The sequence below is a fragment of the Coleofasciculus sp. E1-EBD-02 genome, assembly GCF_040218245.1.
GTDB lineage: Bacteria > Cyanobacteriota > Cyanobacteriia > Cyanobacteriales > Coleofasciculaceae > Coleofasciculus.
Genome location: NZ_JAVJQN010000134.1, coordinates 1 through 56,262, shown reverse-complemented (window position 1 = coordinate 56,262; position 56,262 = coordinate 1). Strand labels below are relative to the sequence as shown.

Here is a 56,262-nt window from a genome sequence, read left to right as displayed (position 1 = left end):
CTAGTGCAAGAAGGCAGAAATAACTGAACAGCTAATATCTCCCCCAGCTCCCTCAGCTTCCCCAGCTCCCCCAGCTTCATCGTATTTACGAAGCTGCTCAAGTATTTCCGCAGCGCTGCACTAGCACTCCCCTCGTAGGCTACCGTGTACACACAAGGGGGACGGGAGGGGGATAAATTATTGCTAGACCGACGTTCTAGGCTTCACTAACGCTACCACTTCCTTCATATTTTTTGCCCTGAGTGAAAATTCACTAGAGTTTCATAAAGTGACTCAAATGCATAAAGAGTTGATGATCTTCCTTCATTTATACTGACATCTAGTCAGTTTGTTGAATAAGATAAAAACAACTGAGCAAAGGTTAGGTTCAAAATCTAACACAACGGACTTAGATAAGAGTCATACCTAAAACTCAGAGTTCCTTACACAGTTGAATTTTACAGATGAATACTCAAACTTTTTCGCGCATCAGACAATTGGTAGCTCCCTTATCAATTGCGGCGACGATGGTACTAGGATTATCTACCCAGGCTAATGCAATTAATCTCGGAATCGCTTCTGACTATAATATATTCGTGCTAGGCGATGTGAATCAAAGCAATACTGATTCTGAGGGTAAGGTAGCTATTGGCGGAAATGTCAAATTATCAGATTTTTATGCGGGAATGGAACTCCCGACAGACGGAAACAATGGCGATGTCTTAATTGTTGGTAAAAATTTAGTCTTTCAAAATGGTCAAGTTAGAGGCAATGCAGTTTACGGAGAAACAGGAGAACTTACTAATGTAACTCTTGAGCATGGGGGAACGCTTCGCCAAGATAATCCCATTGACTTTGCTGCAGCTAGTCAAGAATTACAAGCATTATCTCAATTTTTAGGAGGGTTAGAGGCGACGGGTCAAACAGAAATAGCTCATGGTGGAATTACATTAACGGGTTCAGAGGAAGACGAAAACATTTTTTATCTCAATGCTTCTGATTTAAGCACTGCCAACAACTTCAAGATTGATGTAACTCCAGGTTCGACGGTCATTGTGAATGTTAGTGGAGACAAAGCATCATTACAAAACTTTGGGTTCAATTTCAATGGTGGTATTGATCAGAGACAGAACGTTATCTACAACTTCTATGAAGCTAGGGATCTGTCAGCCAGTGGCATGGGAATAGAAGGCAGTATTTTAGCGCCTTTCGCTGCTTTCGACTTTAATAATGCTCAAATTAACGGCAACTTAATTACCGCTTCGCTAACGGGAGGTGGACAATCGAATAACTATCTCTTCAACGGTAATTTACCTGACCCAATCAGTGAAACGGTTCCTGAACCCGCAACATTAGCTGGACTAGGATTAGTCGCTGCTCTAGGAGTTGCTTCTCGCCGTAAAGGTAAGCAGAAAGTCTAAGCCTGTCAAACGTGAGTTCAGCAATTGGTGCGATAACCAACACGATAGTTTCATCGCACCTCAGTGACTCCAACCTAACCTAAGTCCATTTTTTCATGCACTCCTCACACTATCGTCCCTGACTTAATCCTTTAGGTCAGGGATTTTTGTATGAGATTCCTAAGATACACTTTCTGTGACAGAGGGTAGAGGAGAGGGCGACCCGATTTCATTAAATGGACTGGTGTTGTTCATTAAGCTAGGCGGGTCGCCCCTACAGGGCTTTCACCGGTGTGGCTTTCATCCATAAAAATGGGCGCGATCGCGAATTCAGACTGGGGTTTTTCAGACTGGGGTTTTCAGTTACTGATGATGAAGACGCAGGGAGTGCGGCATCTCCAAGCCATGAGCGTTCATTAACGATTCATTAGCCATCACTTGCTGGGGAGTTCCATCAGCAATAATTCGTCCTTCATCCAGTAAAAGCACGCGATCGCACACTTCGATAATCAGTTCTAAGTCATGGGAGGAAATCAGAATGGTTTGCTGGGCGGTTTGGAGAAAGTTGATCACGCGGCGACGATAGCGCATGTCTAGGTTCGCGCTGGGTTCATCGTACAGAACCAATTGAGGACGCATGGCTAACACCCCCGCGATCGCGACCAAGCATTTCTCACCCCCAGAAAGATTGTGAGGAACCCGTTCTGCTAGCATTTCCACACCTGTCAGGGATAGCGCATCTTGAACGCGATGGTTGACCTCATCCTCTGACATGCCCATATTCTGTGGACCAAAGGCGACATCTTCCCATACTGACGGTAATAATAACTGGTCGTTGGGATTCTGAAACACGAAGCCAATTTCTGGGCGAAACTCACCCACAACAACGGGGTTTCCAAATAAGCCAATATCTCCAGATGTTGGTGTTAAAATACCGCAAATCGAGAGAAATAGCGTTGTTTTTCCTGCACCATTGGGTCCAATTAAACCGACTCGTTCTTCAGGATATATATTAAGATTGACTCCTTGTAAAACCGCAGGTCTGTCCGGATAGGAGAAACTCAAATCAGAAACCGCGATCGCAGGTTCTCTGGCACTGTCTGGGTTAGATACAAGTTGTTGTTGTGGTCTCATAATGCGTCATTCGTCATTTGTCATTCGTCATTCGTCATTTGTCATTTGTCATTTGTCATTTGTCATTCGTCATTTGTCATTTGTCATTCGTCATTCGTCATTTGTCATTCGTCATTAGTAAGGATTGGAGAAATTGTTTCCCGTTACTACTGCCTTTCTACCAGAATTTCAGCCATGACGAACCCAAGGGCGATCGCAACGGTTATTCCCAAACTAATTAAATCCCCACGAGAAACACGATTCTTGGGATTAGGCGGTTTACGATGGTGCAGGGTATAACCATACCCTCGCAATATCATCGCTTGATAAACCTGCTGTGACTGGTTGTAACTGCGAACCAATAAGCTACCCACTAGAGACGCCAGCACATTCAGATTGCGGCGCGAGAAACGAGTCGCCTGAAATCCCCGCAATTGCATCGCCCGTTTCATTTTGGTTAAATCTTCACCAAACTGTTCGATATAGCGGTACGTCAATAGCGTCATATCCGCTAGTACCGCCGGAAGTCCCAGCGATCGCATGGCTTTGACGGTACTCAAAAATGAGGCTGTACCAAAGAGAATTAAACTCACAGTAAGAATACATAAAAATCGAGTCGCAATCAGCGCTAGCGCCACGATTCCCTCTTGATATAGACTCAAAACACCGATCTGAACGATTACCGTACTACCCACGCTAAACGGTAAAAGTAGAGTAATCGCCAGCAAAAAAAAACCGGGGTAGCGCAGCCGCGATCGCAAAAATGAGAAGGGTAATCTGGAGAGGTGATAATACACCAGTGTCACGACGATCATCCCTGGGAGTAAACTTAACTGTTCAACAAATGAAAACGCAAAAATTAAGCTAAATAAGCCAATCAGTTTGCAACGGGATTCCCAACGATGAATCGGAGAGTCCAAATTGGCATAAAAATCCAGTCCGTGTTTCATTAACTCTCCAACAATTCAGGTTTGACTTGCTTCAAAAACAGAGCCACGGCTGTCGTAAATGCTCCCTCAATTGCCATGAGTGGGATATGAGCCAATACCAATCCAGAAATTGCCATTTTTTCGGCTGATGCATCTATAGTTGCGGGAATATTAGTAATCACTAAAGCGAAAAATAGCAGAGTTGCTATCCCCAAACCTCCCGCACCCCCGATAAAGGCAAAGATACCCGTCACCACTCGATTATCCTTATCGAATTTTAGGCGCAATTGAAATAGGTGATACGCCAAAATTGCCGGAACGCCAAACATTGTGGCGTTTACTCCTAGAGTCGATAAGCCACCATGCTGAAACATCACAGCTTGAAAGAATAAACCGATAAGAATGGCAGGAAACGCATAATATCCCAACATTGTGCCTAACAACCCATTCAGAATCAAATGGACACTTGTTGGTGGGATGGGAATGTGAATCCAAGAGGCGACAAAAAAGGCGGCTGTGAGTAGAGATGCTTTGGGAATATTCTCTTGGGGATTCGGATCTCGGTTAATTTGGCGCAGGGAGTACCAAGTGAAACCTCCTGTCGCTGCGTAACCTGTGATACAGACAGAAGCAGGCAGGATGCCATCAGGAATATGCATAATTTTTGTGTAGTTTTGACCCTTCACTTCGGCAAGAGGGCAGGGCGCGTGACCCTTCACAACCCTCGATAGAACCGGGTTTGTCGGGACGGGTTTATGGACTTGCGTTTCACAATTGATGATAACATTTATTCAAAACCCACCCTGACTTGTAGGGGCAGGTTTAGGGACTTACGTTTCACGATTGATGATAACATTTATTCAAAACCCACCCTGACTTGTAGGGGCGGGTTTAGGGACTTATGTTTCATGATTGATGATAACATTTGTTCAAAACCCGCCCTGATCTAATTGTTGATTTTTTTGACAATGAACAATGAACAATTCTAACCTAATTGTGACCACCTACTTAGCCTGTTTTGTTCCTTGGACAAAATAGAGTGCTGTACCGACAAAACCCCAGATCACCGCAACTGACATCACCACAATTTGAATGGGTGTGAATGAGCCATTCGTGGATTGAATACTCATCACTTGACTATCGGCGGTGTTCTCTGTTGCTGATTGATCCTCACCCATAGAAATAGTAATCAAATCTCCGTGACCCGCTTGGCGAACCTGAACTGCCCATTCTCCCGGTTGTGAGTGATCGGGAGCAAAGACAAAGCTACCCTTTTCGTCGGTGGTTCCTTGCAACCAAGGAGTAGAAGGATCTTGGGGAGAGTAAACCGTAACTTGGGCATTGGACATGGGGTCGCCGTTATCAAAAGCCGCATCAATTTTAATCGCCTGCGTAGTTTCATAGTTAATCTTGGCACCATGAGCCGTAGCTTTAGCTGACCAGCTCATCACTAACATTAGGATAAGGGGGACTAAAAATTTCCTCTTCATCGCTCACATTTTTTTAATGTCTTAGAAACGGTTAAAACCCAGTCGGATTAAAGGTAAGGCTGGTTTTATATCCCAGTTAAGAGAAACCATCAACATTAATCCCTAAACCCGCCCCTACATCGAGGTTGACCAATAACCAATGACCAATTTAACTGGATTTGTTAGCAACCGTTTGGATTTCTTCGCAGTGACCCTCACCAACATGACCTAAGCTAGGAAGAATGTCTTGGAGTTTCTGATACTCTTCTGGGGAAAGTTCTGACTTTAGCTGCTGTTGGTCTAACTCTAGTGTGCCATCGTTGGCTAGAGTCGCTAGCGGTTCAAACCCCAACGCACCAGTATTAATCTCATCATCAGCGGGTGCGCCTGCATCACCAAAAATGTGATCAAAGTGGAACGTGGCTTCCACGTCGGCGGTATCACCTTGAGCGAGAATTCCCTTGCGTTCGTCGCCGACAAATTCCCCACAGACAAATTCTAAAGGCTGATTCAGGGCAATAGTAAAGTCAATGGTTTGCCCCTCTTTCTCGGCTGTCCCCATCATTACCAGGGTTTGACCTTCAGCTGGTCCCTCCTCGGCTTTGACCATTTTCCAAGATAGGGCATTATATTGTCCGGCAGGGGCATCGGCAACGTCTTCCACGAGAATAGGTTCAGCATCTTCCCCACCTGCGGCTAAATCAACCGTGTGGGTTTTGTCAAGAACCACTTTTTCTTTCGCTTGAACTTTACTACCCGCCTCAGCATTGAATGGTGGGTCACTTTGATAAGCGGTGATATCAGCTAAGTTGACATAAACATGATCAAAGGTAATTTGCCATCCATCTTTTGATATAAAACCTTGGCGGACAAAATCCTCGCCATTCGCCCGAATTTCCAGGGTTCCACTCCCTTGACTTGCCTGAGTTGCACTCTGAGTTTCGGTTTGTGTCTGAGTCTCGCTGGTGGTTGGACTCTGGGAACAGCTAACTAGCGTCCCAGTTGTCAAGACCATCAGGCTAGTGAAAATGATTATTGGTTTCCTCATTGATGACCTTTGGCGGTTTTCATACTATACCCAATTAAATCCAACAAGTTTTCCTAATAATTTGCAATACCCCTAGAGGGCATCTTCTGGTAAACGGGGAACAGGGAACAGGGAACAGAGAAGAGGGAATATGAGTTATTGTTCTCGCGTTTTCATTAAGTCATCTGATGGATTTAGCGGTGTACGGTAGACCGAAATCGAGCCAACGAAAATCGACTGATGTCAAAGTGAGTTTGACCCGTCAGTGCCAAGTCAGCTAGCACCTCTCCAATGGCTGCTGAGTGTTTAAATCCATGACCTGAACAGGGAGAAGCCAGGATAATTTGAGGATGTAGAGGATGGCTATCGATGACAAAATGGCGATCGGGAGTAACGGTATAAAGGCAGGAGATCGCCTTAACACAGGTATTGGATATCGGCAGATATTTCGAGGTGTATGCATACATTTTCTTGATCTCATCATCTGATACATTCCGCTGCATCTGTTCAAGTGAGCAACGAACGGCGTATTGTTCTGTAGCCACTTTTATACCTCCTTGATCTCCATCGAGAGCCGGAAACCCATAAATGACTTCATCGCCAGCTAACAAGCGAATGTATATCGGACAATTTTGAGGAGAAAATAATTCAATTGATCCCTCGACCTCAAACCAATACTGAACTTGCCGATAGACTTGAAATATTTCGGTATAGAAGTCTGGTAAAAACGTCGATATCCAGGCTCCTACTGTCAAAATAACGTTATTGGCTTCGTAGTCACCCTGAGTCGTTCTGACCGTAACGTTGTTTGTTGTTGAGTTGACCTCAATGGCATTGACCGTTTCCTGGGTTTGAATGACAGCCCCCATCTGTGCCGCTAATTTCAATTGACAAGCCACACAGTTTTCCGGTCGAATCAGTCCGGCTCCCTTTTCAAAATATCCAATTTCATTACCCGAATAGTTGAATTGGGGAAACCGTTGAATTAAGTCCTTGGTATCCAAGACCTGATGGTCAATATTGTATCGTTGCGCCGTCGCGATCGTTTCTGCTAAAAAATCATCACTAGAATGATGGCTAGTGGGTTTATGTTTGTCAGCAAAGATTAATCCACCTGTTAACGTCAGCAGCGTTTCTCCGGTCTGATTTTCTAACTCTCGCCAAATTTCATGAGAGCGAAGCACTAAAGGAACATAGTCTGAACCTTCGCCAATGGCTTGCCGAGTAATCCGAGTATCGCCGTGTGAAGACCCCTGGGAATGGGGCGGCGTGAATTGATCGATGCCCAATACTCTGGTTTTACGCTTAGACAATTGATACAGGGCGGCACTTCCCATCGCCCCTAACCCGATAACAATGACATCAAAACTCTGACTCAAGGTAGTTGCCCCTTTTCTAGAACGCCGATTTAGTTATCAAATAAGTCTTGGTCATGATAACCAGGACTTGTGGGAAACCTATTAAGGTTGACCGGAAACAAACTGGAAACACTAGCTTAGTGAATTGTACTAATAAAAAGTAATGAACTATCAACAATCAACAATGAACTTTACCCGTCAGCCAATAGGTAAGCATTTCTCCTTTTCCCTTCACCTCAATAATCCCGCGTTTTTCCAACACATATTGATCCTTTAACCGTTCGTAAGTTGCCTGAGTGACTTGAATTCCCCCTGAAGTTCCTTGAGATTCCATCCGCGAGGCGACATTTACTGTATCTCCCCACAGATCGTAAATAAACTTTTTCATCCCGATGACTCCAGCAATCACCGGTCCGGTATTAATGCCAATCCGCAGTTGAAACGCTTCTCCGGTATCCATGCGAAATTGAGTAATCACCCGTTGCATCTCTAATGCCATATCCGCGATCGCTTCAGTATGATCGAATCTGGGTAAGGGTAGACCACAGGCAACCATATAAGCATCACCAATGGTTTTAATCTTCTCCAACCCATACTCCTCAGACAGCAAATCAAACGTGGAGATAATGGTTCCGAGTAATTGAACCAATTCCGTCGGTGGCATTCGGCTTGATAGGGGTGTAAACCCCACAATATCCGCAAACAAAATCGTCACATCGTCGAATTGCTCAGCGATTAGGGCTTCCCCATGGTACTTGCCTAAGGTACTGTGATTTTGTTTCAACTGCTGGGCGATCGCCTCTGGCAAAATATTTAATAACAGGCGTTCCGACTTTTGTTGTTCCGCCCGCAAGTCTGCTTCCGCTTGCAGGCGCTGTTTCTCAACTTGAATACGCTGGGTGATATCTTCTAATACCCCTAAAACGCCAACCACGTTACCTTGGGCATCATGGATGGGAATTTTACTCACATCCAGCCAAACCGTTTGTCCATCAACGGGGGGTTTTTGTTTGGTTTCGACAACATGAAATTCGGCTTGATTCCGGCTAATCACCCGCGCATCTTGCTGGCGGTAGAGTTCAGCAATGTCTCGACTAGGCAGTAAATCATAGTCTGTTTTACCCACCACAACCTCTGGATTGTCTAACCCGGCTGTCTTTGCCCACTTTTTATTGCAACCGAGAAAGACTAAGTTGATATCTTTCCAAAAGACTTGTTGCGGGATATTATCGATAACTAATCGTAAATATTCCTCTTTTTCTCTCAAGGCGGCTTCAGCTTGCTTGCGTTCTGTCACATCCGTGCCAATGGAGAGAACTTCAATTAATTCACCCTCCTCATTGAAAATTGGTTTATTTGCCCAGGTAACCCAAACCGTTTTCCCTGTCTTATGAATGGTTTCCACGGTTCTGATCCGATAGCGTTCTGGGCGTTTGCGGATAGCTCGGATCAAAATAGATAGCATCCGTTGCGATCGCGGCGTATTCGGGACGAGAGTTCCGACTAGAGAACAATTTAGGAGTTGATCGTCATCGTAGCCAAAAAAGGTCTGACCATAACGATTAATGAATTTAATTTTTCCCTGAACATCCCACCGTAAAATAATGCAATTGGGGGTTTCAACTAAATCTCGATACTGGGCTTCACTGGCTCGCAACGCTTCTAGGGTTTGTTTATGCTCGGTAATATCCCGCGCTACCCAGAGAACAGAGTCTTTTGAGATGGGTGAAATACTGGCTGCAAACCAAACCGTTCGATCAGCCAAGGTGAGACGATACTCAACCTGAACCGTCTGTTGGCTGTCTAAGGCTTGGCGAATATACCCGACAAACTGATCCGCCTGCGATCGCGCTAAAAGATCATACTCCGTTTTGCCCAGCATCGCTTCAACCGGTTGACCTAACAAGTCTGGATTGGCTGAGACAATTTTCAGATAACGTCCTTGGCGATCTTTGACGAAAATTAGTTCCGTCATCGCCTCAAATAAGGCACGCAACTCTGAATCAGAATTGAGGGAATTTGTCAAGGCTTTAGACCGTTGACATAAATGTGAGAGGGACTGACGTATCCCAATGGAGATTAACCCAGTGAGTAGGGCGACTAAGGCAAAAACCCCCAGCCAGACAAGCAGGATATAAGGGGTATAGGGATAAATAGCTGACCAATTGGTCATGGTTGACGGTAACATCGGTTTACATCACCGACCAGGCTTGCCTGTGAATAGTTGCCCAGATGCTACCCTAATAAATCAATCTGACACCGTTGCACTGGTTCGGTTCGATATGTCCTTCCTAGCAGACCAAACGGCGCGATCGCTTCGCCCTACAGCAGGTATTTCCATAAATCCTGCACTAAGTAAGCGTGTGGGTGTAGCTAGCTCATCCAATCAGTCTGTCTTAGAAGTGAATTCCATGATAGCGACAGACGGAGAATCCGGCGTTGATTTTGATCAACCCTTACCGGGGACGTTTTATGTTAAGCCGTCATGCTCCCTCGAATGAATAGAAACGCCATGGTGCGTCTCATAATCTTTGATTTAGAGACGGGATCTGTCACAATGATGTCCTGGTTGTTTCCCAGGGTGAGAAATTCATGGGTCGTGCTGAAAAAGTTGTACTAGCCTACTCAGGTGGCGTCGATACTTCCGTCTGCATTCCTTATCTCAAAGAGGAATGGGGGGTTAAGGAGGTGATCACGCTAGCCGCCGATTTAGGTCAAGGTGATGAGTTAGAACCGATCAAAGACAAAGCCTTGACATCGGGCGCCGCCGAGTCTCTGGTGGCGGACGCGACTGAACGGTTTGTCACAGATTATGCCTTTCCCGCGATTCAGGCAAATGCGCTGTATGAAAATCGCTATCCCTTGTCCACGGCACTAGCGCGTCCGCTGATTGCTAAATTATTGGTCGAAGCTGCCCACAAGTATGGTGCAGATGCCGTGGCTCACGGTTGCACAGGTAAAGGGAATGACCAGGTGCGGTTTGATGTGTCGATTACGGCGCTCGATCCCAACTTGAAAGTTCTCGCACCCGCGAGGGAGTGGGGGTTGAGCCGGGAAGATACGATCGCCTATGGGGAAAGGTTCGGGATTCCCTCTCCAGTGAAAAAGTCTTCCCCCTACAGTATTGACCGTAATTTGTTGGGTCGTAGTATTGAGGCGGGGATTCTCGAAGATCCCATGGCTGAACCGCCCGAAGAAATCTATCTGATGACCAAAGCGATCGCGGATACTCCCAATGATCCAGAATACGTCGATATTGGCTTTGAGCGAGGAATTCCGATCTCCCTGAATGGTCAAGCCCTTGAACCCGTCGCCCTGATTACTCAGCTTAACCAAGTCGCCGGAAATCATGGGGTGGGGCGGATTGATATGATTGAGAATCGGGTTGTCGGGATTAAATCCAGAGAGATTTATGAAGTCCCGGCTCTGTTAACCTTAATCCATGCCCATCGCGACTTAGAAAGCCTCACATTAACCTCTGATGTCAGCCAGTACAAGCGAGGGATTGAAGACACCTATAGCCAGCTTATTTACCAGGGGTTATGGTACTCTCCCCTAAAAGATGCTCTAGATGCGTTCATTCAGCAAACTCAGGAGCAAGTCTCCGGAAGCGTGCGGGTGAAATTCTTTAAAGGGAATGCCACCATTGTCGGACGAGCGTCTAGCAATTCCCTCTATACCCCAGAACTGGCAACCTATACCTCCGAAGATCAGTTTGACCACAAAGCCGCTGAAGGCTTTATCTACATTTGGGGATTACCCACTCGCGTTTGGTCTGCAAAAACTAGAAGTTAAACCCAGTAGAGACGTTGCATGCAACGTCTCTACAAATCGCTAGGATAGAAAGACCTACTTTCACGTTTCAGCCTCAACTTCCCTATGCCCACCTATCCTGGAATTTCTAGCGACGCCTTCCGACACCCCCTTGACCAACAAGCCGAGGATGCCCTCCGGAGTGTTCCTGGATTTAACCTAGCTGCCCGCAAATTCGTCGAATTTATCTACGAACGCCCTCAATTCGTCTATCTGATGGGCAACAGTATCCAAGTCGGACCGCGCCAATATTCCACGATTTACAGCTTATTTCGCGAATGTGTGCGAGATTTAGATATCCATCCCGAACCCACCCTATTTGTCAGTCAAAATCCCCAAGTGAACAGTTATGCCTTGGGACAAGACCATCCATACATTGTATTAAATACAGGATTATTAGACGTACTCACTGAAGTCGAAATTCGCACCGTGTTGGCACATGAACTGGGACATATCAAATGCGGTCACACGATTTTAATTCAGATGGGAATCTGGGCGATGGGTGCGGCGGCATTTCTGGGAGATTTAACCTTTGGTATCGGCAATATTGTCACCAGTGGTTTACTCTTTGCCTTTTATGAATGGCGGCGTAAAGCGGAGTTATCGTCAGATCGGGCGGCTTTATTGGTCATCGATGATATCAATATCGTCATGAAAACAATGATGAAACTATCGGGGGGTTCTCATGCTTATGGTCATGAATGCAGCCTTGATGAATTTATCCGCCAATCCGACCGATTTCAAGACCTTGACCAAGATAGTCTTAATCAAGTTTATAAGTTTTTATTATACAACGGTGGGAATGGTTCGTTTCTCACCCATCCTTTTCCGGTTGAACGCTTGCGCTATCTGCGAGATTGGGTCAAATCAGAAGAATATCGTCAAATTCGTCAGGGCAATTATCGACGAGTAACCGACGAAGGATCAGTCAATGTGCCATCCCAAGCGGCTCAAAACCAGGAAGCCCAACGATTACAGCGTCAACTCGAAGAATTACAACGGGAAATTAACCGGATGAAATCTGAGTCGGATCAGTCTTAAAGGTTTGTATGTAGTAAGCGCTTTAGCGCTATAAACGTTCGCATCGCTGACTTAAGCATTATTCTTCCCCTGCTAAGAGACGTTGCATGCAACGTCTCTACATGCTTCCCCTGCTTCCCCCGCTTCCCTTAACCGAACAGTATTGAGGACATTCTCTACTGTTCCCTGTTCCCCGTTCCCTGTTCCCTCGCCTCACCACAACCCTTATTCAGCAACCCCTATATATTTTCCCGAAAATATATATGATGAATTTATGTCAATATCAATTGTGAGGTCGTCAAGCTGAACACGTCGATGAGCGGTAGCCTTGACGCAGGGTGTCATCAACTTGCTACTATTAGACCTTCAGTAAGGGCGTAAGCGTCCTCTTGGATTTCCATGATCAGGGAAGTTATCTTAGATACTCGTCATACTGAGTCTCGTACTCAATCCAACCAGCTAGGATTCCCTCTTCAGCAGGCACAGGATGTTATCTATCAATTTTTGCTAGATACGGTTAAACAGCAACCGCCAGAAACCGTTTTGCAAGAATTTAAATGGTTATTTATTGACTATAATGCATCAGAAGGTAATCCGGAAGCGATTCAAGCTTTATCAGAAATACTTTTTGCTAACGATGAAAAAGAATTTACAAATACCCTTAAACGTTCATGTTATATTATTATTAATAATTGGTACACCTCAAGGAATTTTACGGCTAGCCAAGACTTAGTATCCCTATTTTCTGATGTAAAACTGACGCGAAAAACATTATCGCCAACATTAAGCCGTCAAAGAGCATGGCTGGTAAATTTCATTAACAGTCAAGACTATCACGAACTTCAATTATTTATTACTCAACAAGTAACTTCAGATCCAGGTCATTGGAGTAACCGTTATATCTCTTATCTACTCGTTCCCCAGTATACAAATCTGAACAACCCCGTGGAGCAACGTGAAGCTGCGAGAATCTTGTCAAAAAAACTCAAAGATCAGTTCAAGTTTGATTTGGCAATGTATACGGCGCACTCTAAATCCGCAATTTGTCGGAAACCTATTTACAATAATCCTACAGGTTTAGGGGATAAAGTTGTTGATCTAATTAAAAAAATTGTAGTTAAGCATGGAATGTTTAACTATAAAAATGTCGCCAATATCTTTTTAGAACAAACCAAAGATTCAAATTATAAGAGATTCAAAAAAAGCTTGCACAACTATCTTATATTTTCCGTTAAAAAGAAAGAGTTAGTTAAATCCTTAAATCAAACCTTAACTGAGAAATTAAATGATCTCTACAAAGATTACCACGATACAACCATAGAGGCGGCATTACTCCTGAGAACCTGTAACCGCTTAATTGAGTATTTGACTACTGAAAATCAGGATGAGCCGTCACCCCTGTTTATTCTGCTCATGTCTCAAGGTCATCACTTAACCTTAGCGATGCTCTTGCTGAAAATTATTATGATTTGTCCGAACTCGCGTAATCATCTAGAAACTTGCATTGCTAAATTAATTCAATATTACACCAATTATGCGGAAGAGGACTGTCGTTGGGTGATTACATTTTTTGAAGTGTTTAAAATTACCTTTGCCATTCATACGGAAAATGTTCAATATAATCTGATCAAAATGGATAATGCGGCAAGTTCAGAATTTCAGCTAGATGCTTACCGAGTGTTTTCTCAGCTTCGGGATTATGTCAATTTGGAAGAGAAACCCGAAAATCAGTAGATCGAGACGTTTTCGGTTCAGATGGGGTGCTGGGGTGCTGGGGTGCTGGGGAGAAGAGAAGCTCATGAAGACTGCAAATGATTTTTCTCTGTCTTCAGTTAGAGACGAGCCGCTTCCAGGATAAAGTAGAATGTCACCTTGGCTAGAGATAGCGATCGCCTGGATAGTGATAAGCTAGGCAATCGTGAGGTGCATATCGCTTAGGAGTATAGCGTGAAACGACTGACTGAGATTTGGCGACAGATATTAACACTGGCTTTAGCCTGTGTGATGCTACTGATTGGTACGGCGTGTAGTAATACAGCGGTAGAAAGTGGGCGTCCAGAAAATCCTCCGGTTCAAGCTGGAGGCACGAATAACCCCTACAAGAAGGGGGGAGACAGTTACACTGACAACAATATGTCTCTAAATCCTGATGTCAGCCGTAGGTTAAACGTATCAAACAACTCGGTAGAGCAACCCGAATTAGCTCGATTAAGTTGAGAACGGTGACGGCTTGAGACTTAGGATAATTCACTGACAATAAAACTAAGGAGATTTTTTTTATGAGCAGAATGATAGATTGGCTAAAAAATAAACGGTTTACTCAATTATTAACCGTGGCTTTAGCGAGTATCTTTGTATTCATCAGTACAGGATGCAATAGTGGAGTATCAGCGAAGACGGCGGACGATGTGACCAAAAATGTTACTGAAGTTCTCACGCCTACAGGCGGAGCGAAGGACTATCAGGGGGTTGATTCTCCGAAAACGTCTCGTCAGGCAAAGGATAATGCGGACAAATTAATTAAAAACGCCGAGAAAAATCTAGAAAAAAGGGCGGATACTCCGGAAAAGTTTATCGAGAATTATAAAGAAGGAGCGCCGCTGAATAAACGAGTTGAGCGACTCGGCAAAGATGTGAAAGAGTCAGCCACTGATTTCACCGAGGGTGTAAATAAGGGAACTCAGAGGGGTGTTGAAAATCTCAAAGATAATACAACGGATGCGGCTGAAGATGTAAGCAAGTCTGCCAAGCGTTCGGCAAAAGAGGCAAAGGAAAAAACTGAAGATGTTGCTGAAGATGTAGCTAAGTCTACCAAACGTTCAGCCGAAGACACGAAAGAAAAGGCACAAGAAACGGGTGAAACTATCGTCAAAAAGACGAAACGCGCCGCAGAAGATACAGCCGATGTCGTGCAAGATAAAGCAAGTAAAGCCAGTAAATCAGCGCAGCGAGCATTAGAAGATACGGCGGATGCGATTGACTAGAGTCGGAACTCTTGACATACATTGTCTATTAGTATAGATGTTTAGGGCTAATTGTTAATAGCAATGAACCCTGAACAGCATAAAAAGGGTACGGTAGTATCGTGCCCTTATTTTGTTATCTATGACAGCTTATCCAAATCAACCTCAAGACACGGATGTGGTTTTGGGCGGTTCAATCTCCAGAGGAGACGCTGTATTAGGCGGAATTGAAGCCGTAAAACAGCAGTTGAATCAGACACCCTCATCCTCTCCCCTATCCCTGAATGCCAAAATTGCCGCCCTCCATAACGCCCTGAATTATCGGCAAAAGGGCATAGCGATACTTATTCAAGCCTTAGATGATGAGGTGTGGGAGATTCACCAAACTGCTTATTCTCTCCTAGAAAAACACGCCGCCACTCAAGCCGAATCAGCCTTAACTCAGTACAGTATCCGATTAGCCAAGGAACTCCTCAACCGTTACGAAGCCGGAAATCGGGCGTTCTCAAGAGCAAATTTAAGTGGGATTTGTTTGCAGTGGGAAATCTTAAGCGAAATTGATTTAAGTGATGCTAATCTCAGTGGAGCCTATCTTAATCGAGTAGATTTGACAGGAGCAATCCTTAAAGGCGCGAACTTCAACCAAACTATTCTAAACGGTGTAGAACTCAGTCAGGCAAATCTCAGCCATGTTAACCTAACTGGTGTTTCCCTAAAGGAGACAAACCTCAGTCAAGCTGAACTCACAGAGGCAAATCTCAGAGGGGCAGATTTAAGTAATGCTAACCTGCAAGAGACAAATCTGACTCAAGGGATTATCAGTTGGGCAAACCTGAGTAACGCTAATTTGAGCCAAGCTAATTTTACCGAAGCTAATCTGGTTGGCGCAAATCTAATGGGAGCAGACTTGAGTGACGCCAACTTGAGAGGCGCTAAACTAAAAGGAGCCAAGCTGACCGATGCTAATCTAGACAATGCCGATTATGATGAGCATACAGACTTTCCAGTTGGATTTAGTGATTACGATAAATTAAGAAAAAACCTGTAGGGGCGGGTTTCATCATGACAAATGACCAATGACAAATGACTAATGACAAATGACAAATGACTAATGACAAATGACTAATGACAAATGACTAATGACAAATGACTAATGACGAATGACAAATGACAAATACCTTTAATCCCCATCAAACCTTAATCGAACAATTAGATTTAATGATCCGGGCGCGTTATCCGTTGCTATATATCGTAGCGGTTGAAGAAGAACCCGTGGAAGAAGTATTGCTCTCAGTGGCTGTGCAATCCCAACCCGAACGCCAAGTGTTACTCTGGGATATTGTGCGGGGATGGGAGGATAATGGGGCGGATAAGGGTTCAGTGATGGGGGCGCTGCATCGGATTCGCAAGACTGATCCTCAAGAAAATAGCTTATTTGTCCTCCGGGATCTACATTTTATCTTAAAAAATCCGCAGAGCGATCGCAATGCGCCCGTGATCCGAGAATTGAAGAATCTAACCAAGGAACTTAAGCGTTCTCGCAAAACCTTAATCCTCACCAGTCATACCCTAGAAGTGCCAGCAGAATTGAGTGAGGAAGTTACGGTTATTGATTTCCCCTTGCCTAATTCCCAGGAAATTGATTATCTGATTAATATTCTGGTAAAACCGGAAAACTTAAACGTATCGGGATTAGCGCGGGAACAGTTAGTTAAAGCTTGTCAGGGATTAAGTCGTGCCAGAATTGCCCGGGTATTGGCAAAGGCATTAGCCGCAAAACAACAGGTAAATGAAACGGATATTGATGGCGTATTAGGGGAGAAAAAACAAGCGATTCGCCAAACGGGAATTTTAGACTTTTTCACCGCCCAGGAATCGTTAAAAAATGTCGGTGGATTGGAGAATCTCAAGCAATGGGTACGGATGCGCCAAGATGCCTTTACCGAAGAAGCGCGACGCTATGGCATTCCCAATCCCAAGGGGATTTTACTGGTGGGAATTCAGGGAACCGGGAAATCCCTATCTGCGAAAACTATCGCCCATGAATGGCGTTTGCCTTTATTGCGGTTAGACACGGGACGATTATTTGGCGGGATTGTCGGGGAAAGTGAAAGTCGGGTGCGCCAGATGATTCAAATTAGTGAAGCGATCGCGCCTTGTGTATTATGGATTGATGAGATTGATAAGGCGTTTGGTAATATTGGTGCTGGCGTTGATGGGGATTCGGGAACCTCGAGGCGGGTATTTGGTACGCTGATTACCTGGATGCAGGAAAAGACGAGTCCCGTATTTATTGTGGCGACGGCGAATAATGTGCAGATTTTGCCCGCTGAGTTATTGCGAAAAGGCAGATTTGATGAAATCTTCTTCTTGAATTTGCCCACGGAAGCCGAACGCAAGGATATTTTTAAGGTACATTTGCAACCCTTACGCCCTTCTCGCTTACGGGATTTTGATTTAGCTAGATTAGCACGACAAGCGAAGAACTTTAGTGGGGCGGAGATTGAACAGGTGATTATTGATGCCATGCATCGAGCTTATGGTACTTTGGTGAATGGACAACGGCGAGACTTTACCACAGAGGATATTGTGCGGGCGATAGAAGAAACAGTACCACTTGCCGCGATCGCACGGGAGCAAATTGAAGCGCTGAAACACTGGGCAGCCCAGGCGGGGGCGAGAACGGCGTCGAATGATAGTCAGTTGGTGGAAGAGTTAAAGCATTTTACCACACAGAAGGGGATTGGTCCGTTGGAAGTGGATTAATGATCGGTAAGTTCCTCTCAGCCATGCGTTGATGGCGCTAAAGCGCAACTACAAGCGCAACTACAAGCGCAACTACAAGCGCTAATTACAAACTTTGTTGCTCATGTTCCGATCGCCAAATCTGCCAGTATACGCCGATCCGCTCAACGAAGACTCCTGGTTTCTCTGCATAAATGCGTTGTCCTAAATAGTATGCGGACTGTTGCAATTGGAGTCGGCGGCGGTCAATTAAGCCAATTAGGGCATCTAGTTGAGTGCGATCGCAGCCTAGTTCGGGTTCCTGTTCCAGTAGCTGGCGCAACATCGCTAAATCATGGTCATCCCCTAGATAATCGGCTAATTGTTTCGTCTGTGATGCCATTTCTGCCATTAAATCTGACCATACTAATTTAAGAAGTCGCAGGTGATACCAAAGGTATTTTACCCGCTTGCGCCAATCGTGAAAGTTTTCGACGCTAGGCTGCTTAAAGGCTACAATTAATGCTTTATCCCCTCGTTTATAGACGCGCTGAACACTCTCCTGGAGGGTTGACCACTCATTGCTTTTAATTGACCAATCCTTGACCCGTTCCCGCGCCGCTTTAATCATGCGAATGGCGTCTTCTTGGGTGTTTTTTTTGTCCAGAACCCGTTCACTAATGGATTGACTACGGGCTTCTAAGGCTTGACGCACTTCCCTAAAGCCATCGGCTGAGATAATCGGGGCAAAATGTTCGGTTAAATCATCTAAGGTTTCAATTGTCACCTGAGCATCTCGTACATCGGATAATAATCGCCCTGCATCTCGGAAACAGGTATTTTCTTGGTGATAAGTATCCGAACCAATTTCATCTCGCACTAAACGCAATAATGCTCGTAGCTTCTTCAACCGCTTACGAGCATCATGAACCGCTTCTTCTGGGCTATCATCAGTTTGACCCAATAATTGGGCTAACGCTTTGTCTATCTGTTCGTAAGCAATCCGCTGAACTCCCTCAGATATAGATTCGGATGCCTTTAATCGATATGCCATGGTTAAGTGTGCGATCGCGCTTAGAGTTAGAGTATGCTGACAATGTTTTTAGGGATAGGGGAGCAGGGGGAGCTGGGGGAGCAGAGGGAGCCATGTAGAGACGCGCCATGGCGCGTCTGGAAGCTGGGGAAGCAGAGGGAGCAGGGGGAGCTGGGGAAGCTGGGGGAGCCATGTAGAGACGCGCCATGGCGCGTCTGGAAGCTGGGGAAGCGATGATACATTTTCCCTGATAGCGATGCAAGGGTATGAACAGTTTTTACCCATTTAAATGCATGACAGCTTATGGATCTTATCGTGTGCGATCGCGTCCTACTCAGCCTCTCTCTTGGGGATTATTTAGAAGGTTTGAGTGGCAATTTTCGCAGCTTACCACATAAGAGACTCGACTGTTCACTGGTTAAAACAATCGTTCCGTCGGGTAGTATGGCTCCGCCTAAATCAGCATCGGTCAAATCTGCACCACTCAAATCAGCGCCGCTTAAATCTGCTCCTCTCAGATTTGCCCCTCGTAGGTTAGCACCATGTAAATTTGCCCAAATCAAATCCGCTCGGCGTAAATTCGCCCCACATAAGTTGGCTCTGGTGAAGTTTGCCCGTGTCAACGTAGCTTTTTCTAAGACAATCCCTTCTAGGTTTGCCTGACTCAAGTCAATTCTCTGGAGATCTACGCCGTTTAACTCTAGATTGCTGAGGTTAAATCCCCGATAATCCCGTTCTCCCGCCGCATACTCCTCCAGCAGGCGATCGGGTGCCATTCGTATTCGTTCTAGTTTCTTAAACAACTCTTGCTTTCTAGCTGACGCCGAGGATTGGTTTGGGTTAAGGATATTTCGATCAGAGGATTGCATAATCTTCTTTACCTGATAAATTCAATATAGTTAATCTTCAGGTATTTGGCTGGAGGATTAATTGAGAACAGTCCTAGTTTTCGGTGAATTTAATCTGCTTTAGAGGTAACTTAAACCACCATCCGGCGTGACTATAATGAGTTCTCCTTTGTGATCTACGTCTCTATTTTACTGCTATCGTAGCAAAAGCCAGAAGACTCCAAGGCAGAGGGGAGAAGGTTTATGACTTAGGGAACAGGGAAGGAGTCAAAAGGAATAGGAAAACTTGTCGTGCCATCGTCTAGCTTTTTATCTTGCAGTTGTATTCGGCAGGTAGGGCTTGTTGCATTAAGTCGGTTGGTGGAAATAAACTTAACTATCTTAAGTTAAATGTTACTGACTTTAGAGTTTGTAGTCAGCGCTGAAGCGCTTATGGCACTAAAGTGCCTACTACGAACCCAAATGACGGACGATCAGCAAAAACGCTGATAAACTGTCACTAACCCATCTGCATCTCCGACATTGCCGGGAAACAGTACCACAGGCAAATCCGGAAACTGAGGATGATCCGATGGAGTTCGCACTACAGAACAGCCAGGAATAATTTGACCCAGTAACCGGGCAGATCTTAAGTCTAATCCTGTACTTAAAACATCATTTGAGGTAATCCCGCCTTTACTAATTAAAAAGCCAATATCTTTGGGTAAATCTCGAACAATATCCATTAATAATGCCGAAACTGCTGCGCCAAAGTTTAACCGAGTTTGCACGTCTTTAAAGACTAATTCCTCTCGACTGGTATAAATGGCGGCTGTTTTATTCGAGTTGTAAATCTCCTCAACGGAGGCGACAACTTTGGCTAACAGTGAATCCCGTTGGGATGCTGACTCTTCAAGTAAATGACTAACATCCACTTCAACACCGACAATATCGGAGAGTTTCAGGAGTTGTTCAAGCTGTTGGGTGGTCTTTTTAACATGAGAACCCACTAACACAACGCCCGGTTTCCCTTCTCTGACATATTGTGCCATATTCTCTGGCGGGACGGGTTGAGCGCCCAGACTCGCCAGAGAGGTTAAGATACTGGCAGCAGAACGAAATAAGAACCGTTTCCCTTGGGCGGCGGCGCTGAGGACATCGGCGGCGAATTTATCTAAATCGGCTTGAGTTTCCCCATCAACCACACCACATTGATTCCCACTCAGATTGAGGAGGCGTTCTAAACTTCCTTGGCGAATATCGGAGAGGACAAATCGCTCAACGTTTTCGGCTTTAATTCTTCCGTTGGTCTTTTCTTCGACATAATCGGGTAAATAGCTGTGGTGATAGCCAAATACCGAATCACGGGCAAATTCAGTTTCATGGACGGGTGTGGGGACGCCATCCACCATTAGGTAATGAATACTGTCGCGAGTTACTCGTCCCCCTTCAAAGAATGCAGGAACTAAGAAATGAGCATCGAAGAGTCCCACTTCTTGGGTAATTACATCGGTTTCCACGGGATAATGTCCGCGTAGAGTGGAATCAGAGCGACTGACGACAAGAAAATCGTCGATTCCTTCAGTTTCTATGGCAATTTTTAGATTATGGCAAACCTCACAGGTGACTGTGGCGGCTTCCTCTGGGGTCAACGCCCGCGTATTCGTCAGGACAAAGAAAATCGGCGAAGCGTCGGCTAGTCCTAAGCGCAGCGTCTGCACATCCCAGCGCGTCAGCAGCAAGCAACTGTGAACGGTTTGGGAACCGGTGGGGTCATCATCCAAAACGATAATTTTGGGTTTGCTAGTCATGCTCTTGGTGTCCTGCGATCGGCAAGGGTCAATTTATCCCTGAAATTCAGGGTATCAGGATCTTGGCGAGAAAGCACGAAGCAATGTAGAGACGTTGCATGCAACGTCTCTACAACTTTTGTTGCACGGGAGAAGGGGAACCGGATTTTCTTGCTCCCCTCTTGCTCCCCTCTTGCTCCCCTCTTGCTCCCCTCTCCCAAGCTTGGGAGAGGGGCTGGGGGTGAGGGCTGGCTTGGGAGAGGGGTTGAGCTTAAGTTGACACGGATGTCCCTAAACCCGCCCCTACCATCATGTCCTCAAAGGTCGTGAAGGGTCAATCAAAACTCAACATTTTCCCATCAGCCAATAGGTTGTCATCTCGCCGCGCCCTTTCACCGCGATCGCACCTCGTTCCTGAAACTGGAATTTGTCCTGTAATCTCTGGTATGTCGTCTCTGTGACTTGTATTTTTCCCGGTTCTCCCGACGATTCCATCCGCGAGGCGACATTCACCGCATCTCCCCACAAGTCATAAATAAACTTTCTAATCCCAATCACCCCCGCCACCACTGATCCAGTATTAATTCCAATGCGAATTTGCAATGACTCACTGTGTTCGGCTTGAAACTGAGTAATCGCCTGCTGCATATCCAACGCCATCTGCGCGATCGCGTCTGCATGATCTTCCCTCGGCTGGGGTAATCCACCAACCACCATATACGCATCACCAATGGTTTTAATTTTCTCCAAACCATGACGTTCTGCCAACTGGTCAAATGTGGAAAACATCTGATTGAGTAAATTCACTAATTCAATCGGTTTTAACCGCGCCGATAGCGGCGTAAACCCGACAATATCCGCAAACAGAATCGTCACATCATCAAAATGTTCCGCAATCGCTGATTGGTCTTGTTTCAGCCGTTCCGCAATTAGTTCCGGCAAAATATTCAGTAATAATTGTTCCGATTTTTCTTGTTCTAACCGCAATGCCACCTCTGCCTGTTTGCGATCCGTAATATCACGCGCCACCCAAATCACCGAATCATCGGAAAGCGGTGACAAATTCGCCGCAAACCAAATATCCTCTCCTGCCAGATTGATGCAATACTCGATATTTACCGTCGCTTGAGTTAACAACGCCTCTCGAATACTATTGAGAATAAAATCTACCTGACTGGAATCGAAATATTCCAACAGCGTTGTTCCCAATATGTCCCCCGGAGATTTACACCATTTTCCTTTATTAGTAGGTGCTACCTTCAAACAACGACCCGACGCATCCACCACCAGAACCATATCCGTCATCGCGGCAAAAAGTGCCTTCATTTCCGCCTCGGCTTTCTTCTGCTGCATCACTGGACCCAACTGCGCCGATACGACAGACACCAACTCAATCCAATTTTCATCATTTTGGTGTTCTTCTGCCATAAAAAACACCAACACCGCTAAAACCGGGGCAGAGGTTTGCGGCGTCGCTGGGGCAACAATGGGTACAGCAAAGGCTGATTTTAACCCACAGTCTGTTGCCAATTTGAGTCGCAAGAAAACATCATCGGATTCGGTAGCAATATCACTAATCCATTCCGGTTCACCATGACACCAAACCCGTCCCGGTATTTCTTCTTTGGGTAAAAATGTTAGGGCTTCACTATACTCTCGGAATTGTTCCAGGGCGGTGATAACCTCTGGATCAAGTCCGGTCTGTTTGTAATACCAACGATGGCTACATTCTAATGCCATGCCGTCCGTCGCCGGAATCCAGACTTCGCCATAAATCCAGCCTGTAGTTTGACACACTTGATGCAGGGCAATTTCTAAGGCAGCTTGAAAATCGGGGGCGGCATTAATCGCTTGGCTAATCGTTAGCAGTAACTCAACTCGTTGTTCAGCCTGTTTGCGTTCGGTGATATCATTAATTACCGCAAGTATGCATTCTTCTTCGCCAATTGTAATTAATTCTGCCGATAACAATCCCGTTCTTACCTGACCCGATTTAGTATAAAAATGAAACTCTTGATCTCGAATAGCGCCTGTCTTTTGTAATAGGCTACGGATTCGGGTTCGTTCTTGGGGTTTAACCCAAAAATTGAGTTCAATGGAAGTATGAGCAATCACATCCTCTAGGTCATATCCGGTAATCTTGAGAAAGCTTTCATTTACCTCAATAAAGGTTCCCTCAGTCAGAGTGGTAATCGTAATTGGATTCGGGGATGAGCGAAAAGCCAGAGCAAACTTTTCTTCAGACAGGCGTAAGGCGGCGGTGCGTTGCTCAACTCGTGACTCTAACTCGGCTTGATTTTTTTCTAGGGCGGTAAAGAAGGAGTATAATTGTTGACTCATTTGATTAAAGGATTGAGCTAAAATTTCGAGTTCATGCACCCGAACCGGAATTTTGCTATCGACTTTTACCTGTTGGTTAAATTTGCCCTGGGCAATTTTCGCCGCCGCTATGCTTAACTGGGTAATCGGCTGGGTAATCCATCTGGCGGTGAAGATTCCTAACCCAGTTGCCACAACAAATGCCGCGAAGCATAAGCTAATCGTGGTGCGGGTATTGGCATGGATTTGTTCCATGAAATCCGCTTCGGGTACCGCCACCACAATCAACCACTCTAAGCCGTGATTATCCTGGAAAGGGGTGACTTGTAAATAATAGCGATCGCGGTTTAGATTAAAGGATAGCTGTTGGCTTTGATTAATCTGGTTTAAGGTATCAACGTTTTGGTTTAAATACTGCGCGGTTAATTGAATTAATGGATCACGGCTATGAGTAGCAAATAGGCGTTGGGTTTTATCGCCATCCTGAATAAATCGCTGTTCTGATGTGGAACTGGCAACCAGTAATCCGGATTTTTCAATAATAAACGCTTGTCCCGTTTGACCAATTCTTAAGCTGTTGAGAAATTTACTAATTTCAGAGAGTAAAATATCAGTACCAACCACGCCTAATAATTGATCCTTGTCGTCAAATACAGGTTCAGCTAGGGTAATCCCTAACCGAGAATGGCTAAACATGACATAAATAGGACTCCAAACTGTTTGACCTTTAAAGGCAGCCTCTTGATACCAGGGACGAATGCGAGGGTCATAATTGGCGCGACTATCTAACAGTTGCTGCCGATTTCCTTGGCTGTCGGTTGTGTAGGTATGAAAGTTATAATTGGTTGATTGATCGGCAACTTTCAGCAGTAAGCGGCTATCCTCGGTATAGCCTGCGCCAATATATTCTCCTTGCTCACTGCCAAACTGAATGGTATTAATAGACTGGGTAATCTGTATGAGTTGCCACAAATAGCCTTCACTGGGCTGATCCTGAGTCTGCACCTGACCCCGACGCACAGCATTGGCGAGAACATGGTTGACTAGAAGAGGCGTTTCGATGTAACTATCAACATGTTGTACAATGCGATCGCTAACCTCTGTCTGTAACTGCGTAACCAGATTGTCAACCGCCTGCTGTCCATTGCGAAAGGAGAGATATCCAGTCAACCCTACCGCCGCAAAGATCTGGAGCAGAAAGGGAACCACCAAAACCACGCGCAATGGCATCTTTTGACTGCGTTTAGCGCCTTTGACAAGCTGACGGGTAATGGTTGGCAGTAACATGGGACAAGGATCACCTACATAGATAACACGGTATAAACTCGTCGATTTGATTAATCAGGTTTTCTGGCGTTGCATCATCAAAGCGAAAAGCTACTTCCTTTTGTACCAAAAACTTAAGTATCCCTAAAGTATCGCTAAAGTGAATAAATCTCTGTCTTCCCAGACAAATGCCAAGTTGGGACTCCTCGATTGATTTTTCCCAAGGAATCCTATAGTATCTCTAATGGGTTGGGATGAAAATAATTCTTCCTGTAAAGAAAATACAGGACTCATGGATCAATTTCCGCACAATTCTAGAAAAATGACAAAATTTACCCATACGGTGTAATACAGCAGCCATGAAAAACCCCTATTTTACTGTACGTTGGCTGTATTACTTAAGGTAAAACTGCTGTAGTGTCGTGGCACACCTAAAATGGTAGATTAGAATTGTAGGGGCGCAAGGCTTGCGCCCAGTTTAAACGTCAAATCTATTCCACAATTTTAGCTGTGTCAGTCCAGTAGGGGCGTGGCACACCTTATTTGATGAATTAGAATTACGCCCCGAAACCGTAGGGGCGCAAGGCTTGCGCCCAGTTTAAACGTCAAATCTATTCCACAATTTTAGCTGTGTCAGTCCAGTAGGGGCGTGGCACACCTTATTTGGTTGATTAGAATTGTAGGGGCGCAAGGCTTGCGCCCGGTTTAAACGTCATATCATGTCCGCCAAAATAACCGTAATATCCTTCTTCCTTGCAACCTTGCTCCTTCCCTTGGAGCCCTGGAGCCTTCTGCCCTTTGGCTTGTCCCCCCCAGCTTCCAGACGTAGCATGCTACGTCTCTACACCGCTCCCCCAGCCTCCCCAGCTTCCCCTATTCCCTTCACGTTTGTGCGGGCAAATAAACCGTAAATAAACTACCTTTACCCAACTCACTCTCGACTTCAATCCTACCCTGATGAGCTTCTACAATCCGACGAGACAAGTATAATCCCAAACCACTCCCCGATCGCTTATGCTTGCCTTGGCGAAATCGCTTGAACAGAGTGGCAAGATCTTCTGGACGAATACCTGATCCCGTATCTTGAATAGAAATTGCCACCAAAGGGGGTTGACCATCTGCCGAGTTTGTGAAATCCGATTCTAAACCTAAATTAACATCGACCGATCCTTGTTCCGTAAACTTGACCGCATTGCCAATTAGATTAGTGAATACGCGACGGAGTTCGAGGCGATCGCCCATCACCCGACAATTGTCTGAATTCGATGAATTAGCGCACTCTTCTACATTCAGCCTTAACGCTAATCCTTTTTCCTCAGCTAAGGGAGTCAGTTCTTGAACGACTTCCTTCATCATTTCCTGAGGATTTATTGAAACAAACGTTAAGTCTTTAGATCCAGCATCGTGGCGATAAACTTCCAATACCGTATTCACCATCTGGACTAAATGTTGGTTGCTTTGTTGGATAGAAACGACAGCTTCCACGGCTGAATCAGGAAGCTGTCCAAAGCTTCCCCGTTTCAATAAACTCAGCATCCGATCAGCCGCGACTAAGGGAGTCCGCAAATCGTGGGTGAGACGAGAGACGAAATCCTCTCGCTGACGCGCCAGTCGCACTTGTTCATCAATACTATGCTTAAGTCGCAGTAGCGATCGCACTCGCGCTAATAACTCGCCCACATCCACAGGTTTACGAATAAAATCATCCGCCCCCGCATCGAGTCCTTCGATCGCACTCGACTGTTCATAAGCGGTGATCAGCAAAATTGGGATAAAAGGCAAACTGCTATTTTGACGAATCCGCCGAGTCACCTCATAGCCATCCATTTGGGGCATCATTACATCCAGCAAGATTAAATCAGGAGGTGATTTTTCAACGATTGATAATGCGGAATATCCATCTTCAACTAAACTGAGGTCATATCCTTCAGTTTCTAAGATAGTTTGCATTAGGAATAAATTGTCTGGCGCATCATCAACTGCCAGAATTCGCTCTATTTTTGGCTCAGGTAGATTCATTTTTCATCTAGTTATACTTGAAAAGCATCGTAACTCCAAAACATTTTAAAAGATTTAATTATAAGCAGGTACTTTAATTTCTGTCAACTTCCCCGAATAAGAAATATAACGCGGCAATTCGACGCGAAAAATTGACCCTTCTCCCACTTGACTTTCTACCGTAATCTTGCCCTGCATCAATTGAACTAAGGATTTGGTCATTGCTAATCCTAGTCCTGTACCGGGGTATTGGCGGGCTATGGTCTGATCAACTTGGCGGAAGGCTTCAAAAATATAGTCTAATTCGGCTTGAGACAGACCAATTCCCGTATCCTCAACGTCAATGAGCAGTCGTTGCGATTCAACCTCGTATACATTGACCCAGATCGACCCGGATTTGGTAAATTTAACCGCATTCATGAGCAGGTGTTTTAAGACCTTGTGCAAACGAGAGCGATCGTTGATAACTAAGTGATTTTCAAGTTGGATTTTTATCGATAAGTCTAACCCTTTCTGGAGTGCCAAGGGACGAACATCATTAACCGTGGAATTGACCACTTGATCGATATTAAATTCTTCAGCTTTAAGTTCCAAAGCTCCGGCTTCAATTTGAGCAAAATCTAAGACTTCACTTAAGAGTGACAACAGATGCTTGCCATTTTTCAAGATACATTGAACCATCTTTAATTGTGATGATGTCAGTGATCCATGGCGTTGGAGTAGGAGCATTTGAGCAAAGCCGATAATCACATTCATCGGCGTCCGCAATTCATGGGACGTCGTAGCTAAAAACTGCGATTTAAGTTTAGAGAGTTCTTTTAATTTTAAATTTTGATGTTGAATTTGTTGCCGTTGTTGGGCTAATTCTTGATTTTGCCGGACTAGCTGTTCATTCGTCTGGCGCAACTGCTGATGAGCCAGTTCCACCTGCTGTTCAGCTTGGTAGATGCGAATCGCGTTTTGCATAATCCGCCCTAAACTTGTCGGTGAAACCTTATCCTGAGACAGGTAGTCTGACGCCCCAGCTTTCATCAGCGCCACGGCGACTTGCTCATTACCGTGAGCGGTGATTACCACCAAGGGAATCTTGACGCCAGCCTTTCGCAAATCCTGCACCAGGCTTAATCCATCTTTGTCGGGGAGACAGTAATCCAGAAAGACACAGTCAAATGTCTCACGGTCAATGAGAGCGATCGCGCTATTATAGTCACAGGCTTCAACATAATTGATTGACAACCCCGTGGCATCCAGAGCCTGACGCACAGCTAAGCGATCGATGTCCTCATCATCAACGAGCAGAATATTGAGCATTTCTTTCATCAACGAGCAGAACTGAAGGATTTCTTGATCACCAACGTCAGCATCAAGCTCACTGGTGTATCCCAGGGAAAATGGCAACTGGTGCGCCAAGGCTATTGACCTAACGCACAACTGACTTAATGGAGGTTGCAGCTTATTCTGGGAAGTGAGTTTGCCTAAGCTGGCATTGAAGACAGTCCAACCTTTGTCTTAGATTGTATGCTCATAGCTATGGTTTTCGTCTCAGTCCATAGGCATAATCACTTGAAAGTCTCTTGGCTGGCAAATTTTTGGCTCAACTGAAACGGCTTGATACTATTGATAGATGTACATCTGCCACGGATCTGCCATAGTGTTGATTATCTTTATTGCCGCGTCGCACTAGCGAGGGAAGAGTAATCGAGATGGATTAGGCTAGGCTGATTTGAGTCAGAAACCCCTTTGGTTCCCAAACCCCTGCCCGAGCTGGCATACAAAGTAATATATGATGAAAAGTACCCAGATCCGAGAGAAGGAGTCAAACAGTCCTACATCTCTCAATGACCAAGATCAAACGAATTTGAGTTCTGAAACATTGATGGTGAGTCCTATGCGTGTCGTCCTGATTGAAGACCATAACCTTACGCGGATGGGTTTACAAGCCGCTTTACAAGAACAGGATGGAATTGAAGTCGTCGGAGAAGCGGCGAATGCGACTCAAGGATTGAAGCTGCTGGAAAGCCTAAAACCTGATGTCGCTATTGTGGATATCGGTTTACCGGATATGGATGGCATTGATTTGACTCGCAAGTTCAAGAGTAGCCATACAGATACCCAGGAGCCAGAAACAAGGGTTCTCATCTTAACCATGCATGATAGTGAAGATGCGGTACTGGCTGCTTTTGCGGCTGGAGCCGATTCCTATTGCATGAAGGATATTGAAATTGAACAGCTTGTCGAGGCGTTAGAAGTAACCCAGGAAGGGAACGCCTGGATTGATCCAGCGATTGCCAGTATTGTTTTACGACAGGTAAAACGAGATCCATCCTCTGAAATGGCGGCGAATCAAGATCGAACTGTCAAGATTGATGGGGTAGGTCCAGAGTACGAACAAGTCATCGAAGCCTATCCCTTAACTGAACGGGAATTAGAGGTACTTGAGTTAATTGTGGCAGGAGCGAGTAATGCCGCGATCGCGGAGAAGCTTTATATTACGGTAGGCACAGTAAAAACCCATGTTCGCAATATTCTGAATAAGCTCTGCGTTGATGACCGCACCCAAGCCGCTGTCCATGCACTCCGTTCTGGATTAATTACTTAGGGGTTGCTGAATACGTGTTGTGGTGAGGATAGGGAACAGGGAACAGGAAACAGGGAACAAGTTCAACTAATTCCTGATACCGGATGCAGGATAATTCCCGATACCTGATGCAGGGCGACCCGATAAAATTAATAGGTGGGTCGTGTTCATTTGTGCAGCGGGTCGCCCCTACGGTGTTTGTCCACAAATAACCAATGACAAATGACCAATGACAATCCCCGTCGTTAACTGTAATTTCATCCACCGAATTAACGTGATGAAGAGACTTTTTCCGGCTTCGGATCTTTGACCTTAGCTGGTAGGTAAAAGCTAAACGTTGAGCCAACACCAACCTCACTTTCCACCGTAATATTACCGCCCATCATCTCACAGAAACGTTGGCAAATCGCCAATCCTAGACCCGTACCTCCGTACTTTTTCGTAGTCGAATCATCGGCTTGGACAAACGGCTGAAATATCTTGGCTGCCTGCTCTGGAGTCATACCAATACCCGTATCGGAGACCGAAAAAATAATCCAATCAGAGGTTTGGTCGTCATTCCCAACATCAGGCATTGAAGCCCCAACATCAGGCATTGAAGCCCTGTCGAGGGTTGCCGATGAAACCACAGACAATTCCCCATTCACCAGTAGCATTTTAGCGTCCCGTTTCGAGTTACCATTTCCCTCATTTTCACTTTCACGAGTAACACTCAGTACAATCGTGCCATTCTCCGTGAATTTGGCGGAGTTGCTAATTAGGTTTAATAGCAACTGCTTAACCTTAGTTCGGTCAGCATACATTGTGCCAAGGGACGCCGCGCCATGAACCTCTATAGTATTCGTCTTTTTCTTGATTAGGGGTTGTACCGTCTTCTGAACTTCAACAATTAAAGTAGAGATATCGAAGCTTTCCAGATAGAGGCTCATCTTCCCGGCTTCAATTTTAGAAATGTCCAGAATATCGGTAATCAGATTCAAAAGATGGAGTCCAGAGTCGTAAATCTGCTGGAGATCCGGGACAAAATCGGTATACCCTAAATCCTCGGCATCCTCCCGGAGTAACTCACTTAAGCCGAGGATACCATTCAAAGGCGTTCTTAATTCATGACTCATACTAGCAAGAAAGGCACTCTTCGCCCGATTAGCCGCTTCCGCTTCTTCTTTTGCCTGTTGCAATTCAATTTGGACGAATTTCGCATCTGTAATATCCCGAACAATCGCTAAAACTTCTTGTTCACCACTGACCACCAACCGTGCTTCAAAATTTCGGCGATGATCCTCCACAAACAACTCATACTCAAAAATTTGGATATCTTGAGTCTTTAACGTTCGCTCGACATACTCTAAACATAATTTAGCCACCTCTGTAGGTAAAACATCAGAGACAGGTTGACCAACCCAGGTTTCAGATGATTGTAGGTAAGACTCTCCTTTTGGTGCTTTAAAATCCAGAAAGATCCCATCTTGGCTAAACCGAAACATTAAATCGGGAATTGCATTCAACAAGGCACGATTTTTGGCTTCACTGTGTCGTAAATCTTCAGTCTGCTGTTCCAAACTTTCGATTAGGTTTCGCAGTTGGTCGGTCATGCTGTTAAAGGCACCCGCTAAAACTGCCAATTCGTCACTGCTGTCAATGACAATCTTCTGACTCAGATCCCCTTTCGCTAGATGCTGGGTGGCGGCGGTCATCTGCTTTAAGGGGTCGGTAATGGAACGGCTCAGAAGTAGTGCCACCAGCGTACCCACCATCGCCGCTGCCAGTCCCATGGCAATCCCTTCATTCCGCACCGCTGCCATCTTTGCCTTCAGCGGTGCTGTGGAAAGTCCGACACGAACTGCCCCAAGCCGCTGACGCCCCAAAACGACGGCTTTACCCGCAAGGAGTTGGTCAGACTGCCATTTAAACACTGTTTCGTTGCTTTCTACCAGTTCTTTGCCTAAGGGATCAGGTTTAACTCCATAAGCTAAAACATTGCGGCTATAGGCATCTGCTAGCACCCGTCCATCTTTGTCATAAATCTGACCTGCTACTAATACCTGATCCTTGCCCAACTCTTCCATGAGTTCCTTCATATAAGACACATCGAGAAAGTAGAGCGAATCTTGGGTGGCGACGACTAAGGTATCCAGCAATAGATCAGCCTGCTGTTCGAGTTCATCGCGAAAGGTTTCTTGCTGACGGCGTAGGGATAACATCGTAACGCTGGCGACCGCCACAATCACTAATGTGGTCATCGCCAAGGTTATTTTGGTGGCTAGTGAACCTTTTTTTGGGTTGAATCTAGCCATTCCACTTATCTTCCTCCCCTTATTCCGATAACGGTTGCTTCCTGGCTGATACATCTGGGCAACTTATTATTTACAAGAGCATCTGCACTTTATTTTTTCTCAACTTGTTCATACAACTGGCGCATTTTATCCAGACTGGTTTCAACGGGAAACTCGTCAAACTTGGCGGTTTCCTCAAAGGTGGTGAGTACCTCTTTCCCTTCAGGTGTCTGATCCATTTCCATTAACACCGTCTTAATCTGTTTTACCAACTCTGGGTCCATACCGGGTCTGACTATCACCAGATGGCGAGCGATTTTCTGGGTTTCAGCCAGAATTTTCAGCGCTTGGCGGCTTTCTTCGGGGATTTCTTCCAAAAATGAGTAATCCGCCGCGCCTGCTGCGACTTCACCACTCAATACCCATTGGATTGTATTTTCATCATCATTACTGTAAACATATCCCACCTCATCAGCGGCGACGGCTTCGTTTTGTGAGCCTTTTTCGACCATCTTCAAATCGGCGTCTAGCAGGGTATTCAGGGGTAAAAAATAGCCGGAGGTTGACACAGGTTCTTCAAAGGCGAGCATTTTTCCTTTGAGATCCGCTAAGGAGTCAATCTCGCTTTCTGCCAAGGTAAAGATCACCCCATAATATTCACCCTTGCCATCCTTCCAGCGGCGCAGGATGGGTTGGGCTCCCGATTTATCGCTGACAATCATCGCGGGGTAGGGACTGTCCACGTAGATATCGACTTTGCCTTCTTTGAGCAGGCTTGCCATTGTATCTAAGTCAGGGGCAACTTGTACCTCACCCACACCAATGTCAAATTTTTCCAAGCGGGCGGCTAGATAATCCGCCATGGGCTGGAAATTCTCTAGCTTGGCAGCGGCATTTTTGTTAACGTCGGCAAGGACAAGGGTTCCAGTAGCGGTGGATTGAGGGGTTGGCGTCGATGTTGGCGTTCGTGATAAGCTGTTCTCTTCGGTAGAACCACAACTTACGAGGGTGGTGAACAAGCCCAGCAGGACAACCTCTTTCAAAAATTTTGGCAACATTTGTTTAAACTCTCAATAATCACAAATTGTCGTTGATAACCGTGCAGTTGTTTCGCCTCAGCTTTTCTTGTCTGTTTAGACTCGAAAGGCGTCTCCAGTTTCCAGGTATGGGGATACCACTTTGTCTTTAAGATTATTTTGTCAGTTTGCTGAATACATATCAAATTTTGACAAATTTTTTCATAAAGTTTCCGTGAATTTTTTTCGGGTTTTTGTTAAAGAGTTGATGAACCTGTCTCAGAACTCTTCTTTATTGGTGTAAAACCATGCTAAATAAGGAGTACATAACTAGATAGTTTGACTCGACTTTTCACGTTAATTTTTGTAAACAAATTCCTCTGTAGCGCTGGGTGGGAATTGTGGATATGTAGTTCTGTCCCTGGCAAGTGTTCATTTAGCTTGAATATATTAAGAAATGTCAAAACATCAGCCCTTCTTACCCAAATCAACGGCAATGTTGCTTTACAAAACGTAACTTCTTGGGGTTAATTATACCCACCCTCTTAACGTATGGCTATCCACTGTATCCGAATCAGGAGGTTCATCACCCATGTCTAGGCGTCAAAATTCACTCATTCATCGAATGCCGAGTATCGTTCAGTCAACCCTACAGTCAGCCGTTTTACTCGGTATGGTGGCGACACCAGCCGCCGCGATTAATCTCAACCTGACACCCATCGGTTCCTTCTCGACAGAGACGTTCGCGGACAGCACCGCCGAACAAACGGCGTATGATCCGATCACTCAACGGTTGTTCGTAACCAGTTCCGGTCAACAGCGGATTAATATCCTTGATATTAGCAATCCGACGAATCCGTCGTCGTCGTCGTTGTTCGACCCCATCGACGTTTCTAAATTTGGGTCTGAATTTGGGTCACCTAACAGCGTCAGCTATAGCAATGGTATATTTGCAGTCTCTATCACCAATGAGATGCCGCAAAATCCCGGTTTTGTGTTGTTCTTCGACGCAGAGGGGAATTCCATCCATGACCCGGTTTCCGTGGGTTCAGTCCCGGACTCACTGACCTTTACCCCAGATGGCACCAAGATTATTGTGGCTAACGAGGGGGAGTTGAGTGATGATTACGATACTGATCCAGAAGGTTCTGTTAGCATCATTGACCTGACGGATTTTAGCGTAACCACGGCTAACTTTAATAATGTTTCCCTACCGTCAAACGTTCGCCTGTTTGGACCTAACGCTGGTAACCCCTCTCAAAACCTGGAACCGGAATTTGTGACCGTGTCCCAGGATTCCACCAAAGCCTATGTCACCCTGCAAGAGAATAATGCGATCGCGGTAGTTGATATCGCCAGTGGTCAGGTCGAAAAAGTGATCGGGTTAGGTTTCAAAGATTATAGCGTGCCAGGGAATGCCTTAGACGCCAGCGACGAAGACGGTGCGATCAATATCGCGAATTACGACAACCTGTTCGGGATGTACCAACCCGACGGGATTACCTCCTATATGGTAAATGGTGAGACTTATCTGGTCACCGCTAACGAAGGTGACAGCCGAGACTTTGACTTTTTTAGTGAAGAGGTGAGGGTAGGTGACTTACTGCTTGACCCAGAGGCTTTCCCCAATGCCGAAGAACTGCAAAAGGATGAAAATCTAGGTCGTTTAAAAGTGACCAATACTCTAGGGGATACAGACGGCGACGGGGACTTTGAGGAACTGTATACCTTTGGTGGACGTTCGTTCTCGATTTTTGATACAGACGGCGAACTCATCTTTGACAGTGGTGATGCGTTTGAACAAATCACGGCAGAGTTTCTCCCAGAGTTGTTCAACTCCGACGATGAACTCAACCTATTTGATGATCGCAGTGATGATAAGGGACCTGAACCTCAAGCGGTGACGATTGCTGAACTCTTTGGTCGCACCATTGCCTTTATTGGTTTGGAACGCATCGGTGGAATTATCAGTTATGACATCACTGATCCGTTTAACCCGTTCTTCCTCGATTATGTCAACAACCGCGACTTCTCCGTTGATTTTAATTTAGATGAGGAAGGAGATCCTGATCCGACAGATGAACAGTTAGCTGCTGTTGGTGATTTGGGGCTAGAAGGGTTGCTGTTTATTGCGGCTAACGATAGTCCCAATGGTAACCCCTTGGTGGTTACTGCCAATGAAACCAGTGGAACCGTGAGTGTCTTTGAAGTTGAAAGCGTACCCGAACCCAGTTCTGTACTCGGTTTGCTACTGTTTAGTTCCTTAGGCTGGGTTGGATTAAAACGCAAGCGCCTCCACTAATACCGAGTTGCGCTCAAACATAGTAGATAGGAAAAGCAGGGGGAGCTGGGGGAGCTGGGGAAGCTGGGGAAGCTGGGGAAGCTGGGGGAGCTGGGGGAGCTGGGGAAGCTGGGGAAGAATTAATTTGGGTGTAGAGACGTAGCATGCTACGTCTCTACATCTTCGGATAATCATCAATACTGATTTAGGCAGATTAAATTTATTTAATTAGGTAGAAGCGAAGAGTCACAGTAAATTGATAGGCTGAACCTAATAGAGGCATAGACACAACAATAAAGATTACATTAAGGAGAGAATTCTATGAATATTATTGCTTGGCTCGTATTAGGTCTAATTGCAGGCGCGATCGCGAAACTCATTTATCCCGGACATCAAGGCGGTGGAATCTTTGCCACCATTGGCTTAGGGATTCTCGGTGCTTTAGTTGGAGGGTTTCTGGGTAAACTCTTGTTAGGCTCGTCCGGAGCCGCCGCCGCCGCTTCAGGCGCTCTCAGTATTGGCAGTATTATCTTTGCCGTTCTTGGTGCCTTGCTGTTGATCTTCATCTGGGGTTTAGTCACTCAGAAATCCGCCTAATCAAAAAATAAGATAGAAGGCAAAAGGCAGAAGGCTCTAAGGTTAATATCTGCTTTTTGCCTATTTTATAGGGGTAGGAGGAAAAGACACACTGCACGAATAAACTGATGTGCAGCAAGCCTTATGTAGTTGTCTATTCCCTCAACCCTTACGAATGACAAATGACGAATGACGAATGACGAATGACGAATGACGAATGACGAATGACGAATGACGAATGACAAATGACAAATGACAAATGACGATCCCACCTACTTATTTCGCCAAATCTGCCAGACTGCGCCAACCGAAGCACCAACGCCTGCTAATAAACCCATTCCCATTCCTTCGACCGTTTTAACCATGGGATCTTGCAACAAGCACTCATCGGTCGGTGTCGCAACACCTAAACACTGATTCAATTCTGCTTGAGCAGCAGTACCTCCCACAACAAGCCCCACCGCACTACAACTCACGACTAATAGGCAAAGGCGAATGATTTTTCTATCCATCGATAGAGATATTAGTAGATAATTTGCCCTATCCTAACCTATCCAAAGGATTATTGGAAACCTTTGGCGGCTTTCTTTTTCCGCTTGCCTTTAGACTTGGATTTGTGAACCTCAGCGACAGCCGACTCAAAGAGATTGTGCAAATGCAGAGGAACGCTAGCAATTTCTGGGAGTTCCGGTTCTAGGGGTTTATGAAACTCTTGGTGAAGGGTAGGTTCTAACTCCTGCTGAAGATTAAAATCTGGACGATCTAACACTGTTTGTAATACCGTCTCCAGTTGAGTCGGATACTCCTCGGCTAGCTGTTGCCAGATAAACAGGTTAATCTGAGGATCATTTAAGTATTTGTGGACTCGTTGTTCAGCATTGGGATAAGTTTGCCAGTCTTCGGATGCTAGCATCTCTTGAAACTTGGTGTAACTGGGAAGAAACATCTGGCCCCAACGGGGATGAGAAAAAACAGTCACCTGTTCAGCGTTGCGGATATCGTCCGGTAAATCCACCTTAGGCGTCACCATGGGAGAGTTGGTGGAGTTGTCCAACATATTGCTAACCGCGTTGGCGTCTGCGCCTGCTTCCACCGCTGCTGATTTAACGTCCTCCTCATCCGTACCCGAATCTTGAATCATCTCTTTGAGGGACTTCGACGGATCGATCCCAGCCGCTGCTAGACGTTCTTGGGTCATTTTATCCCGCAGTTGAGCCAATTTTTGATTAAGCTGGTATCCAGGAAGGGTAACGCGATCGCGTCCAAAAAAGTCTACAAATGACTGATGATAGGTAGCGACAGAGTCCCAAGCCTGTTCTAACAGTTCCGGCGCATCACGGTAAAGGGCATTTTTGTAGTTGTTCTTGAATTCCCCAATGGCTACGGCTAGCTTGGGCTGACTTAAGCGCCCTTTGGCAAGGATGGGACTTAAAATCACCCAGTAGGTATCGGTGACAGGGGCGAGGCGAGTGAGTAAGATTTCCCCAACCTTAAACCGCTGCATTTGTTCAATAGTGGTGGGATGAGTCGGTTTGACGGTGTAATGCTTATCCGTTAGCCAATTTTTCAGTTCAAAGCCATCGGGGAGGATGTGAGTCAGTTCAAACAAGCCGATAAAGCTATCTCGCCATCGGTTTAACAACGTGCGATCGCGGGGTGTTAAATTAGGATGTTGTTCTAGGAACAGATCCAACGGTGTCTGATTGTCCACCTCACCCTCAGTTAAGAAGGTATCAATCACCAAGTTGCGCTGATTGATATCGTAGGGTTCTCGCGTCAACTGATCCGCCGCATAGCTTTCCAAGGCGACGGCTAACTCTCCGTCTGCTTCCAGTACGAAGTCCGTTAGGGCTTGTTTCAGATCTTTGGCTTGCTCTAGAATTGCATCCACAGAGGTTTGCTCACCGCTCAACTCTACTAGGGTACAGTAATCAAGACATGAATGCCTCTGTTATTGGGAATAAAATCAATTTAAGATTGATCCAGATCCAATATTTCGATTAATCAAGATCGTTAATAATGACTCATTCTACTGACATTGCCACATTAGCCCGTTGGATGGCGGCTGACTTTAGTAACCAACAACAAGCCTTTGATAATCCGCCCTTTTATGCCCATATCCGGGTGTTTATGCGTCCCCTCCCCGCGTCACTCCTGGATGGTGTCAGTTTCTTTGTCGAACAAGCCTATGACTATCTTCTGAATGTCCCCTACCGCTTACGGGTGTTGAAATTAATGGTTGTTGGCGATCATATTGAAATTGAAAATTACACCGTTAAAGAGCCAGAAAAATTTTACGGCGCCTCTCGTGATCTTAATCGCCTGCAAACCCTAACCGCCGATCAGTTAGAGAAACTTCCGGGCTGTAATATGATTGTGGAATGGACAGGGAAAAGCTTTCAAGGACACGTTGAACCGGGCAAAGCCTGTAAGGTTGTTCGTAAAGGTAAAGAAACCTATCTAGATAGCACGTTTGAAATTGACGAAAATCAGTTTATCAGTTTAGATCGGGGACGCGATCCTATAACCGATGAACATATTTGGGGTTCCATTGCTGGTCCCTTTTACTTTGTCCGTCGGGCTAGTTTTGCCAATGAAGTGACAGTTTAAGCAATGGGTTAGATCTGAGGTTGAATATCGCTGAAAATCTGGTAAATAGAAGTAGGGACACGGCATTGTCGTGTCCTTATCGATGTAAAGTTTAACTGTATCAGTAACAATTAAGTCCCTGCACATCAATTCTGTTCTGTACGCTGTACTAAGAAATGTTAAGAAGACTCCAATCCTTACTGTTCTCTGTTCCTTCCTAATCTCAACCATTAACTTTGATTTTGTCCGCCTACTTAGCTAAATTGCTAGAATTAGCAGATCGCCAATCCCTCGACTACGATAGACAGTAGGATCTAATCCGCGATCGCACTAGCCGATCTCAGTTTTCCCACCGTTTGATGATCCACGCATCAAGAACCCAAAAATCACCTTTCCGGAGGATGCCATGACTACCGCCATTTCTCTTGTCATCACCACGTACAACCGAGAACGTTACCTCGGTGCAGCGATTGACAGCATACTGGCACAAACCTGGGGAGATTTTGAGGTGATTGTGTGGGATGATGGGTCAACAGATAGATCGGTTGCGATAGCCCAAGACTATGCAAAACGTGATCCGCGAGTCCGGGTTATCGCGGCTGAACATCAAGGACGAGGTATTTCTCTCAAACGTGCGATCGCCCAAACCACAGGTTCCTATATCGGTTGGGTGGATAGCGATGATTGGTTAGCCCCCACCGCATTGGCGGAAACCGCCGCAATTCTGGATACTCAGCCAGATGTAGGGATGGTTTACACCGACTACCAGGTAATCAATGAAAGCGGGAACGTGACAGGTTATGGCAGTCGATGTCGTATTCCCTTCTCAAAAGAAGGAATGCTACAAAAATTCATGACCTTTCACTTCCGGTTAATCCGTCGTTCCGTCTATGACCAAGTGGGAGGAATTGATGAGTTATTTTACTATGTTGAAGACTACGATCTATCCTTACGACTTTCTGAATTGACAGACGTATACCACCTTAAAAAACCGCTCTATTATTATCGCAATCATTCAGACAGTATATGTTATCAGCACTCTATTGAGCAACGTCTGCAAGCCCGTAAAGCTGTTGCTTGGGCGATCGCACGCCGCAGTTCAATCAACCGATCAGGTTCATCCTCAAAACCTGCCTGTACTCGTCCAATTCGCAAAGTTTTAAAACAGATTGTATCATTTGCTGCACTTCCTCTCATCGCCGCTATAAATGTTATGCCAGCAAAGGCACAAATTACACCAGCGGTGGATGAGACAGGAACTCTGGTTACACCAATAGGCGATCGCATCGATATCACGGGCGGTCAATTATCGGGAGATGGGGCGAATCTATTCCACAGTTTTAGTCAATTTGGACTAGACAGCGATCAAATTGCTAATTTTATTTCTCAACCCTCGATTCAAAACATACTAGGGCGAGTCAATGGCGGATATCCTTCAATCATTAATGGTTTAATTCAAGTCACAGGCGGTAACTCAAATTTATTTTTGATGAATCCTTCGGGGATCGTATTTGGGGCTAACGCTAGTCTGAATGTTCAGGCTGATTTTGCGGCAACAACGGCTACAGGAATTCGTTTGGATGGTGGTTGGTTTAACGCTGTAGGTTCAAATAATTATATCAACCTTGTCGGTAATCCCAATGCCTTTGAGTTTGCCACTTCACAGCCTGGAAGTATTGTTAATGCAGGTAATTTAGCTGTATCTGAAAGGCAGACACTCTCCCTAGTTGGCGGAAATGTGATCAATACAGGGACAATGGAAGCGACGGGTGGCACAATTACGATAGCCGCTGTTCCGGGAACCAGCCGTTTGCGTCTGACGCAAACAGGACAAGTGTTAAGTTTGGAGGTATCCACCAATAACCCCGACGCAATCACACCATTAATGTTGCCAGAATTACTCACAGGAAGTAATGAGGAAACGGGTTTAACAGTTAATGAAGATAACACGGTACAAACTGCCGCAGGTACGGTAATTCCTCAGCAATCAGGAACGGCAATTGTATCGGGAATAGTGGATGCTTCCGCTGACTCAGTTGGTGGAAATGTAGATGTTTTCGGAACTGTTATCGGTTTAGTCGATCAAGCCCAAATTAATGTTTCGGGTGACACAGGTGGGGGTGAAATCCGAGTTGGGGGTGAGTATAAAGGAGAGGGTACAGTTCCGACTGCTCAGACAACTGTAGTTGGTAATCAAGTAACTATTAATGCTGATGCCAGAGTTAATGGCAATGGTGGGCGTGTAATTGTTTGGTCAGATAATTTTACCCGCTTTTCCGGGACAATCACAGCGCGAGGGGGTACAGAAAGTGGGAATGGTGGTTTTGTTGAAACATCTGGGAAAAATTTGTTGGAATCCATTGGTGGGTCAGTCGATGCGAGTGCCGCTAATGGTTTACCTGGTAGTTGGTTACTCGATCCTTGGAATGTCACCATTACAGATGAGGAAACTGAGAATGGTGAGCTTAATGGTGGTATTTTTACACCTTCTGGCGAGGCTAAGGTTAATAGAGATGATATCGTAAATGCTCTCAATGGCGGCACTGATGTCACAATTACGACAGCAGGAGAGGAAGGAAATCAGGAAGGCACTATTACAGTAGACGCTGCCCTTGATATCTCTTTGAATGCTGTGGATACAACGTTAAGGTTAGAAGCTGATAATGATATTATCGTAAATGCTCCCATCAGTAATACCAGTGATATTTATGTCCTAAACTTGTTCTTACAAGCTGAGAATAACATTGATGTTAATGCTGACATTAGCACAGCAGGCGGTAGCATTGAGTTTACAAGTAATAGTGGCATTATTAATACCACTGGAGTAACTCTCGACTCTAGCTCAACTTTTACGGATGGGGGGGCGATAAATTTGTCTGCTCCTAGAGGGATTACGACAGGAGAAATTAATTCGAGTTCAACGTGGGCTGGTTTTGGCTCTCCCACAGGTGGAGCGGTTAGCTTAACCTCCGACGGCGATATTGTTACTGGTGCGATTAATTCATTTTTTGAGGGTGATAATTTTTACGGCTCTGAAGGGGGAGCAGTCAACTTAGAAGCGGGTGGAAATATTCAGACGGGTGAAATTAATTCCTCTTCCATTAATACAGCATTCGACAACATAGGAGATGAAAATTCCCAAGGGGGTGCAGTCGAGTTAGTTGCATCAGGTACTATCACAACAGATGGAATTAATACGTCAGGTAGCAGCGATGGCGAACTCAATAGTATAGGTGGTTCAGTTGAATTACAAGCTGGAAGCGATATCGATGTCACAGGGATAATTAACTCCTCAGCATCGTCTTTTAGTGAATCTTTTGGGACTTCTGGTTCTGCTACTGGGGGATTAGTGAGCCTAACTTCTGAAGCTGGTTCTATCACTACCGATGCCATTGATTCTTCTGCATTTTCTTTGGCTTTTGCTTTTGAGGGTTCTACAGCTTCCGGTGTTGCCACAGGAGGTGAAGTTAACTTGAATGCTGCCGAGGCTATTGAGTCTGGGGCAATTGAAACAACGGCATCTTCTTCAGCTTCAGATGACAGTGGAACGGCAACAGGGAATTCAGTAACTTTAGAGGGGAGCAGTATTCTATTTGGCAGTATCAACTCCTCCGCATTTTCTGATTTTGTTGATGGAATCGGGGGTAATGTCAGCATCACTGCTAATGGGATTCCTGAGGGTTTAGTCAAGGGTGTAGGGACAATTACAGAAACGAATATCACAATTTTGACGGAAGGAAGTACTCAATCTGGCTCGGTTACGATAGAACACAATGGCGGAAGTAATAATAAACCCTTTATCGTAGGGGATGCCAGTATTAATGGTTTAGCAGGAAGTATCGACACTGGCACAAATTCCTTACCTTCAGGCTCATTTCCCGTTCTCCCAGAAGGCGGTGATGCCGAAGAGACGCCTAATGGAATTACTATCACTTCTGTTAATAGTCCACCCGAACTAACGCTAAATCCAACCCTACCCGACACTGAAGAAAATCAGCCTATTACGTTTACCTTTGAAGAGTTACAGGCAACTCTAGAGGATGAAAATGGTGATATAGGTTTGTCAATTGTCATTGATCAAATTAATGCTGGAACATTGACGATAAATGGTGTCGTCTTAGAACCTGGAGACACAATTGAAGAAGGAGATACTCTGGTATACACTCCGCCAACTGATGACACTGGCGACATTACAGCGTTTACCATTGTAGGGAGCGATCGCGTGTCCTTCTCTGAACCGCAACAGGTTAGCGTTAACGTTGAACCACCAATCGAAATTCCACCAACGATTCCACCAACGATTCCACCAATCGAAATTCCACCAACGACACCACTAATCGAAATTTCACCGACTGCTCTAACCCAAAATCAAGTAGAAGAGGAAATTGAATCGTTCTCAGTCGTCCAACCCATCGCATCCAATCGCGTAAGTACCCCAATCAAAAGCGAAACAGAAGCGCGTCAAATTCTGAGTGAAATTGAACAAGCAACTGGGAAAAAACCCGCACTCATTTATGTCAGCTTTGCGCCAACTGAAATCTCAAAAAACACCAACTATATCGGATTAGAAACGAATAATACCGAGGCGTTTGATAACTACCTCAATCGCTCCGGTCCCCATGTTACAATTACTCCCCAAGAGAGTGATCAATTAGAACTGCTGATCATCTCCGCCGAGGAACCCCCGATACGGCGACGCATCGCTGGAGTCACCCGTGGACAAGTCCTAGAAGTCGCTCAGGAATTTCGCCGCAACGTCACCAATGTCAGGATTCCCCGTGACTATATCACTCCAGGACAACAACTGTATCAATGGCTGGTTGCTCCCCTAGAAGAAAATCTACAAACCCAAGAGATTGATAACCTCGCCTTCATCATGGACGAGGGATTACGTTCTTTACCTGTAGCCGCACTCCATGATGGCGAAGGATTTCTGGTTGAACGCTACAGCGTTGGTTTGATGCCCAGTCTATCACTCACCGATACTCGCTATGTGGATATCCGCAATGTTGGTGTTCTCGCCATGGGTGCTGATACCTTCCAGGATCTGAATCCCTTACCTGCTGTACCCTTAGAATTATCCGCGATCGCAGGTCCCTTGTGGCAAGGTAAGGCATTTCTTAACCAAGAGTTTACCTTAGAAAATCTCCAGAAAATCCGCTCATCTCAACCCTTTGGAATTGTCCACTTAGCCACTCATGGCGAGTTTAAATCTGGGAAGGCGTCTAACTCCTATATCCAGTTATGGAACCAGAAACTCAGATTAGATCAATTGCGGCAACTCGGATTAAACAATCCTCCCACAGAACTGTTAGTCCTCAGTGCTTGTCGCACTGCCTTAGGCGATAGAGAAGCCGAATTAGGGTTTGCTGGGTTAGCCATACAAGCTGGGGTGAAGTCCGCCTTAGGAAGCCTCTGGTATGTTAGTGATGCGGGTACTCTGGGATTCATGACCAGCTTTTATGACCATTTGCAACAAGCACCAATTAAAGCCGAAGCCCTACGCCAAACTCAACTGGCTATGATTAACGGTGAAGTACGGCTAGAGGACAAACAGTTAATCGCTGGGGATATACAGATTCCCTTAAACCCCGAACTCGCCCAAACGCCAGACCAAGATTTTACCCATCCTTACTACTGGAGTGCTTTAACCCTTGTGGGTAGTCCTTGGTAGTAGTAGTGTGGCACACCTAAGCAAGATGAATTAACCCTTAGCCCAGAAACCGTAGGGGCGCACAGACGTGCGTCCGATTGAACCATAAAATCTATTCCCCAATTTTTACAGTTGGCTGACTGACCGGATAAATGCTAAGACTGATACGGTAGACTGACAAAAAAACATGGGCAGAAAAATTGTCGGAATGATAAGTAGTTATCGTGGGCTGAATCAAGCGGACTGGCTATGGGAACAAACACCAAACCCTTGTGGAATCTGGGATAACATCCAAATGCTCTCCCAAGCCCCTGAGCCTGATTTTCTGCTCATGTACCAGTATTCGTTTCCCAAACCTAGTCCCCAACTCCCCTGGTGGAAACGTTTGCTCCAAAAAAAGACCTCAAAACCCGATGTCGCTTCCCAGTTACGCGGCGTTCCCAAAGAGCGGATAATCTACTTATTACGAGAACCCCCCCTGGATAAAGTGGTTCACAACCACAAGGCAAACTACGAAGCGGCAAAAAAGTATTGCGGTTATATTTCCGGACCCGATGATTTTGCTCCCACCCCTGATTATATGCCCGCGATTTGGTATCACGCCAATTCCTTCCGAGAATTAAATGAAATGATACCGCCGGAAAAAATACACCCTTGTAGTTGGATCACCTCAGGAATCGATCGCACTCCTGAACATCGTAGACGTTTAGCCTTCTTGAAGTCATTACGAGAGAGTGGGTTTGAGTTTGACCTGTATGGGCGTAGATTACCAGACTGGGCGCAGGCAAAGGGTACCCTGAAAAACAAATGGCATGGCATGGCACCGTACTACTATAATCTGGCGATCGAAAACTATGCTGGGAATGATTGGTATGTCAGCGAAAAACTCTGGGATGCTCTACTCGCCTGGTGTTTACCTGTTTACTACGGCGGTTCGGCGGCGGATAAATTACTGCCACCTGGAAGCTTTTTGCGACTCCCTAGCTTAGATGAGCAGGGCATCGCTTATATTAAAGAAGTAACCTCAACCCCAGATGCTTGGTATGAAGCCAAGGACGCGATCGCTGAAGCCCGTCAGATAATTTTGCATAAATTGAATCTGCTTAACTTCATATCTAACCTAGTGGCAAAACTCAATTAAACCTGATGAAAGAAGGAATTTATACCCTAGCTAACGATGCCGTTTATGATCAACTTGTGGCGTTGCTCAATAGTATTGAAGCCAATGCCGGTTCCGACATACCTGTGTGTGTAATTGCCTATAACAATCAGTTAGATAAAGTCCGACTAGAAGTAGCCAATCGCCAAAATGTGACCTTGCTTGAAGATACTGCCCTGTTCCAACGCTGGGAAGATTTCTCCTATCAGGTATGGAAAACCCATCCCAATGCTTTACAGGTATGGCAGGAGCAAGGAATCACCTCGAGATTCTATCGAGTGGGTGAAAATCACCGCTACTGTGCCTTTGATCCGGACAGTCCATTTGAGCGATTCATCTATCTTGATGCTGACACTTTGGTCATGAATTCGTTAGATTTCATCTTTAAACAGTTAGAGGAGAGTGATTTTGTTGTTTATGACTTTCAATACAAAGATCCGGGACATATTTACAACATAGAATCATCAATTCTATTTCAAGTATTTGATGACGTGAAAATCAAATCAGAAATATTTTGTTCTGGATTTTATGCCTCAAAGCAAAATATGTTTCCCCAAGAGAGACGAGACTGGTTGATCTCGCAGCTAGCTGCAGGAGAAGCCGAGGTACTATACTTGCGAGCGCCTAATCAGTCTGTTTTAAACTACATGAGAATGCGGTCTGATCTCTCCATTCATAATTTTGCATTAACTCTACCAGCTACTCAAAAAACGGGAAATTCTGTCACGTCTTCACATTTTACGAATAGCGACAACATACTATACGATAAAGGTACACGCTTAACGTATCTGCACTACATTGGTGTTTCCTCTAAATTGATCAAGAAAGTTTGTGCAGGTGAAAATTTAGACTTTCCCTATCGTGATATTTTTTTGCATTATCGCTACCTTCATGAACCCGAAAATTGCCCAAAATTCACCACTCGACCCAAACCCTATAATCAACCGCCTAATCTAGCGACTAAAATCTTGAGGAAACTCAAACTAACGCCCTAGATAGTTTAATCAACATAAGTCGAGGAGTTTTCAATGAGTCGTGGAATTTATATTACAGCTAACGATAAAGTCATTGAGCAGACAATTGCTCTGCTCAAAAGTATCCGCTTTCATGATTCAGAGACACCGATTTGCTTAATTCCTTATGATGATAACTATCAAACCATTGCTAAAATTTCACAAGACTCCTATCAGGTAGAAATCTATCAAGACTTAGACTTTATCGAACGTCTATCCAATCAGTTATACGAAATATTTGGCAAAGGATTTTTTGCTCGACCCAATCAATTCCGTAAACAAGCTTGTTGGTTTGGTGCGTTTAATAAATTTATTTATATTGATACAGATATTGTTGTCTTTGACAAAATAATAGAAACAACCGACTATTTAGATAAGTATGATTTTATTTGCTATGACTATCAACATAGTGGTGGAATCAAAAATGTATTTACGCCAAAAGTCATAGAAGACGGTGTATTTAGCGAAAATGATATCCAGGATATGTTTAACGGCGGGTTTTGGGGCGCCAAGAAAAATACGATATCTGAGGAAACACTATATCAAACCTTCACCGAATGTGCCTCTCATCCAGAATACTTTGACTTTTCCCAAAAAACCTCTGATCAACCTATCATAAACTATATGATCTTGAAGCAGGTTTCCCAGCGATTTAATATCGTGCGCCGCCCCGGTGGTGCGCCAGGAAGTTGGGCGGGTAGCAAACATTTTCAGGTTCAAGATCATCACCTGATTGATCCGAATGTCAATCAACCGCTAGACTATTTACATTGGGCAGGCATTCGCATCCAGCCCGGTTGTCCCTATTGGGATATCTGGAAATATTATCGCTATCTTGGTGAACATATCCCTGATGATGAATCGTTACAAACTCCAACGCAAAAAAATCTATGGCAAAAGCTTAAAGGTAGAATAAATAGAAAACCCTAAGACATTAGAGAGAGGTAATTAGTTACCATGAGATATCCTACTTTCATAGTAGTTGGGGCGCATAAAGCGGCAACAACCTCTATTCATAATTATCTTAAGCAGCATCCTGCCATATATTTAATATCCAATAAAGGCAGTGATCGTTTGAGTCGTAAACCTTACATAAATTCACTTGAAGATGCAGGAGAATATCTTGCTCAATTTGAAGGAGCTACAACTCAAAAAGCTTTGGGTGAGGTTTCCAGTGTTTATCTTCATGGTGATGGTATGGCTGCCAGGATTCAAAATTTATTTCCTCATGTAAAGATTATTGCCGTATTGCGAAATCCCGCTGAAAGGGCTTATTCTCATATTTTATGGGCTAGGGGAGAATATTTCACACCACAACAAATAAAGGATTTTGATTCAGTTGTTTTATCGAAATTTTTTGAAAAAGAAACATTTCGCAAGCCGGGTTTGTATTATCAAAACCTAAAAAAATATTTTGATTTGTTTGATCGAGCAAAAATACAAATTTTGTTATATGATGATATAGTCCATAAAAAACAAGTATTTTTCAAAGACCTACTTACTTTTATTGGTGTAGATTCAAATTTTGAGTTTGATTTTAAACAACGCTATCATAAAGGCAACCTAAAAATAGATAACTCTTCTAGAAAACTTTTGCAAATTGTCAACTCTCGAAATAATATAAAAAATTTTTTTAAACCTATTTTTAAACCACTTTTACCCCAAATAAAAACGTTTCTAGAAAAAAGTCAGGAAAAACCTCTACCACCTTTATCAGAACGTATCAGGACAGAAATACTCGATTTTTACCATGATGATATCATTCAATTACAGGAACTTACTGGGTTAAATTGTTCCCATTGGTTAAACGGTAAACCCACTTAAATATGAATAGCACAGAAATAATATCAAGTCCGGTGAATTGTCCATAATATAGCAATCTAGGAATATATTCAATATTCATCTATTCCTTGACTTGATTGGGCATAGACAACCAATTAGATAAATCCCTTTCAAGTAAATCTTGAAGCTTAAGGATATCATCTTTATAAATTTCAATTAGTTTCCTTTTTGCTTCTGGAGAAAGCTTAGCTTTGTAAATATTCTTCTTAATCAGTCTTGCTCTAATTTTTTGCCGAAGCTGTAGTGGCATAGCTAATTTCAGAACAGCCGCAACAGAACTCCTTAGTAAATTAGGTTTGGTTAATAGTTGATTTAAAGATTGATTTTTAGGTAGTCCACCCTTTCTTCCTTTTTTACTCATGTCTGGAATAAAGTTATCATCTACTCCAATAAATTTAAACAAATCTTGCATAAAAACAAGAGGATTTTGGCATAAATCATCGTACAATAAAATTTTAATAGACTGGCGGTCAAAGGTTTTAAAATAAGGAATAAGTTCTGAGAAATAAAATCCTCGTTTCACATATTTATTTTCTTCCAAAATAACTTGCTCAAAACTTTTCTTTTCAATTCCTTGACGAACATGCATTTGGTAACCAGAAAATGCTCGTTCTGCTGGATCTCGCAATATAGCAATTATTTTAACTGTTGGTATGTGGTTGTAAATCAATTGGGCTGATTCGGGATAGGCATAGTAATTGGTAGATATTTCTCCAATTACACTACTTTTGGGCGCATCTTGGAACAAGGAATAATAGTCTTCCGTAGTCGTCACTGCTCCCCAGGGCTTGTGTTTTGCTCTCGTTTTTTCATTAATAAAAAAGAATGTTTCTTTTTTTGGACACATATAAATTTGAGGATGTTGAGCGAGATAGTTGTGTAATGAAGTCGTACCACATTTACCCGCACCAATAATTATAAAGTCAGGAAATCTATTCATGGTATGAGCCTAAAGATAATTGAGGAATCAAGAAAATATAGGGTATATTCATCAAAAATGACTTACCGAAGTTAATTTTTTAACTTAGGGGGTGAAAATTATTCATAGCTTTTTCGCAATACGTTATCTTAATTACTATTCTGCTACTGTTAAGAACCAGCTTGCCACGCTGAATGAAAGAAGTCTCGCTCACACAGCATAGCATAGCGATAGTTTGATTTCACAGAGGCTGAGAGTTGAGCGTATTGATCTGTCAATCTCTCTAATTGCTGCGCTAACTGCTCAAACTCTGGATTACTATACGTGCGAATCCAATCCGTATAGGTGTGTTCGGGAATGCCATCCTTGGCTAATTCTTGACCCAAAAAGGCATACAAGCGCATACAGGGTGTCATTGCTACTGTAATTAAACCAATCTCACTTCCCCAAGCTGTTGCCAACAAGAAGTCAGTATAACGCCGCGTCGCTATGGCGGGTTCAATCTGGTGTAAGTTGACTCCCCAGACTGTGGCATAATTCTGATGCAGGCGTAATTCTTCGAGAACACCGCTAGCAAGATTATGAAAGGTGTTAAATTCATCCCAGTTGGAACATTTAGCCGCAGCGACGCTATAAGCGCGAGCAAACGCTTCTAAGAAAAAGGCATCTTGACCAACATAGTAGGCGAATTTCCGACGCTCCAGTGTCCCTGTGGCGATACCTTGGACAAAAGGGTGCGCGAGGCACTCCTGTGCCAAGTCTTGGTTAGATTGCCATAAATCGCTGCTAAGTGTCATAGCGCTTGTTTATTGCCATGGACTCAAATTTTGTTCGGGAAAAGTTGGCAGTTGTAAGACTGAAGGGATCGGTGTTTTGTCAAATCCACCGTCTACTGATAGATACACTGAGAATGTAACCGCGATCGCTAGCAGTAGTCTTTCTAGCATAACCCACTCCTCTGATTGTCGCTCTTGTGAGCTGTCAACTGCCAATATCTTCTCACTATCGGTGATATCAATTAAAGGGCAGGTGATGCAAACTGTTAATTTTTGGTGACGATAGTCTAAGCTTTAAGTGATAGGAGTCATAGATTCTAGAGTTTCGGGTTGAGTCATCACAGTTAGCCATCCTAAAAAAAGTCAAAAGTTATGCCATGACATTTAAAGTCTTTCCTCCTCTAATCCTGTTTGCCTCTATCTGGCTACACCCCTCAGCGCAGGCGTTCAATCCAGCACACCTAGAACAATTGCGCCAAACAGGTAGCTGTGTCGAGTGTGATTTGAGTGGAGTACAATTACCGGATGCTCTCTTGAGCAATACGAATTTGAAGGGGGCTAATCTGGCTGGTGCTAATCTTATCCGCGCCGATTTAAGACGTGCCAATCTGGAGTATGCCAACCTGAGTGGTGCGAGTCTGGTTTCTGCGAATCTTACGGATGCGAAGTTAACTGGAGCTAATCTGATTGTGGCAGCATTAATCGGTGCGAATCTAACTCGTGCGAATCTGGCTGGCGCTGGATTAAGTCTAGCTAAACTAGCGAATACTAATCTAGTTGGTGCCAATTTAAGCCTTGCTGAACTAAGGGCGGCGGATTTAAGTAATGCGAATTTGACCGCTGCTGATTTGAGTGGTGCTGACTTGAGAGAGGCAGACTTGGATAATACTATCCTCAATAACGCTAAACTTAGCTACGCTATTATGCCTGATGGCACTTTATTACCTTAATTTATGAATTGTTAATTGTTAATTGTTGATTGTTCCCTATTCATCATTCAAATGTTTAATTATTTATCAAATTTACGACGTTTTCTGTATAGTGGGATCATTGTCGCTGGCATCTGGTCTTATAGCTTGGCTGCTAACGCCTCAGAATCCGTCGTCTTAAAATATCGTTTTCTGCGAGAGACGATATCGGTTCCCGAACTCTCGACATTTGCCCAAACCGGTGAGTTATCACGTTCTCTACAAGCGTATCTGGATTTGGCTGGGAAGCAACCTGAAGAACTGCAGACGACTTTAACCAAACCCATTGCAGTCAATGGGATTATGTTGTCTCGGATTCTCAATACTCCTGTGGGAGAAGTAATGCTTGATCAAGTGAGTGAGGTGATTCATACTCCGACTAACCGGGCAAATCGCCAGTCTTTGCGATCTGCCTTAGTGATCTCGGCGCTCAATGATAATCAAATCACCCTGATCGAAATCCTGGAAAACTACCCAACCGCCGATGTTCATGTTGAAGGCGATCGCTTAGCGGATATCCTCCAACAGATTACCCGCCTGAGTCAGGGTTTGCCTCAGATTTTTTAATAAGCCAGAGTCTCTAGGGTATCCCGCAAATACCGACGCACCCGATGCTCCAAGCTGCGATCTTGAAGGTGATGGGCGGCGGGATGCTCCATCTGCCAGCGTTGAAATCCAGAACTGGCTGCGATCGCTTCTTTGAGATTGTCCCAAACTGGACTATCTGGGGAAATTTGGTTGGATTCGGATACAGTTGTGCTTTTCATAAACCTTTATCGTGTTCTAAACAAAATGAGTCAGTAGCAATTCTTAACTGTTATTTTTATTTTTTAACCTTATTTTCAGAATAACGGAGCTGCGTTGTTTAAATTGTTACATTTGCAACAACTGATTGCCAACCTACCCAAATTTTTGGGACATCGGTCAAGAAACCGGGTTTCTGGGGGTGAAAGGTTGATATAGAGTTGTCATCCTCAATCCACTTGTTCAGGGGACGATTCAGCCGAGGAAGACTCTGGGGCGATCGCAGGTAAAATTTGTTTGACCCGAAACCCTGGTACTGTAAAGTTTTCCGGTATTTTTTCCACTGGATAAGGTTGAGTTGCTGCCCACTCCGCCTCGCTCGTGAATAGAACTTGAACCACACTCAAAGGCACCTGCAAAAATAAGTGGCTTGCCAGAAACCCAACTCCTGCCAAAGCCAATCCAGCGATGTGCCATTGAACTGTCCAGGGAACGACCCCTGCAGCTAAAGGAGCGATGCTATAAATTTGCCACAGTACCCATACCATAAAACCTGCTGCCATAATCGTTAGCAGCGGGTTGGTTTTCCGGTCAAATAAGCTCAACAGTCGCCGCTGGGATTCCGTTAAGCGATCGGGTTTCAGAGCAACCACGAGCAGGCTAAAAATGTCAAAGGGGCGGGTCAATTGCATCCACAAAACTGGTGCGATGCCGATAACTGCCACAATTAAGAGTTCTAGCCAGATAGGTAACAGGGGTTCACCCGTTGCCAGTCCTAGCGCGACAACCTCTAACGTTAGGGGCAGTGCGGCTAAACCCGCTAAATGTATCCACAAGAACGGTTCAGACCAAAAAGAACGCATTGGGTTGTCCTTTATCTTTTGTCATTAGTCCTTAGTCATTAACCAAGGACTAATCACCTATCATCTAAGTCGCTGATAGAGTCCGGCGCTTGCTCACCATCTTATAGGTTTCGATGATGTCACCTTCAGTCCAATCATTGAATCTATCAACACGAATACCGCATTCAAATCCGGCATTGACCTCTTTGACATCATCCTTCATCCGCTTCAGCGAATCAAGCACTCCTTCGTAGATCATTTGACCCCGACGTTGCACTCGGATCTTGCAGTTCCGCACTGCTTTGCCTGACTGCACGTAGCAACCTGCCACCGCACCACGACCGACGGGGAAGACAGCTCGGACTTCCACTTGACCTAAGGGTTCTTCCACCAATTCTGGCTCCAGTAACCCTTCCATCGCCGCTTGAATGTCATCCAAGAGATTATAGATGATGTTGTATTCGCGCACATCAACACTCTCTTGTTCAGCAGCAGAACGAGCGCCGTGAGCCAAAGTGGTATTAAAGCCAATGATTACCGCACCACTAGCCGCCGCTAAGTCAACATCGGTTTCGGTGACTTCTCCAGCCGTCGCTAATAGGACTCGGATTTGAACTTCATTTTGGGGTAACTGTTTGAGTGAACCCAGAATGGCTTCAACCGAACCTTGTACATCTGCCTTCAGGATCAAGTTGAGTTCTTTGAGTTCCCCTTCTTGAGCTTTGGCAGAGAGGCTATTCAGGCTGACTCGACGGGACGACATCACCTGTTGCAGACGAGATTCTCGCTGTTCTTGGCTTCTCGTATCCGCAACGGCGCGAGCTTCTTTTTCTTGTTCAAATACGTCAAACTCATCACCAGCAGCCGGGACATCGCTTAAACCCAATACCTCTACGGCAAAGGAGGGTGCTGCCTCGTCTACTCGTTTGCCTCGGTCATCGATCATGGCTCGTACTTTACCGAAGACCGATCCTGCAACTAGAGTATCACCTACCCGCAGCGTGCCATTTTGCACCAACAATGTGGCAACTGGACCTCTTGATTTATCCAGGTTGGCTTCAATAACCGTACCTTTGGCTACTCGGGCGGGGTTAGCGGAGAGTTCTTCAATGTCAGAAACGAGCAGGATCATTTCCAGGAGCGTATCCAAGTTTTCTTTTTGGATCGCACTCACTGGCACCATGATCGTGTCACCGCCCCATTCTTCTGGGACTAATCCATGTTCCATTAACTCCTGCTTCACTCGGTCAGGTTGTGCCCCTTCCTTATCGATTTTGTTAACGGCAACCACAATCGGCACCTCTGCGGCTTTAGCATGGCTGATCGCTTCTCGGGTTTGCGGTTGCACCCCATCATCGGCGGCGACGACCAAAATAGCAATATCGGTCACTCGCGCTCCCCGCGCTCGCATCGCGGTAAAGGCTTCGTGACCTGGAGTATCCAGGAAGACCACCTGTTGGACTTTATCTTCATGCTCCACATCGACATGGTAAGCACCGATGTGCTGGGTAATTCCTCCCGCTTCGCCTTGTGCCACTTTGGTTTCGCGAATGGCATCCAGCAGCGTGGTTTTACCGTGATCGACGTGACCCATGATTGTGACTACAGGTGGACGTCGAACCAGGTATTCCAAGTCAGCCGCATCCAGCATTTCGGTTTTAGCGGCTTCTGATTCAGCTTCTTCTGTCTGAACATCAACGCCAAGTTCTTCGGCAACCATTTGAGCGGTGGGCAGATCCAGGGTTTGGGTGATATTCACTGCCAATCCCTTGAAGAATAGCTGCTTAATCACTTCTGTTTCGGCAAGGTTCAGCTTATTCGCCAGTTCTCGAACGGTTAGCGAATCGTTTAAGACAATTTGCTCAGGACGTTCAGCGACTTCTTGCTTTTCACGACGGCGATCGCGACTTTCTGGTTTACTGCCAGTTTTAACTTCTGGCTTTTTCCTAACCTGACTGGCTGCCGTTGGTGGGGGAGTCTGTCCCGTTTGAGATTTAGGTTTAGGAGGACGAGCGACCGACATACTGACTGCCGCAGGGGTGTCAGCTGTTTGGTAGTCACCATCAAACTCTTCCTCATCTTCTTCGATCAGTTTAGGTCGCCGCTTGAGCTTAGCCGCTTTTCCGGGTTTAGCTCCTTCGCGATCTTCTTCTTCATCAATCCATTCACGTTTCTTCGACTGACGTGGCGGCGTGGGTCGTTTGGCTTTAAGATTTTTAAGTTCCGGCGGTTCCAGAAGGGTTTCTACGCCCTCCTCAACCTCCTCCTGCTTCTGTTCCTGAGAATCCGAATCGATAGCCGCCACTTCAGGACTCTCACCCGGACGAGTCGGTCGGGAGCGTTTGGGGGGAGATTGAAGTTTAGGAACAGGCTGAGCCGGAGGTTTCGGATGAGCTGGGGCGGGAGATTTAGCCGGAGTTTGAACCGGAGTTGGCGGTTCAGGAGAACTCGTCGATTCAGGCGGCTGAGAACGGTCATCCGACTCTGATGGAGTCTCATCCGATCGCTCGCGCTTCAATTTCGGTCGTTCGACCTGGGTGGGTTGACTGGGTTTCGGTGACGCTGGTCGAACGGGGGGTTGGATAAGTTTGGGTTTGGCTTCCACTTCAGCTTTAGTATCGTTCTCCTGTGACCCTTGAGATGGAGTTGGTGTTTCTGTTTCTGTTTCTGACTCAGAATCGTCCTCCTGCAAATTCACTGGTGTCGTCGGTCGATTAAGCTGGGCGGGTGGACGCGGTGGATTCACAGTCGGCTTGACGGGGGGTTGAGAAGACTTTGACCCAGATTCTGATCCCTGGGAAGAGCTAAAACTGGAACGAGGCTTAGGTTTAACGCTCAAAATTTGCTGTTTACGCTGATTATTATTGTTAGAGCGTCCATCTGCATGGTTAGCAGATGCTGAGGTTGTTTGGTCACGACCTTTGAGGCTAGTGATCCCCTCAGCATATTTTTCCGCCGCCGCTCTGATTCGCTCAGCTTCAGATTCTGTAATCGTGCTACTGTGACTTTTGACTGCAATATGAAGTCCTTCGCAAATATTCAAAATGTCCTTGTTGTCCAAATTCAATTCCCGTGATAATTCGTAAATTCTGACTTTGCCGTTGTTCATCCACTATTCCCCCGTCGTACATATTGTTACACCATAACTAAATGATTGAAAGCGTGCGTGGTCATTGGTTTCCGTGCCGGATTGGCTTAAATCAATAAGGTGTCTTTAAGAGTCTACTCGATAACTCACCAATAACTCATGTTACACAGGCGATCATTGATTGACTGTAAGCCAGTTGGATATCTCTACACTCTTAATCAGAGCCTGGATAGTTAACTTACACAAATCTTAACAAAACTAGATAGATTTTCTAGATCCCTAGATCCTCAGTCTCTTCCTCAGGTAGGAGTTGTTAACTTGATCAGGGTCAGACTCACCTCCGAACACCATTAGTAATGGTACTCCTTTACCATCCTAGCGATTGCTTAGGTTCATTGAGAGCCTTGCTGGAGTTTTTTGGATGCATTGGCTCAATCGCTGCTGCGTTGGATGCTCCAGGGACAAGGTTCTAAACGTTGCCATAATCGTTGATAAATTTCGTCGGGAACCGATGCCCTCAGCGCTCGTCCCAATCGATTTTTTTTCTGAGCAGCCGCCAGACAACTCGCTTGAGGACAGATATAAGCCGAACGTCCCATGCCCTGATCTAATTTTACCTGTCGCGATGGATGGATTCGCACAACTCGCCATAATACTTGTTTTTGAGCCACCCGGCGACAACTTAGGCAACGTCGGTAATTGGGTTCCATAAGATTCGGACAATGATTTTGGTGTAGGCTCGCATGAGTTTGCTGTTCACGGCATAACCTATCTCGTTGACACTCCCCCTTTTAGAAAAAGGGGGATTCTGCGGAACTCACATTCCACATATCCTGGGAAAACAACTCTAATTGTCTTTCCAGGTTCCCAGGCACACGACGTTTACCCTTGCGGGTGTCGTGTTTTCTCCTTTGAGG

At 45.0% G+C, this 56,262-nt stretch carries 44 protein-coding genes; 20 read left to right on the top strand and 24 right to left on the bottom strand.

The annotated features are described in order from the left end of the window. The first annotated feature begins 443 nt into the window (after nt 1–443). Nucleotides 444–1,400, top strand: coding sequence for a choice-of-anchor A family protein (locus RIC07_RS21890; protein ID WP_446396371.1), 957 nt, complete (start codon nt 444–446; stop codon nt 1,398–1,400). A gap of 342 nt (nt 1,401–1,742) precedes the next feature. Here the strand turns inward: RIC07_RS21890 and RIC07_RS21885 are convergent, their stop codons facing one another. From RIC07_RS21885 to RIC07_RS21855, 7 genes are all read right to left on the bottom strand, one after another. Then, nucleotides 1,743–2,513, bottom strand: a complete 771-nt coding sequence (locus tag RIC07_RS21885; protein WP_446396370.1) for an energy-coupling factor ABC transporter ATP-binding protein — start codon at nt 2,511–2,513, stop codon at nt 1,743–1,745. A gap of 146 nt (nt 2,514–2,659) precedes the next feature. Beyond that, on the bottom strand, nt 2,660–3,442 hold the full coding sequence (cbiQ, locus tag RIC07_RS21880) for a cobalt ECF transporter T component CbiQ (protein WP_446396369.1): 783 nt from the start codon (nt 3,440–3,442) through the stop codon (nt 2,660–2,662). Further along, nucleotides 3,442–4,080, bottom strand: coding sequence for a cobalt transporter CbiM (gene cbiM / locus RIC07_RS21875; protein WP_446376989.1), 639 nt, complete (start codon nt 4,078–4,080; stop codon nt 3,442–3,444). Before cbiM ends, cbiQ begins: the two co-directional genes overlap by 1 nt. Nucleotides 4,081–4,425: 345 nt before the next feature. Next, a complete protein-coding gene (locus RIC07_RS21870; RefSeq protein WP_446396368.1) occupies nt 4,426–4,869 on the bottom strand; it encodes a carboxypeptidase regulatory-like domain-containing protein in 444 nt (147 codons plus the stop codon). Between the two features lie 190 nt (nt 4,870–5,059). Further along, nucleotides 5,060–5,938: a DUF4382 domain-containing protein gene (locus RIC07_RS21865; protein WP_446396367.1), complete on the bottom strand. Its 879-nt coding sequence runs from the start codon at nt 5,936–5,938 to the stop codon at nt 5,060–5,062. A 173-nt stretch (nt 5,939–6,111) separates the two neighbouring features. Then, on the bottom strand, nt 6,112–7,296 hold the full coding sequence (solA, locus tag RIC07_RS21860) for an N-methyl-L-tryptophan oxidase (RefSeq protein ID WP_446396366.1): 1,185 nt from the start codon (nt 7,294–7,296) through the stop codon (nt 6,112–6,114). Nucleotides 7,297–7,453: 157 nt separating this feature from the next. Continuing rightward, on the bottom strand, nt 7,454–9,463 hold the full coding sequence (locus RIC07_RS21855; protein ID WP_446396365.1) for an adenylate/guanylate cyclase domain-containing protein: 2,010 nt from the start codon (nt 9,461–9,463) through the stop codon (nt 7,454–7,456). On the opposite strand from RIC07_RS21855, the gene RIC07_RS21850 reads away from it, so the two are divergent. From RIC07_RS21850 to RIC07_RS21815, 8 genes are all read left to right on the top strand, one after another. Then, nucleotides 9,447–9,776 carry a hypothetical protein gene (locus RIC07_RS21850; RefSeq protein ID WP_446396364.1) on the top strand — a complete coding sequence of 110 codons (330 nt, stop codon included), beginning with the start codon at nt 9,447–9,449 and terminating at the stop codon, nt 9,774–9,776. The genes RIC07_RS21855 and RIC07_RS21850 overlap by 17 nt on opposite strands. A gap of 91 nt (nt 9,777–9,867) precedes the next feature. Continuing rightward, nucleotides 9,868–11,070, top strand: coding sequence for an argininosuccinate synthase (locus RIC07_RS21845; RefSeq protein ID WP_446396363.1), 1,203 nt, complete (start codon nt 9,868–9,870; stop codon nt 11,068–11,070). A gap of 84 nt (nt 11,071–11,154) precedes the next feature. Further along, complete coding sequence (locus RIC07_RS21840) at nt 11,155–12,129, top strand: M48 family metallopeptidase (RefSeq protein WP_446396362.1); 975 nt, start codon at nt 11,155–11,157, stop codon at nt 12,127–12,129. Nucleotides 12,130–12,507: 378 nt separating this feature from the next. Next, entirely contained in the window at nt 12,508–13,842 is a 1,335-nt protein-coding gene (locus RIC07_RS21835) for a hypothetical protein (protein ID WP_446396361.1), read from the top strand. Between the two features lie 213 nt (nt 13,843–14,055). Next, complete coding sequence (locus RIC07_RS21830; protein WP_446396360.1) at nt 14,056–14,325, top strand: DUF6658 family protein; 270 nt, start codon at nt 14,056–14,058, stop codon at nt 14,323–14,325. Between the two features lie 62 nt (nt 14,326–14,387). Next, nucleotides 14,388–15,092 (top strand): hypothetical protein, encoded by a 705-nt coding sequence (locus tag RIC07_RS21825; protein WP_446396359.1) that lies wholly within the window; start codon nt 14,388–14,390, stop codon nt 15,090–15,092. Nucleotides 15,093–15,213: 121 nt separating this feature from the next. Beyond that, complete coding sequence (locus RIC07_RS21820; protein ID WP_446396358.1) at nt 15,214–16,119, top strand: pentapeptide repeat-containing protein; 906 nt, start codon at nt 15,214–15,216, stop codon at nt 16,117–16,119. Nucleotides 16,120–16,238: 119 nt separating this feature from the next. Further along, the gene (locus tag RIC07_RS21815) at nt 16,239–17,837 is read left to right on the top strand and encodes an AAA family ATPase (protein ID WP_446396357.1); all 1,599 of its coding nucleotides are present in this window, start codon (nt 16,239–16,241) and stop codon (nt 17,835–17,837) included. 85 nt (nt 17,838–17,922) lie between these two features. Here the strand turns inward: RIC07_RS21815 and RIC07_RS21810 are convergent, their stop codons facing one another. The 6 genes from RIC07_RS21810 to RIC07_RS21785 all read right to left on the bottom strand — a co-directional run bounded on the left by RIC07_RS21810 (nt 17,923) and on the right by RIC07_RS21785 (nt 28,438). After that, nucleotides 17,923–18,849, bottom strand: a complete 927-nt coding sequence (locus tag RIC07_RS21810; RefSeq protein WP_446396356.1) for a CHAD domain-containing protein — start codon at nt 18,847–18,849, stop codon at nt 17,923–17,925. A 332-nt stretch (nt 18,850–19,181) separates the two neighbouring features. Beyond that, entirely contained in the window at nt 19,182–19,697 is a 516-nt protein-coding gene (locus tag RIC07_RS21805; protein ID WP_446396355.1) for a pentapeptide repeat-containing protein, read from the bottom strand. A gap of 452 nt (nt 19,698–20,149) precedes the next feature. After that, nucleotides 20,150–21,466 (bottom strand): four-carbon acid sugar kinase family protein, encoded by a 1,317-nt coding sequence (locus tag RIC07_RS21800; protein ID WP_446396354.1) that lies wholly within the window; start codon nt 21,464–21,466, stop codon nt 20,150–20,152. 324 nt (nt 21,467–21,790) lie between these two features. Then, nucleotides 21,791–25,051, bottom strand: a complete 3,261-nt coding sequence (locus RIC07_RS21795) for an adenylate/guanylate cyclase domain-containing protein (RefSeq protein ID WP_446396353.1) — start codon at nt 25,049–25,051, stop codon at nt 21,791–21,793. 861 nt (nt 25,052–25,912) lie between these two features. After that, nucleotides 25,913–27,049 (bottom strand): hybrid sensor histidine kinase/response regulator, encoded by a 1,137-nt coding sequence (locus RIC07_RS21790; RefSeq protein ID WP_446396352.1) that lies wholly within the window; start codon nt 27,047–27,049, stop codon nt 25,913–25,915. 54 nt (nt 27,050–27,103) lie between these two features. Next, nucleotides 27,104–28,438 carry an ATP-binding protein gene (locus tag RIC07_RS21785; protein ID WP_446396351.1) on the bottom strand — a complete coding sequence of 445 codons (1,335 nt, stop codon included), beginning with the start codon at nt 28,436–28,438 and terminating at the stop codon, nt 27,104–27,106. A 469-nt stretch (nt 28,439–28,907) separates the two neighbouring features. Between RIC07_RS21785 and RIC07_RS21780 the strand changes: the two genes are divergently transcribed. After that, nucleotides 28,908–29,627: a response regulator gene (locus RIC07_RS21780; RefSeq protein ID WP_446377088.1), complete on the top strand. Its 720-nt coding sequence runs from the start codon at nt 28,908–28,910 to the stop codon at nt 29,625–29,627. A gap of 248 nt (nt 29,628–29,875) precedes the next feature. Here RIC07_RS21780 and RIC07_RS21775 read toward each other — a convergent pair whose 3' ends face one another. Beyond that, entirely contained in the window at nt 29,876–31,900 is a 2,025-nt protein-coding gene (locus RIC07_RS21775) for an ATP-binding protein (RefSeq protein WP_446396350.1), read from the bottom strand. 89 nt (nt 31,901–31,989) lie between these two features. Next, a complete protein-coding gene (locus RIC07_RS21770) occupies nt 31,990–32,937 on the bottom strand; it encodes a phosphate/phosphite/phosphonate ABC transporter substrate-binding protein (RefSeq protein ID WP_446396349.1) in 948 nt (315 codons plus the stop codon). Between the two features lie 550 nt (nt 32,938–33,487). Between RIC07_RS21770 and RIC07_RS21765 the strand changes: the two genes are divergently transcribed. Further along, nucleotides 33,488–35,197, top strand: a complete 1,710-nt coding sequence (locus tag RIC07_RS21765; RefSeq protein ID WP_446396348.1) for a choice-of-anchor I family protein — start codon at nt 33,488–33,490, stop codon at nt 35,195–35,197. A gap of 300 nt (nt 35,198–35,497) precedes the next feature. Next, nucleotides 35,498–35,773: a GlsB/YeaQ/YmgE family stress response membrane protein gene (locus RIC07_RS21760; RefSeq protein ID WP_446373733.1), complete on the top strand. Its 276-nt coding sequence runs from the start codon at nt 35,498–35,500 to the stop codon at nt 35,771–35,773. A gap of 251 nt (nt 35,774–36,024) precedes the next feature. Here RIC07_RS21760 and RIC07_RS21755 read toward each other — a convergent pair whose 3' ends face one another. Together RIC07_RS21755 and RIC07_RS21750 are read right to left on the bottom strand one after the other, a co-directional pair. After that, nucleotides 36,025–36,264: a hypothetical protein gene (locus RIC07_RS21755; protein WP_446377033.1), complete on the bottom strand. Its 240-nt coding sequence runs from the start codon at nt 36,262–36,264 to the stop codon at nt 36,025–36,027. Between the two features lie 50 nt (nt 36,265–36,314). Beyond that, entirely contained in the window at nt 36,315–37,664 is a 1,350-nt protein-coding gene (locus RIC07_RS21750; protein ID WP_446396347.1) for a hypothetical protein, read from the bottom strand. A 107-nt stretch (nt 37,665–37,771) separates the two neighbouring features. Here RIC07_RS21750 and RIC07_RS21745 point away from each other — a divergent pair, with 107 nt between their 5' ends. The 6 genes from RIC07_RS21745 (at nt 37,772) to RIC07_RS21720 (ending at nt 47,990) form a co-directional block, all read left to right on the top strand. Beyond that, a complete protein-coding gene (locus RIC07_RS21745; protein WP_446396346.1) occupies nt 37,772–38,362 on the top strand; it encodes a CpcT/CpeT family chromophore lyase in 591 nt (196 codons plus the stop codon). A gap of 385 nt (nt 38,363–38,747) precedes the next feature. Beyond that, nucleotides 38,748–44,015, top strand: coding sequence for a CHAT domain-containing protein (locus tag RIC07_RS21740; protein WP_446396345.1), 5,268 nt, complete (start codon nt 38,748–38,750; stop codon nt 44,013–44,015). Between the two features lie 166 nt (nt 44,016–44,181). Next, nucleotides 44,182–45,135 carry a glycosyltransferase family 10 domain-containing protein gene (locus RIC07_RS21735; protein ID WP_446396344.1) on the top strand — a complete coding sequence of 318 codons (954 nt, stop codon included), beginning with the start codon at nt 44,182–44,184 and terminating at the stop codon, nt 45,133–45,135. A gap of 5 nt (nt 45,136–45,140) precedes the next feature. Next, nucleotides 45,141–46,148 (top strand): Npun_R2821/Npun_R2822 family protein, encoded by a 1,008-nt coding sequence (locus RIC07_RS21730; RefSeq protein WP_446396343.1) that lies wholly within the window; start codon nt 45,141–45,143, stop codon nt 46,146–46,148. Nucleotides 46,149–46,181: 33 nt separating this feature from the next. After that, entirely contained in the window at nt 46,182–47,096 is a 915-nt protein-coding gene (locus RIC07_RS21725) for an Npun_R2821/Npun_R2822 family protein (protein ID WP_446396342.1), read from the top strand. 27 nt (nt 47,097–47,123) lie between these two features. Then, the gene (locus RIC07_RS21720; protein WP_446396341.1) at nt 47,124–47,990 is read left to right on the top strand and encodes a sulfotransferase domain-containing protein; all 867 of its coding nucleotides are present in this window, start codon (nt 47,124–47,126) and stop codon (nt 47,988–47,990) included. Nucleotides 47,991–48,069: 79 nt separating this feature from the next. Here the strand turns inward: RIC07_RS21720 and RIC07_RS21715 are convergent, their stop codons facing one another. From RIC07_RS21715 to RIC07_RS21705, 3 genes are all read right to left on the bottom strand, one after another. Continuing rightward, nucleotides 48,070–48,948, bottom strand: a complete 879-nt coding sequence (locus RIC07_RS21715) for a sulfotransferase family protein (protein WP_446396340.1) — start codon at nt 48,946–48,948, stop codon at nt 48,070–48,072. Nucleotides 48,949–49,097: 149 nt separating this feature from the next. Continuing rightward, on the bottom strand, nt 49,098–49,724 hold the full coding sequence (locus RIC07_RS21710; RefSeq protein ID WP_446396339.1) for a TenA family protein: 627 nt from the start codon (nt 49,722–49,724) through the stop codon (nt 49,098–49,100). Between the two features lie 9 nt (nt 49,725–49,733). Then, complete coding sequence (locus RIC07_RS21705) at nt 49,734–49,874, bottom strand: hypothetical protein (protein ID WP_446345504.1); 141 nt, start codon at nt 49,872–49,874, stop codon at nt 49,734–49,736. Nucleotides 49,875–50,080: 206 nt separating this feature from the next. On the opposite strand from RIC07_RS21705, the gene RIC07_RS21700 reads away from it, so the two are divergent. Further along, nucleotides 50,081–50,653 carry a pentapeptide repeat-containing protein gene (locus RIC07_RS21700; protein WP_446396338.1) on the top strand — a complete coding sequence of 191 codons (573 nt, stop codon included), beginning with the start codon at nt 50,081–50,083 and terminating at the stop codon, nt 50,651–50,653. 51 nt (nt 50,654–50,704) lie between these two features. Then, nucleotides 50,705–51,238: an alpha/beta hydrolase gene (locus RIC07_RS21695; RefSeq protein ID WP_446396337.1), complete on the top strand. Its 534-nt coding sequence runs from the start codon at nt 50,705–50,707 to the stop codon at nt 51,236–51,238. On the opposite strand, the gene RIC07_RS21690 is transcribed toward RIC07_RS21695, so the two are convergent. From RIC07_RS21690 to RIC07_RS21675, 4 genes are all read right to left on the bottom strand, one after another. Next, nucleotides 51,235–51,438 (bottom strand): hypothetical protein, encoded by a 204-nt coding sequence (locus RIC07_RS21690; RefSeq protein WP_446352016.1) that lies wholly within the window; start codon nt 51,436–51,438, stop codon nt 51,235–51,237. The two genes, RIC07_RS21695 and RIC07_RS21690, sit on opposite strands and share 4 nt — an antisense overlap. A 207-nt stretch (nt 51,439–51,645) precedes the next feature. Then, nucleotides 51,646–52,278 carry a low-complexity tail membrane protein gene (locus RIC07_RS21685; protein WP_446396336.1) on the bottom strand — a complete coding sequence of 211 codons (633 nt, stop codon included), beginning with the start codon at nt 52,276–52,278 and terminating at the stop codon, nt 51,646–51,648. A 64-nt stretch (nt 52,279–52,342) separates the two neighbouring features. Beyond that, nucleotides 52,343–55,366, bottom strand: coding sequence for a translation initiation factor IF-2 (infB, locus tag RIC07_RS21680; RefSeq protein ID WP_446396335.1), 3,024 nt, complete (start codon nt 55,364–55,366; stop codon nt 52,343–52,345). Nucleotides 55,367–55,776: 410 nt separating this feature from the next. Further along, nucleotides 55,777–56,055, bottom strand: coding sequence for a YlxR family protein (locus tag RIC07_RS21675; protein ID WP_446377061.1), 279 nt, complete (start codon nt 56,053–56,055; stop codon nt 55,777–55,779). Nucleotides 56,056–56,262 lie beyond the last annotated feature (207 nt).

What these genes read in the sequence shown, in the direction of transcription:
- RIC07_RS21845 (WP_446396363.1), top strand. Translation starts at nt 9,868, where the DNA reads ATGGGTCGTGCTGAAAAAGTTGTACTAGCCTACTCAGGTGGCGTCGAT.
- RIC07_RS21740 (WP_446396345.1), top strand. Translation starts at nt 38,748, where the DNA reads ATGACTACCGCCATTTCTCTTGTCATCACCACGTACAACCGAGAACGT.
- RIC07_RS21720 (WP_446396341.1), top strand. Translation starts at nt 47,124, where the DNA reads ATGAGATATCCTACTTTCATAGTAGTTGGGGCGCATAAAGCGGCAACA.
- RIC07_RS21695 (WP_446396337.1), top strand. Translation starts at nt 50,705, where the DNA reads ATGTTTAATTATTTATCAAATTTACGACGTTTTCTGTATAGTGGGATC.
- RIC07_RS21870 (WP_446396368.1), bottom strand. Translation starts at nt 4,869, where the DNA reads ATGAGCTGGTCAGCTAAAGCTACGGCTCATGGTGCCAAGATTAACTAT.
- RIC07_RS21795 (WP_446396353.1), bottom strand. Translation starts at nt 25,051, where the DNA reads ATGTTACTGCCAACCATTACCCGTCAGCTTGTCAAAGGCGCTAAACGC.
- RIC07_RS21805 (WP_446396355.1), bottom strand. Translation starts at nt 19,697, where the DNA reads ATGCAATCCTCTGATCGAAATATCCTTAACCCAAACCAATCCTCGGCG.
- RIC07_RS21705 (WP_446345504.1), bottom strand. Translation starts at nt 49,874, where the DNA reads ATGCTAGAAAGACTACTGCTAGCGATCGCGGTTACATTCTCAGTGTAT.
- RIC07_RS21735 (WP_446396344.1), top strand. Translation starts at nt 44,182, where the DNA reads ATGGGCAGAAAAATTGTCGGAATGATAAGTAGTTATCGTGGGCTGAAT.
- RIC07_RS21690 (WP_446352016.1), bottom strand. Translation starts at nt 51,438, where the DNA reads ATGAAAAGCACAACTGTATCCGAATCCAACCAAATTTCCCCAGATAGT.
- RIC07_RS21765 (WP_446396348.1), top strand. Translation starts at nt 33,488, where the DNA reads ATGTCTAGGCGTCAAAATTCACTCATTCATCGAATGCCGAGTATCGTT.
- RIC07_RS21835 (WP_446396361.1), top strand. Translation starts at nt 12,508, where the DNA reads ATGATCAGGGAAGTTATCTTAGATACTCGTCATACTGAGTCTCGTACT.
- RIC07_RS21890 (WP_446396371.1), top strand. Translation starts at nt 444, where the DNA reads ATGAATACTCAAACTTTTTCGCGCATCAGACAATTGGTAGCTCCCTTA.
- RIC07_RS21760 (WP_446373733.1), top strand. Translation starts at nt 35,498, where the DNA reads ATGAATATTATTGCTTGGCTCGTATTAGGTCTAATTGCAGGCGCGATC.
- RIC07_RS21725 (WP_446396342.1), top strand. Translation starts at nt 46,182, where the DNA reads ATGAGTCGTGGAATTTATATTACAGCTAACGATAAAGTCATTGAGCAG.
- infB (WP_446396335.1), bottom strand. Translation starts at nt 55,366, where the DNA reads ATGAACAACGGCAAAGTCAGAATTTACGAATTATCACGGGAATTGAAT.
- RIC07_RS21745 (WP_446396346.1), top strand. Translation starts at nt 37,772, where the DNA reads ATGACTCATTCTACTGACATTGCCACATTAGCCCGTTGGATGGCGGCT.
- RIC07_RS21710 (WP_446396339.1), bottom strand. Translation starts at nt 49,724, where the DNA reads ATGACACTTAGCAGCGATTTATGGCAATCTAACCAAGACTTGGCACAG.
- RIC07_RS21815 (WP_446396357.1), top strand. Translation starts at nt 16,239, where the DNA reads ATGACAAATACCTTTAATCCCCATCAAACCTTAATCGAACAATTAGAT.
- RIC07_RS21700 (WP_446396338.1), top strand. Translation starts at nt 50,081, where the DNA reads ATGACATTTAAAGTCTTTCCTCCTCTAATCCTGTTTGCCTCTATCTGG.
- RIC07_RS21730 (WP_446396343.1), top strand. Translation starts at nt 45,141, where the DNA reads ATGAAAGAAGGAATTTATACCCTAGCTAACGATGCCGTTTATGATCAA.
- RIC07_RS21675 (WP_446377061.1), bottom strand. Translation starts at nt 56,055, where the DNA reads ATGGAACCCAATTACCGACGTTGCCTAAGTTGTCGCCGGGTGGCTCAA.
- RIC07_RS21755 (WP_446377033.1), bottom strand. Translation starts at nt 36,264, where the DNA reads ATGGATAGAAAAATCATTCGCCTTTGCCTATTAGTCGTGAGTTGTAGT.
- RIC07_RS21820 (WP_446396358.1), top strand. Translation starts at nt 15,214, where the DNA reads ATGACAGCTTATCCAAATCAACCTCAAGACACGGATGTGGTTTTGGGC.
- RIC07_RS21855 (WP_446396365.1), bottom strand. Translation starts at nt 9,463, where the DNA reads ATGTTACCGTCAACCATGACCAATTGGTCAGCTATTTATCCCTATACC.
- RIC07_RS21885 (WP_446396370.1), bottom strand. Translation starts at nt 2,513, where the DNA reads ATGAGACCACAACAACAACTTGTATCTAACCCAGACAGTGCCAGAGAA.
- RIC07_RS21865 (WP_446396367.1), bottom strand. Translation starts at nt 5,938, where the DNA reads ATGAGGAAACCAATAATCATTTTCACTAGCCTGATGGTCTTGACAACT.
- RIC07_RS21800 (WP_446396354.1), bottom strand. Translation starts at nt 21,466, where the DNA reads ATGACTAGCAAACCCAAAATTATCGTTTTGGATGATGACCCCACCGGT.
- RIC07_RS21810 (WP_446396356.1), bottom strand. Translation starts at nt 18,849, where the DNA reads ATGGCATATCGATTAAAGGCATCCGAATCTATATCTGAGGGAGTTCAG.
- RIC07_RS21850 (WP_446396364.1), top strand. Translation starts at nt 9,447, where the DNA reads ATGGTTGACGGTAACATCGGTTTACATCACCGACCAGGCTTGCCTGTG.
- RIC07_RS21790 (WP_446396352.1), bottom strand. Translation starts at nt 27,049, where the DNA reads ATGAATCTACCTGAGCCAAAAATAGAGCGAATTCTGGCAGTTGATGAT.
- cbiQ (WP_446396369.1), bottom strand. Translation starts at nt 3,442, where the DNA reads ATGAAACACGGACTGGATTTTTATGCCAATTTGGACTCTCCGATTCAT.
- RIC07_RS21825 (WP_446396359.1), top strand. Translation starts at nt 14,388, where the DNA reads ATGAGCAGAATGATAGATTGGCTAAAAAATAAACGGTTTACTCAATTA.
- RIC07_RS21840 (WP_446396362.1), top strand. Translation starts at nt 11,155, where the DNA reads ATGCCCACCTATCCTGGAATTTCTAGCGACGCCTTCCGACACCCCCTT.
- RIC07_RS21715 (WP_446396340.1), bottom strand. Translation starts at nt 48,948, where the DNA reads ATGAATAGATTTCCTGACTTTATAATTATTGGTGCGGGTAAATGTGGT.
- RIC07_RS21775 (WP_446396350.1), bottom strand. Translation starts at nt 31,900, where the DNA reads ATGGCTAGATTCAACCCAAAAAAAGGTTCACTAGCCACCAAAATAACC.
- cbiM (WP_446376989.1), bottom strand. Translation starts at nt 4,080, where the DNA reads ATGCATATTCCTGATGGCATCCTGCCTGCTTCTGTCTGTATCACAGGT.
- RIC07_RS21685 (WP_446396336.1), bottom strand. Translation starts at nt 52,278, where the DNA reads ATGCGTTCTTTTTGGTCTGAACCGTTCTTGTGGATACATTTAGCGGGT.
- RIC07_RS21770 (WP_446396349.1), bottom strand. Translation starts at nt 32,937, where the DNA reads ATGTTGCCAAAATTTTTGAAAGAGGTTGTCCTGCTGGGCTTGTTCACC.